This window comes from Pseudomonas wadenswilerensis, from assembly GCF_024749185.1.
GTDB classification, from domain to species: Bacteria; Pseudomonadota; Gammaproteobacteria; order Pseudomonadales; family Pseudomonadaceae; genus Aquipseudomonas; species Aquipseudomonas wadenswilerensis.
Genome location: NZ_CP087191.1, coordinates 4,189,713 through 4,244,764 on the forward strand (window position 1 = coordinate 4,189,713; position 55,052 = coordinate 4,244,764).

Annotated in this window: 56 protein-coding genes, 1 tRNA gene and 2 pseudogenes (2 of these 59 cut by a window edge); 23 read left to right on the top strand and 36 right to left on the bottom strand. The window is 60.9% G+C overall.

Annotated elements, in window-relative coordinates; translation table 11 throughout:
• Positions 1-311: the final stretch of an MFS transporter gene (locus LOY45_RS19190; protein WP_115085886.1), read on the top strand. 883 nt of this gene lie to the left of the window's left edge; 311 of the gene's 1,194 nt are visible here — the last part of the coding sequence; the start codon falls outside the window, past its left edge; its stop codon occupies positions 309-311.
• On the opposite strand, the gene LOY45_RS19195 is transcribed toward LOY45_RS19190, so the two are convergent.
• From LOY45_RS19195 to LOY45_RS19215, 5 genes are read right to left on the bottom strand one after another with little or no spacing between them, the layout of a single operon-like run.
• Positions 308-1,648 carry a TolC family outer membrane protein gene (locus LOY45_RS19195; protein ID WP_115085885.1) on the bottom strand — a complete coding sequence of 447 codons (1,341 nt, stop codon included), beginning with the start codon at positions 1,646-1,648 and terminating at the stop codon, positions 308-310. The two genes, LOY45_RS19190 and LOY45_RS19195, sit on opposite strands and share 4 nt — an antisense overlap.
• 12 nt (positions 1,649-1,660) lie before the next feature.
• Complete coding sequence (locus LOY45_RS19200) at positions 1,661-2,959, bottom strand: HlyD family type I secretion periplasmic adaptor subunit (protein ID WP_134061751.1); 1,299 nt, start codon at positions 2,957-2,959, stop codon at positions 1,661-1,663.
• Entirely contained in the window at positions 2,956-4,698 is a 1,743-nt protein-coding gene (locus LOY45_RS19205; protein WP_115085883.1) for a type I secretion system permease/ATPase, read from the bottom strand. Before LOY45_RS19205 ends, LOY45_RS19200 begins: the two co-directional genes overlap by 4 nt.
• A gap of 49 nt (positions 4,699-4,747) precedes the next feature.
• Entirely contained in the window at positions 4,748-5,122 is a 375-nt protein-coding gene (locus LOY45_RS19210; RefSeq protein WP_115085882.1) for an AprI/Inh family metalloprotease inhibitor, read from the bottom strand.
• Positions 5,123-5,173: 51 nt separating this feature from the next.
• Positions 5,174-6,637 (bottom strand): serralysin family metalloprotease, encoded by a 1,464-nt coding sequence (locus tag LOY45_RS19215; protein ID WP_258578183.1) that lies wholly within the window; start codon positions 6,635-6,637, stop codon positions 5,174-5,176.
• Positions 6,638-7,097: 460 nt separating this feature from the next.
• Here LOY45_RS19215 and LOY45_RS19220 point away from each other — a divergent pair, with 460 nt between their 5' ends.
• Positions 7,098-7,478, top strand: coding sequence for a hypothetical protein (locus LOY45_RS19220; RefSeq protein WP_115085880.1), 381 nt, complete (start codon positions 7,098-7,100; stop codon positions 7,476-7,478).
• Positions 7,479-7,702: 224 nt separating this feature from the next.
• Positions 7,703-9,832, top strand: coding sequence for a TonB-dependent siderophore receptor (locus LOY45_RS19225; RefSeq protein WP_258578185.1), 2,130 nt, complete (start codon positions 7,703-7,705; stop codon positions 9,830-9,832).
• A 247-nt stretch (positions 9,833-10,079) separates the two neighbouring features.
• Here LOY45_RS19225 and LOY45_RS19230 read toward each other — a convergent pair whose 3' ends face one another.
• Together LOY45_RS19230 and LOY45_RS19235 are read right to left on the bottom strand one after the other, a co-directional pair.
• Entirely contained in the window at positions 10,080-10,595 is a 516-nt protein-coding gene (locus LOY45_RS19230; protein WP_115085878.1) for a DUF6630 family protein, read from the bottom strand.
• Between the two features lie 71 nt (positions 10,596-10,666).
• A tRNA-Ser gene (locus LOY45_RS19235) sits at positions 10,667-10,756 on the bottom strand.
• A gap of 290 nt (positions 10,757-11,046) precedes the next feature.
• Between LOY45_RS19235 and LOY45_RS19240 the strand changes: the two genes are divergently transcribed.
• The 3 genes from LOY45_RS19240 (at position 11,047) to LOY45_RS19250 (ending at position 13,618) form a co-directional block, all read left to right on the top strand.
• Positions 11,047-11,736 carry a crotonase/enoyl-CoA hydratase family protein gene (locus LOY45_RS19240; RefSeq protein WP_115085877.1) on the top strand — a complete coding sequence of 230 codons (690 nt, stop codon included), beginning with the start codon at positions 11,047-11,049 and terminating at the stop codon, positions 11,734-11,736.
• A 122-nt stretch (positions 11,737-11,858) separates the two neighbouring features.
• On the top strand, positions 11,859-12,581 hold the full coding sequence (locus LOY45_RS19245; RefSeq protein ID WP_115085876.1) for a lysophospholipid acyltransferase family protein: 723 nt from the start codon (positions 11,859-11,861) through the stop codon (positions 12,579-12,581).
• A gap of 65 nt (positions 12,582-12,646) precedes the next feature.
• Positions 12,647-13,618, top strand: coding sequence for a magnesium and cobalt transport protein CorA (locus LOY45_RS19250; RefSeq protein WP_115085875.1), 972 nt, complete (start codon positions 12,647-12,649; stop codon positions 13,616-13,618).
• A gap of 9 nt (positions 13,619-13,627) precedes the next feature.
• Here LOY45_RS19250 and LOY45_RS19255 read toward each other — a convergent pair whose 3' ends face one another.
• Positions 13,628-14,356, bottom strand: coding sequence for an amidotransferase (locus tag LOY45_RS19255; protein WP_115085874.1), 729 nt, complete (start codon positions 14,354-14,356; stop codon positions 13,628-13,630).
• A 548-nt stretch (positions 14,357-14,904) separates the two neighbouring features.
• Between LOY45_RS19255 and LOY45_RS19260 the strand changes: the two genes are divergently transcribed.
• Positions 14,905-15,705: a cytochrome c gene (locus LOY45_RS19260; protein ID WP_115085873.1), complete on the top strand. Its 801-nt coding sequence runs from the start codon at positions 14,905-14,907 to the stop codon at positions 15,703-15,705.
• 3 nt (positions 15,706-15,708) lie between these two features.
• On the opposite strand, the gene LOY45_RS19265 is transcribed toward LOY45_RS19260, so the two are convergent.
• The 7 genes from LOY45_RS19265 to LOY45_RS19295 form a co-directional block, all read right to left on the bottom strand.
• Positions 15,709-16,506, bottom strand: coding sequence for a transglutaminase family protein (locus LOY45_RS19265; protein WP_115085872.1), 798 nt, complete (start codon positions 16,504-16,506; stop codon positions 15,709-15,711).
• Positions 16,503-17,453 (bottom strand): alpha-E domain-containing protein, encoded by a 951-nt coding sequence (locus LOY45_RS19270; RefSeq protein WP_045195278.1) that lies wholly within the window; start codon positions 17,451-17,453, stop codon positions 16,503-16,505. The genes LOY45_RS19265 and LOY45_RS19270 overlap by 4 nt, the downstream gene beginning before the upstream one ends.
• A gap of 3 nt (positions 17,454-17,456) precedes the next feature.
• Positions 17,457-18,866 (bottom strand): circularly permuted type 2 ATP-grasp protein, encoded by a 1,410-nt coding sequence (locus LOY45_RS19275; protein WP_115085871.1) that lies wholly within the window; start codon positions 18,864-18,866, stop codon positions 17,457-17,459.
• 209 nt (positions 18,867-19,075) lie between these two features.
• A complete protein-coding gene (locus tag LOY45_RS19280) occupies positions 19,076-19,408 on the bottom strand; it encodes a ribonuclease E inhibitor RraB (RefSeq protein WP_010226349.1) in 333 nt (110 codons plus the stop codon).
• Between the two features lie 186 nt (positions 19,409-19,594).
• A complete protein-coding gene (locus tag LOY45_RS19285) occupies positions 19,595-19,831 on the bottom strand; it encodes a hypothetical protein (protein WP_115085870.1) in 237 nt (78 codons plus the stop codon).
• Between the two features lie 73 nt (positions 19,832-19,904).
• The gene (locus LOY45_RS19290; protein WP_134061741.1) at positions 19,905-21,308 is read right to left on the bottom strand and encodes a hypothetical protein; all 1,404 of its coding nucleotides are present in this window, start codon (positions 21,306-21,308) and stop codon (positions 19,905-19,907) included.
• A 59-nt stretch (positions 21,309-21,367) separates the two neighbouring features.
• Positions 21,368-23,443: an LTA synthase family protein gene (locus LOY45_RS19295; RefSeq protein WP_115085868.1), complete on the bottom strand. Its 2,076-nt coding sequence runs from the start codon at positions 23,441-23,443 to the stop codon at positions 21,368-21,370.
• A gap of 185 nt (positions 23,444-23,628) precedes the next feature.
• Between LOY45_RS19295 and LOY45_RS19300 the strand changes: the two genes are divergently transcribed.
• Positions 23,629-24,102, top strand: a complete 474-nt coding sequence (locus LOY45_RS19300; protein WP_258578188.1) for a methylated-DNA--[protein]-cysteine S-methyltransferase — start codon at positions 23,629-23,631, stop codon at positions 24,100-24,102.
• Positions 24,103-24,135: 33 nt separating this feature from the next.
• Here the strand turns inward: LOY45_RS19300 and LOY45_RS19305 are convergent, their stop codons facing one another.
• Complete coding sequence (locus LOY45_RS19305) at positions 24,136-24,327, bottom strand: PLDc N-terminal domain-containing protein (protein WP_045195289.1); 192 nt, start codon at positions 24,325-24,327, stop codon at positions 24,136-24,138.
• A gap of 129 nt (positions 24,328-24,456) precedes the next feature.
• On the opposite strand from LOY45_RS19305, the gene LOY45_RS19310 reads away from it, so the two are divergent.
• The gene (locus LOY45_RS19310) at positions 24,457-25,398 is read left to right on the top strand and encodes a ZIP family metal transporter (RefSeq protein WP_115085866.1); all 942 of its coding nucleotides are present in this window, start codon (positions 24,457-24,459) and stop codon (positions 25,396-25,398) included.
• On the opposite strand, the gene LOY45_RS19315 is transcribed toward LOY45_RS19310, so the two are convergent.
• Positions 25,395-25,925 (bottom strand): hypothetical protein, encoded by a 531-nt coding sequence (locus LOY45_RS19315; RefSeq protein WP_115085865.1) that lies wholly within the window; start codon positions 25,923-25,925, stop codon positions 25,395-25,397. The genes LOY45_RS19310 and LOY45_RS19315 overlap by 4 nt on opposite strands.
• Positions 25,926-25,985: 60 nt before the next feature.
• Positions 25,986-26,510: an ankyrin repeat domain-containing protein gene (locus tag LOY45_RS19320; RefSeq protein ID WP_134061737.1), complete on the bottom strand. Its 525-nt coding sequence runs from the start codon at positions 26,508-26,510 to the stop codon at positions 25,986-25,988.
• 274 nt (positions 26,511-26,784) lie between these two features.
• Here LOY45_RS19320 and LOY45_RS19325 point away from each other — a divergent pair, with 274 nt between their 5' ends.
• Complete coding sequence (locus LOY45_RS19325) at positions 26,785-27,057, top strand: DUF3509 domain-containing protein (RefSeq protein ID WP_115085863.1); 273 nt, start codon at positions 26,785-26,787, stop codon at positions 27,055-27,057.
• Between the two features lie 59 nt (positions 27,058-27,116).
• Here the strand turns inward: LOY45_RS19325 and LOY45_RS19330 are convergent, their stop codons facing one another.
• The 3 genes from LOY45_RS19330 to aroC are packed head-to-tail and all read right to left on the bottom strand — an operon-like array spanning position 27,117 to position 29,950.
• Entirely contained in the window at positions 27,117-27,635 is a 519-nt protein-coding gene (locus LOY45_RS19330) for a 1,2-dihydroxy-3-keto-5-methylthiopentene dioxygenase (RefSeq protein WP_258578189.1), read from the bottom strand.
• A gap of 36 nt (positions 27,636-27,671) precedes the next feature.
• Positions 27,672-28,820: an MFS transporter gene (locus LOY45_RS19335; protein ID WP_115085861.1), complete on the bottom strand. Its 1,149-nt coding sequence runs from the start codon at positions 28,818-28,820 to the stop codon at positions 27,672-27,674.
• A gap of 38 nt (positions 28,821-28,858) precedes the next feature.
• Entirely contained in the window at positions 28,859-29,950 is a 1,092-nt protein-coding gene (gene aroC / locus LOY45_RS19340; protein WP_258578190.1) for a chorismate synthase, read from the bottom strand.
• Positions 29,951-30,083: 133 nt separating this feature from the next.
• Between aroC and LOY45_RS19345 the strand changes: the two genes are divergently transcribed.
• Positions 30,084-31,046 (top strand): alpha/beta hydrolase, encoded by a 963-nt coding sequence (locus LOY45_RS19345; RefSeq protein ID WP_258578191.1) that lies wholly within the window; start codon positions 30,084-30,086, stop codon positions 31,044-31,046.
• A gap of 106 nt (positions 31,047-31,152) precedes the next feature.
• Positions 31,153-31,950, top strand: a complete 798-nt coding sequence (locus LOY45_RS19350) for a hypothetical protein (RefSeq protein WP_115085859.1) — start codon at positions 31,153-31,155, stop codon at positions 31,948-31,950.
• A gap of 84 nt (positions 31,951-32,034) precedes the next feature.
• Here LOY45_RS19350 and prmB read toward each other — a convergent pair whose 3' ends face one another.
• Complete coding sequence (gene prmB, locus LOY45_RS19355) at positions 32,035-32,943, bottom strand: 50S ribosomal protein L3 N(5)-glutamine methyltransferase (RefSeq protein ID WP_115085858.1); 909 nt, start codon at positions 32,941-32,943, stop codon at positions 32,035-32,037.
• A gap of 189 nt (positions 32,944-33,132) precedes the next feature.
• Between prmB and LOY45_RS19360 the strand changes: the two genes are divergently transcribed.
• From LOY45_RS19360 to LOY45_RS19380, 5 genes are all read left to right on the top strand, one after another.
• Entirely contained in the window at positions 33,133-33,723 is a 591-nt protein-coding gene (locus LOY45_RS19360) for a cysteine hydrolase family protein (protein ID WP_010224084.1), read from the top strand.
• A gap of 76 nt (positions 33,724-33,799) precedes the next feature.
• Complete coding sequence (locus LOY45_RS19365; protein WP_115085857.1) at positions 33,800-34,120, top strand: hypothetical protein; 321 nt, start codon at positions 33,800-33,802, stop codon at positions 34,118-34,120.
• Positions 34,121-34,172: 52 nt separating this feature from the next.
• Complete coding sequence (locus LOY45_RS19370) at positions 34,173-34,730, top strand: Smr/MutS family protein (RefSeq protein WP_134061731.1); 558 nt, start codon at positions 34,173-34,175, stop codon at positions 34,728-34,730.
• Positions 34,731-34,799: 69 nt separating this feature from the next.
• The gene (gene folE, locus LOY45_RS19375; protein ID WP_038994069.1) at positions 34,800-35,345 is read left to right on the top strand and encodes a GTP cyclohydrolase I FolE; all 546 of its coding nucleotides are present in this window, start codon (positions 34,800-34,802) and stop codon (positions 35,343-35,345) included.
• Between the two features lie 59 nt (positions 35,346-35,404).
• Positions 35,405-35,773 carry a glutathione S-transferase N-terminal domain-containing protein gene (locus LOY45_RS19380; RefSeq protein ID WP_115085852.1) on the top strand — a complete coding sequence of 123 codons (369 nt, stop codon included), beginning with the start codon at positions 35,405-35,407 and terminating at the stop codon, positions 35,771-35,773.
• Positions 35,774-35,777: 4 nt separating this feature from the next.
• On the opposite strand, the gene LOY45_RS19385 is transcribed toward LOY45_RS19380, so the two are convergent.
• Positions 35,778-36,380 (bottom strand): glutathione S-transferase family protein, encoded by a 603-nt coding sequence (locus tag LOY45_RS19385; protein WP_115085851.1) that lies wholly within the window; start codon positions 36,378-36,380, stop codon positions 35,778-35,780.
• Positions 36,381-36,526: 146 nt separating this feature from the next.
• Between LOY45_RS19385 and LOY45_RS19390 the strand changes: the two genes are divergently transcribed.
• Positions 36,527-37,720 carry a benzoate/H(+) symporter BenE family transporter gene (locus LOY45_RS19390; RefSeq protein ID WP_258578192.1) on the top strand — a complete coding sequence of 398 codons (1,194 nt, stop codon included), beginning with the start codon at positions 36,527-36,529 and terminating at the stop codon, positions 37,718-37,720.
• A 39-nt stretch (positions 37,721-37,759) separates the two neighbouring features.
• On the opposite strand, the gene LOY45_RS27065 is transcribed toward LOY45_RS19390, so the two are convergent.
• The 3 genes and pseudogenes from LOY45_RS27065 to LOY45_RS19400 all read right to left on the bottom strand — a co-directional run bounded on the left by LOY45_RS27065 (position 37,760) and on the right by LOY45_RS19400 (position 41,213).
• Positions 37,760-38,641 (bottom strand): methyl-accepting chemotaxis protein, encoded by an 882-nt coding sequence (locus LOY45_RS27065; protein WP_420832726.1) that lies wholly within the window; start codon positions 38,639-38,641, stop codon positions 37,760-37,762.
• Positions 38,621-39,886, bottom strand: a pseudogene (locus LOY45_RS27070) (HAMP domain-containing protein); the annotation flags it as partial. The pseudogene LOY45_RS27070 and the gene LOY45_RS27065, both read right to left, overlap by 21 nt.
• Positions 39,816-41,213 (bottom strand): aminotransferase-like domain-containing protein, encoded by a 1,398-nt coding sequence (locus LOY45_RS19400; protein ID WP_258578194.1) that lies wholly within the window; start codon positions 41,211-41,213, stop codon positions 39,816-39,818. The gene LOY45_RS19400 and the pseudogene LOY45_RS27070, both read right to left, overlap by 71 nt.
• Positions 41,214-41,325: 112 nt before the next feature.
• Here LOY45_RS19400 and LOY45_RS19405 point away from each other — a divergent pair, with 112 nt between their 5' ends.
• Positions 41,326-42,495 carry an MFS transporter gene (locus LOY45_RS19405; RefSeq protein ID WP_258578195.1) on the top strand — a complete coding sequence of 390 codons (1,170 nt, stop codon included), beginning with the start codon at positions 41,326-41,328 and terminating at the stop codon, positions 42,493-42,495.
• On the opposite strand, the gene LOY45_RS19410 is transcribed toward LOY45_RS19405, so the two are convergent.
• Positions 42,488-43,249: an SDR family oxidoreductase gene (locus LOY45_RS19410; protein WP_115085847.1), complete on the bottom strand. Its 762-nt coding sequence runs from the start codon at positions 43,247-43,249 to the stop codon at positions 42,488-42,490. The genes LOY45_RS19405 and LOY45_RS19410 overlap by 8 nt on opposite strands.
• A 230-nt stretch (positions 43,250-43,479) precedes the next feature.
• On the opposite strand from LOY45_RS19410, the gene LOY45_RS19415 reads away from it, so the two are divergent.
• Positions 43,480-44,484 (top strand): NADP-dependent oxidoreductase, encoded by a 1,005-nt coding sequence (locus tag LOY45_RS19415; RefSeq protein ID WP_233673632.1) that lies wholly within the window; start codon positions 43,480-43,482, stop codon positions 44,482-44,484.
• On the opposite strand, the gene pyrF is transcribed toward LOY45_RS19415, so the two are convergent.
• Positions 44,474-45,175, bottom strand: a complete 702-nt coding sequence (pyrF, locus tag LOY45_RS19420; RefSeq protein WP_115085845.1) for an orotidine-5'-phosphate decarboxylase — start codon at positions 45,173-45,175, stop codon at positions 44,474-44,476. The genes LOY45_RS19415 and pyrF overlap by 11 nt on opposite strands.
• 178 nt (positions 45,176-45,353) lie before the next feature.
• On the opposite strand from pyrF, the gene LOY45_RS19425 reads away from it, so the two are divergent.
• Positions 45,354-45,521, top strand: a complete 168-nt coding sequence (locus LOY45_RS19425) for a DUF2897 family protein (RefSeq protein ID WP_010224101.1) — start codon at positions 45,354-45,356, stop codon at positions 45,519-45,521.
• Positions 45,522-45,551: 30 nt separating this feature from the next.
• Here the strand turns inward: LOY45_RS19425 and LOY45_RS19430 are convergent, their stop codons facing one another.
• Positions 45,552-46,346, bottom strand: coding sequence for an SDR family NAD(P)-dependent oxidoreductase (locus tag LOY45_RS19430; RefSeq protein WP_258578196.1), 795 nt, complete (start codon positions 46,344-46,346; stop codon positions 45,552-45,554).
• 143 nt (positions 46,347-46,489) lie between these two features.
• Positions 46,490-46,809, bottom strand: a pseudogene (locus tag LOY45_RS19435) (ComEA family DNA-binding protein).
• Positions 46,810-47,231: 422 nt separating this feature from the next.
• On the opposite strand from LOY45_RS19435, the gene LOY45_RS19440 reads away from it, so the two are divergent.
• Together LOY45_RS19440 and LOY45_RS19445 are read left to right on the top strand one after the other, a co-directional pair.
• Complete coding sequence (locus LOY45_RS19440) at positions 47,232-47,897, top strand: acetyltransferase (protein ID WP_258578197.1); 666 nt, start codon at positions 47,232-47,234, stop codon at positions 47,895-47,897.
• A gap of 2 nt (positions 47,898-47,899) precedes the next feature.
• Positions 47,900-48,337 carry a MaoC family dehydratase gene (locus LOY45_RS19445; protein ID WP_258578198.1) on the top strand — a complete coding sequence of 146 codons (438 nt, stop codon included), beginning with the start codon at positions 47,900-47,902 and terminating at the stop codon, positions 48,335-48,337.
• A 62-nt stretch (positions 48,338-48,399) separates the two neighbouring features.
• Here the strand turns inward: LOY45_RS19445 and LOY45_RS19450 are convergent, their stop codons facing one another.
• From LOY45_RS19450 to wbjC, 6 genes are all read right to left on the bottom strand, one after another.
• Entirely contained in the window at positions 48,400-50,397 is a 1,998-nt protein-coding gene (locus tag LOY45_RS19450; RefSeq protein ID WP_258578199.1) for a polysaccharide biosynthesis protein, read from the bottom strand.
• Positions 50,398-50,483: 86 nt separating this feature from the next.
• Positions 50,484-51,662 (bottom strand): DegT/DnrJ/EryC1/StrS family aminotransferase, encoded by a 1,179-nt coding sequence (locus LOY45_RS19455; protein ID WP_258578200.1) that lies wholly within the window; start codon positions 51,660-51,662, stop codon positions 50,484-50,486.
• A gap of 283 nt (positions 51,663-51,945) precedes the next feature.
• Positions 51,946-52,542 (bottom strand): sugar transferase, encoded by a 597-nt coding sequence (locus LOY45_RS19460; protein ID WP_258578201.1) that lies wholly within the window; start codon positions 52,540-52,542, stop codon positions 51,946-51,948.
• 50 nt (positions 52,543-52,592) lie between these two features.
• Positions 52,593-53,813 carry a glycosyltransferase family 4 protein gene (locus LOY45_RS19465; protein ID WP_258578202.1) on the bottom strand — a complete coding sequence of 407 codons (1,221 nt, stop codon included), beginning with the start codon at positions 53,811-53,813 and terminating at the stop codon, positions 52,593-52,595.
• 5 nt (positions 53,814-53,818) lie between these two features.
• The gene (wecB, locus tag LOY45_RS19470; RefSeq protein ID WP_134061707.1) at positions 53,819-54,949 is read right to left on the bottom strand and encodes a non-hydrolyzing UDP-N-acetylglucosamine 2-epimerase; all 1,131 of its coding nucleotides are present in this window, start codon (positions 54,947-54,949) and stop codon (positions 53,819-53,821) included.
• A 26-nt stretch (positions 54,950-54,975) separates the two neighbouring features.
• Positions 54,976-55,052: the end of a UDP-2-acetamido-2,6-beta-L-arabino-hexul-4-ose reductase gene (gene wbjC, locus LOY45_RS19475; protein ID WP_258578203.1), read on the bottom strand. Its footprint extends 1,036 nt past the window's final position; the window shows 77 of its 1,113 coding nt (coding positions 1,037-1,113); the start codon falls outside the window, past its right edge; its stop codon occupies positions 54,976-54,978.

Below are 55,052 nucleotides of genomic sequence, written 5' to 3' on the forward strand. Positions count from 1 at the left end.
CTTACGCCCAGTCTTCGCTGGCGGCATTGCTGATCGGCGTCCTGTTGCTCGACCTGGCAGTTCAACTGGTGCACGTGAGCAACCAGAACGCCGTGATTGTCCTGCGCCCGGAAGCCCGCAACCGCCTGAATGCCGGCTATATCACCTGCTATTTCATCGGCGGCGCCCTTGGCTCGCTGCTCGGTACGCAACTGTTCCAGCGTCATGGCTGGGACGGCATCGTCATCGCCGGCCTGAGCATCGGCGCCCTGGCCCTGCTGGTCTGGGGCCTGGCAGAACGCCAGCGCGTCTTGCGCCTGCGCACCGCCTAACGGCGCACGAACGCTTCATCGACCCGGGCCAGGTGCTCTTCGCGCAAGGTCCCGGCGTAGTAATGCAGTTTGATCCAGGCCAGCAGGTAGTCGTAGCGGGCCTGGGCCAGGTCGCGGCGGGTGGTCGCCAGTTGCTGCTCGGCATTGAGCACATCGAGGTTGACCCGTTCGCCACCGAGCACACTCTGGCGGGTCGATTGCACCAGCGCCTCGGCCGATGTCAGCGCCCGCTGATAGGCACGCAGGCGGCTGACGCCGGACTGACAGGCGTTGTACTGACGGCGCAGCTCGATCAAGGTTGTCCGGGTGTTGCCGTCCAGTTCGTACTCGGCCTGCTCCAGGTTGCGGCTGGCCTGACGGGTGGCCGCCGACACCCCGCCGCCGGCAAACAACGGCAGGCTGACTTCGATGCCGATGGTGTTGGTGTCGTAGCGCTGGTTGTAGGTGTTGCCACTGTCGGACTGCATTTGTCGCGACGTGGCGTAGGCCGTCACCTTGGGCAGATGCCCGGCGCGGTTGCGCTCCACTTCATACTCGGCCACTTCCAGGGCCTGACGCTGGGACGCCAGTTGCGGGTTGTTGGCCAGGGCCAGCTCATGCCAAGCCTCATAGGTCGCCGGTTGCAACGTCAACAGGGCAAAACCGTCGTTGAGCGGCGCCAGTTCGTCGATGCGCGCTGATGGCTCGCCAATCAGCGCACCCAACTCGCGCAGGGCCGCATCCTGATCGTTGCGTGCCTGGATCTCCTCGGCGTCGGCCAGCTCAAAGCGGGCCTGGGCTTCGAGAATATCGGTACGGGTGCCCTCACCCTGCTGGAACAGTTGCTGGTTCTGCTGGAACTGCTGTTGATAGGCCTGCTTGCTGGCCACGCTGATGCTGATCTGGTCTTCGGCGAACAGCGCCTGGGTATAACTGGTCATCACCCGGACCAGAAGCTCCTGGCTTTTGCCACGAAACTCCTCATCGGCAAACAGCGCCTGGGCCACCCCCTTGCGGTAACTGGCATAGGCCTCGTAGTCGAGCAACGGCTGCTGGAGGATGAAGGTGGAACCGTAGCTGTTGTAGTGGCGGTCTTCATCCTCGCGCCGCGAATCGCCCAGATAGCGAGCCTTGGAGTCGTTGCGGCCCTTGTTGTAGTTGTACGACAGGCTCGGCAGCAAGCCGGCGCGGCCGATGGCGCGGTTTTCCTGCCCGGCTTCGCGGGCCTTGAGCGCACCGAGGAACACCGGGTCCTTGCGCAGCGCTTGTTCATACACCTGAAACGGTCCCATGGCCTGCGCGCCCGCCCCTGTTGTCAGGGCGAACGCCGCCAGCAGCCCGGTCATCAAGCTTTTCATGCACGGGCTTCCTTATTGTTCGGTCAACGCGGTGCCTGCCCGGTCGAGCAGGGGTTTGAACAGGTAATTGAGCATCGAGCGCTCGCCGGTACGCACGAACAGTTCGGCGGGCATGCCCGGTTTGATTACCAAGCCGTTGAGGCGCGCCAGTGCCTGTTCGCTGACCGTGCTGCGCAGGACGTAGTACGGCTGGCCGGTCTTGTCGTCGAGCAGCTGGTCGGCGGAAATCAGCGCCACCTCGCCCGCTACCCGCGGCGTGCTGCTCTGGTTGAAGGCGGTGAAGAGGATATCCACAGGCAGCTGCACCGCGACTTTATCCACAAGGTTGACCGGCAGGCGCCCTTCGACTTCCAGAGCAGTGCCCTGGGGGACCACCTCAAGCAAGGTTTCACCGGCGCGCACCACCGCGCCCTCGGTATGCACGCCGAGGTTGACCGCGATGCCGTCGGCCGGGGCAAGAATCTCGCTGTGCTGCAGGTCGAAACCAGCCGAGGTCAGTTGCTGCTCCAAGGTCACGCTTTTCAGTTGCGCCTCGGCCAGCTGGCTGCGCACCTCTTTCTGGTATTCCTCGCGGCGTTGCTGCAGGTTGAGCCGCGACTCGACGATGCCCTGCTCAAGCCGTGCGCTATCGCCGCTGTTCTGCGCCAGGTCACGCTGGACCTGGGACAACTGCCGCTGATACTCCAGCAAGCGGTTGCGCGGAATGTAACCCTGGCTGGCCAGCGGCTTGAGGTTCTCCAGTTGCTCACGCAATGAATCGGCCTGGGCCTGCAGGTCGCCACGGGCGCGGCGCATGCCGGCCAACTGGGCGACTGCACCGTCGATACTCGCGGTCAGCCCCGCCTGTTCGCGGGCCTGGGCATCACGGCGGCTGCTGAATAGCTGACGCTGGCTCTCCAACACCAGGCTCAACTGCGGGTCGGGATTGTTGCTGAGCTCGGCCGGGAAGACGATTTCGCCGAGGTTATCGCGCTCGCTCTGCCAGCGCGCCAGGCTGGCCCAGGCCAGCCGGTACTGGGCCTGCAGCGATTGCACATCGGCCTGGACCTGAGTCTGGTCGAGGCGAAACAGCGGCTGCCCCTGCTTAACAATTTGGCCTTCACTGACCAGGATGCGGCTGACCACGCCACCGGCCAGGGACTGCACCGCCTTGCGCTTGCCGGATACCACCACCGTGCCCTGCACGGCGATGCCTTGATCGAGCGGTGCCAGGGTTGCCCAGGCAATGAAGCCGCCAAAGCCGACCAGGGTCAGCAGCCAGCCCAGTCGCACGTAAAAACGCGCGCCGCGGCCTTTATCTACCTGACTCATACGCCACCTCCGGTTGCCAGCGCGGCATTGGCGGGTTGACGTTGGGCCTGTTCCTGGGCGCGGCTCAGGGCCTGCATCACGTCATGCGCCGGCCCAAAGGCCTGCATCCGGCCCTCGCTGAGCACCAGCAGCTTGTCGGCCTGGGCAAGGGCTGCCGAGCGGTGGGTGACCAGTACCACGGTGCGGCCCTGGGCTTTCATCTGCGCAATGGCGGTGGCCAGCGCCGCCTCGCCACTGGTGTCGAGGTTGGAATTGGGTTCGTCGAGCACGATCAGGCTCGGCCCGCCGTAGAGGGCTCGGGCCAGGGCGATGCGCTGTTTCTGCCCGCCGGACAGGTCGCCGCCGTCTTCGCCCAGACGCGTGTCATAGCCTTGCGGCAGGCGCAGGATCAGCTCATGCACGCCGGCCTGGCGCGCGGCCTCGACCACCTTGTGGCCATCCAGATCGGCAAACCGGGCAATGTTCTCGGCAATGCTGCCGCGCAGCAGTTCGATGTTCTGTGGCAGGTAACCGATATGCGGGCCCAGGGCCTCGCGATCCCAGCGGTGCAGGTCGGCGCCGTCCAGGCGCACGGTACCGCCCAGGGTCGGCCAGACGCCAACCAGCACCTTGGCCAGGGTCGACTTGCCCGAGCCGGAGGTTCCCAAAACGCCGAGCACTTCCCCGGCGCCAAGGTTGAAACTGATCTGCTGCAAGGTGGCCACACGCTTGCCGGGCGGCCCGGCGCTGACCTGCTCGAAACCCAGGCGCCCGCTTGGCGCCGGCAAGGCCATCGGTGCTGGCGGTTCAGGAAACTCGCGCAACAGACCATCGAGACGCTGATAGGCCATGTGCGCCCCGCTCCACTGCTTCCACACCGCAATCAGCTGATCGATCGGGCTAAGTACCCGCCCCATGAGGATAGAGCCGGCGATCATCATGCCCGGGGTCATCTGCCCCTCGATCACCAGCAAGGCGCCCAGCCCCAGCACCAGCGATTGCAGGCACAGGCGCAGCGACTTGCTGACCGCGGTGATCACTGCCGACGTATCGCTGGCCTGGTTCTGCAAGGTCAGAAAGCGCGAATGCAAGGCGAACCAGCGCTGGCGCAAGGCACCGAGCATGCCCATGGCCTGGATGCTCTCGGCGTTGTGCAACTGGCTGCTGGCCAGGTGCGTGGACTGCTGCTGGAAACCGCTGGCTTCGACCAGCGGCTTGTGGGTCAGGCGTTCGTTGAGCACCGCCAGGGCAATCAACAGCAACGCCCCGGCACAGGCCATGACGCCCAGCCAGACGTTGAACAGAAAAATCACCGCCAGATAAATCGGAAACCAGGGCGCGTCAAAGAAGGCGAACAACGCCGGGCCGGTGACAAATTGCCTCACCTGGGTCAGGTCGTTAAGTGCTTGCCCTGCCTGGCCATCGCCCTGACGCAAGTTGCGCTCGAAGGCGGCCCGGTACACGTTCAGGTTGAAGCCCTGTTCCAGCTGGTTGCCGACACGGATAACAATGAAACTGCGGATTGCTTCCAGCGCACCAATAAACACAAAGAAACCGACCACCATCAAGGTCAGCATCCACAGGGTTGTTTCGTTTTGCGAAGAAAGTACCCGATCATACACTTGCAGCATATAAATCGAGGGCACCAGCATGAGGAGATTAATCAACGCGGTAAAACAACCCACACTCAGAAGCGTGGACTTGTGATCTGCCAGTGCTGCCCACAAGGGCGCACCGGCCTTATTAGTCGGCCTGTTCATTGTCCGCCTTTCTATCCCTGAAAAATCGGCAATTGCCTACAAGGTTTTATTATTTATTCTTACGTTCCAATAACAGTGTCTTTCCGCTCGCTGAAGTCCATTTGAAGATACCGGGCTTATAACGGTTGAAGTGCACCAATGCAGTGCCGCTGCCGCCCATCAAGGCCAGGGTATCGGGAGTCGGCAGCCAGCCGCCGGGACGCGCGCCGATCAGCCCTTCCACGCAATCCAGATCGCCGTGCAAGGTTTGCGTTTCTTCCAGGTGCAGCTCGCAACCCGCTGCCGGATCTGCTTCGGGGTAAAGCGTCCATTCACCGGCCAGTTGCGCAGGAGTGGGGAGTATCAGGCTGCTTGCCATACCGACCTCGGTCATCAACATCAGGGGAATCGCGCCGAGCGCGATCATTCGCTTGAAAGCCATCATCTGCCCGCCTCAGAAAAAGCGGCGCATGAGCGCCGCCCTTTCAGGTTGCTATCAGACCACGATATCCGTGGCGACTGCCTGACCTACAGTAGTCACCAGGAAATCAGACAGGCTGTTGCCGGTGAAGTCGATCGACAGGCTACCGAGGTTGCTTGCCTGATCGAAGCTCAGTACCGCCTCGCCGGCATGCCCGGTAAAGGCATCAACGAACTGCAGCGGCAGCTTGTTGACAGCAAAGGCCGAGATGGCCGACAGATCGATCTTGTCCTGACCGCTGACAAAATCCATGATCCGGTCGGGATTGCTCGGGGTCGAATCGCTGCTGGCAGCGAAGACGAAGGTGTCGGAACCGGCACCACCCCAGAGTTTGTCGCCACCACCGGCGCCGTAGATGATGTCGTTGCCGGCACCACCCTTGAGCTCGTTGGCCACGGCGTTGCCGATCAGCAGGTCATTGCCCGAACCGCCGATGGCGTTCTCGACAATCGAGCCCTTGGCAATGGAAATGTTGCCAATCATGCCGCCAACGTCGGAGAACGACGCGTCATTTAGGTTGATCTTCTGGTTTTGGGTAAAACCGGAGAAGTCCAGGGTATCGTTGCCGCCACCGTCCCACACCGAGAAGACGATTTTCGACGAGGCCGAGGTGGCCGAGTAGAAATCGCGGTCGGCGGTGGAGTTGAAGCCGTATACGGTATCGCCGGAGCGGGTCGCGTAGTTGGCACCGTAGAGTTTCTGGATCGCCGCGATGTCATCCATCAGTGGCGCCGAGGAGTACACCTGCACGCCGCCCTTGGTGAAGTTCTGGCTGGTGTTGCTCTCGCCCCAGTAGCTCATGACGCTGTAGCCACGGGTATCCTGGCCGTAGGTTGCATCGGCGTAGGTTGGGTAGCCTTCCCCGGCGTTGTAGTCGCCCGGGTGGGACAGACCGAGCACGTGGCCGATCTCGTGGGTCAGGGTCTGGCGGCCGTAGTTGCCGTTCTCCGGGTTGACGTTGGCCTGGTACTGGTTGTTGATCAGGTACCAGGATTCACCCTTGTGCGAACCCGGGCGGTCGAACGGCAGATAGGCAAATGCCGCGCCACCGGTGCTGCCGTCGCTGTAGTTGCCGAAGGTCATGTGACCGTCGCCGCCTGACGCACCTTCCTTGAAGGTCACCTTGGCCACGTCTGCCCAGGACTGCATGGACAGTTTGGCCTGAGCCTTCTGCTGGCCGGAAAAGGCGCTGAACGAGCCCAGTTCCTGACTGTCGAAGCCAACAGGTGCCTTGGTCAGGAAGGTATAGGTCAGGTTGATGGTGCCGTCCTTGTTCAGGTCCTTCCAGGCGGCGCCATCGCGCAGCAACTGGGTAGCGGCCTGGTCGACCGAGAACGAAGGTTTGCCATTGACTGTCGCACTGCCGCCGCGATCATATTGATGGCCGAAACTATTGATCAGGCTGTAAGCGGAACTTGCACCGTGCGGTTGCAATACAGAGCCAGCTGAAACAATAGCGCTTTCTTTGACTTTCGACATACAGACACTTCCTTGTTTACAAAAAAGCAGTTGTTGTCCGACAGGACGCTCCCGCGGCGAGATCGTCCCATCACTCGCCTGAATGAGGCGGGGAAAAACTGACACACCAGGAATTGAACTGTCCAGCTTTTTTTGACGCCAATTTTCAATAACACTACTTGTTTATTGTCCTACAATTCAGAAGCCTTGATTTAGCGCCCTCCGCAACAATTTGCGCAAACGGTGATATATCGAGCCCAACTAAAATCGCGCCCATAGACGAAAGTCGACCGAGCAGCTTTAGTTGAGAAACCGAACTTTAATTATAAGAATGCGACATGCCGTTATCCTTCAGCGGATCTACGTCTTTACTTTTTTGCGACAACTCGGCGGTGACCCTCCGTCGCCTAGCCATTGACTTGTGCCGAACCCTGGCGCTGAGTAGGGATTGGTCAATAGCCCTTTCAACCTGGACGCCACTATGACAAGACTCACGGTTCAATCCGGCGATTTCTTGCAAGGTGAAGGCGAGTACCGCAACGGATCGCTCACACTCAAGACCGCCCGCAGCCCTTCACCCGGCGAGAAGATCGCCCTTACCCGCATTTCCGATCTGATCGTTGCCAATCAGGAATCCAGTCGCAGCCTCAGCAGTGCGCTTGGCTGGGGCATGGCCGGCGCCCTGGTGGCGGGTCCGGTCGGCCTGATCGCCGGCCTCTGGCTAGGTGGCAAGGAAGAAGAGGTGACCTTCCTGGCCACGTTCAAAGATGGTCGCAAGCTGATGGCCATCACCGACAAGAAGACCTGGTCGAAAATCGACGGCAACTGGCGGCGACACGCCCAGACGGCGGCGAACGGGTGAATCCGCGCCGCCCTCGCTCGTACAGAGCAGTAGAAGCCGATTGAAAACAGGGGCACCGCCAGCCGGTCGCCCCTGCTAAGATTGCGCCCCCGCCTGCCCGGCGCAATACCGGGCGGGTTACCAGTGCCCGGGCTAGTCCCCCTCTACCCATCGGGCAAAAAGCCCTATCGGACAGCAGCCGATCAATAACGGCGCGTCCGCGTTCGCCTTCAAGGAGCTCCTGCATGACCTTGCCCCGCCCTCGCCTGTCCCTGCACCTGCTCGGCCTGAGCCTGGCAATGCCGGCCTCGCACAGCCTGGCCCAGGACAGCATCACCCTGGCGCCGGTGCAGGTATCGGAGGCCTACAGCGAGGGCTATCAGGCCCGGGAAGCCGCGGTCGGCGGCTGGCAGCCAGCGCCGCTCCTGGATACTCCGGCATCGATTGCAGTGTTCAGCGAGCAATTGCTGGCTGATCGTCAGGTGCGCAAGCTCAGCGAAGTGCTGCAAAGCGATGCCTCGGTGGGCGAAAGCTACGCACCGATCGGCTACTACGAGAACTTCAATGTACGCGGCTTTGAACTCAATGCCGCCAGCAGCTACAAGATCAACGGCCAGACCATCGCCGGTGAGCAGAACGTGGCACTGGAGAACAAGCAGCAGGTCGAGTTGCTCAAGGGCCTCTCGGGCTTGCAGAGCGGCGTGTCGGAACCGGGCGGGCTGATCAACTACGTGACCAAGCGCCCGGAGGATGTGCGCACGGTCACGGTGTCGAGCAACGAGCAGGGTGAACGCTACATTGCGACCGACCTGGGCGGCTGGTTCGGCAGCGAACGCCAGTTCGGCCTGCGCGCCAACCTGGCCCACGAAGACATCCGCTCCTACGTCGATCACGCTGACGGCAAGCGCGACTTCGCGTCCCTGGCCTTCGACTGGCAAATCAACCCCGATGCGGTGCTGCAACTGGATGCCGAGTACCAGCAGCGTGAACAGCGTTCGGTGCCGGGCTATCAGTTGCTGGGCGGCAACAGCCTGCCCCACGGCATCGACCCGCATGACCGCCTGGCCTACCAGCACTGGGCCAACCCGGTAACGATCGACTCGCTGAACCTTGGCGGGCGCTTCGAGTATCGCTTCAGCGACAACTGGACGGGCAGCGTCAGTGCTTCGCGCAGCAAGGTGGTGATCGATGACTACAGTTCGTTTGCCTGGGGCTCCAGCGAAGGCGCCTACTTCAGCGAGGCAGGCGACTATGACATCTACGACTACCGCAGCCCTGACGATACCCGCCGCACAGATGAGGCACAGGGGGCGCTCAATGGCCGCTTCGATACCCTGGGCATGGGGCATGAGCTGACCATCGGCGCCAGCGCCCAGCGCCGTACGCTCGACCAGCGCCCTTACTTCAACGAGTGGATCGGCAGCGGCAACATCTATCAACAAACGCCGGCGCTGGAGCCGTCCGAGAAGACCCCGGGCCACAGCACCCGCAGGCTCGACAGCCGCCAGTACGGGATATTCGCCAGCGACCGGATCAGCTTCAACGAACAATGGCAGACCGTGCTGGGCGCGCGCCTGGTGCGTCTGGATGAGAAGACCTTTGCCGAAGATGGCAGCCCAGGCCGCCATTCCCGCGACTATCAACTGCTGCCCAATGCCGCGCTGATCTACAAGCCGCGCCCGGATATCTCCCTGTACACCAGCTATAGCAAGGGCCTGTCATCCGGTGGCACGGCGCCGTGGTTCGCCACAAACACTGCCGAGATTCTTGCGCCGACCCTGTCCCACCAACTGGAAGTCGGCATCAAGCGCGACTGGCAACGCCTGAGCCTGAGCGCAGCCTTGTTCCAGCTGCGTCAGGCCTACCAGTATTCGCAACCTGACGGCGCAGGCAATTTCACTTATGTACAGCAAGGCCAGCAAAAGAACATAGGCCTGGAACTGGGCGCCAGCGGTTGGCTCACCTCCAACCTGCAGATCAATGCCAGCGCTGCGGCAATCCGTGCACGGGTCAAGAACAGCGGCACGGCTGACTACGAAGACCATCAGGCGCTGAACGTGCCGAATTTTCGCGCCGCCATTCAGGCCGACTACAGCCTGCCGATCCCGGGCCTGGCCCTGCTCGGAGGCGCCCGCTACAGCGCCAGCAAATACGCCAACCAGGCCGGTACGGTGGAGGTCGGCAGCTATGCGGTTGTCGATCTGGGGAGCCGCTACAGCACCAAGGTTGGCGGCTATGACACAGTGCTGCGGCTGATGGTGGATAACGTCTTCGACAAGCGCTACTGGCGCGATGCCGGCGAGTATCTGGGGGATGGTTATCTGTTTCAGGGGGCGCCACGGACAGCGCGGGTTTCGGCTTCTGTGAGTTTCTGAGGCCCTCATCGCGGGTCTGTGGGAGCTGGACTTGCCAGCGATCGAGCGCGAAGCGGTCGTAATCCAGGCAGCGCATGATGTGCTGGCTGCACTGGCCCCATCGCTGGCAAGCCAGCTCCCACAATGAATCTGCGTACGCCGCCGGACCTGTGGGAGCTGCGCGAAGCGGTCGTAGTCCAGGCAGCACCTGATGTGCTGACTGCACTGACCTCATCGCTGGCAAGCCAGCTCCCACCAAGCACCGCCGTCAGAATGGTTCGCTACCCTCGCGAATTTCCACTTCCAGCACCTCACCCAACGCAACCAGCTGCGCCGCCACGTCCCTGGTGGTGATGAAGCCACTGTAGCAGTCACTGTCGGTGGACCAGTTCCACAGCACCAGGCCCTGCTTGTGCAGTTCGTCGTGGGCCGTGACCATCAGCTCGGGCACCGTGGTGTCGTCGAGGAAGTCTTCATCCTCCGCATCTTCAACACCGAAGGTAACCTCGGCATCACGCGCCTCGGCCAACTGCCGCACGCTCTGCACAAACGACTCGGTGTCCTTCCAGTCGACGAAATACACCGATTCCCAGTCAGCCACATCCTTGACGATCCACATCAACTGCTGCGGGTCGTCCTCGAACTCTTCGACCTCATCTTCATCCAGCTCGATTTCGCGCAGCGCCTGAATGTGCTGGCGGGTCATCTCGGCCGATGGGCTGATCAGGGCCAACAACTGCTCGGCGGCGAGAATCTGCTGCTTGCTGAATACTTCTTTGAGCATCTGAAACATCCTTTTTCATGGGCAAAACAAAAAGCCCCCGGCCTTGTTCAGGTCGGGGGCTTTTCTAGATGTGGCGGTGAAGAAGGGATTCGAACCCTTGATACAGTTTCCTGTATACACACTTTCCAGGCGTGCTCCTTCAGCCACTCGGACACTTCACCGGTTCTCGCCAAGCAGTTCAGCCTGTCGAGGCGCGCTAATGTAGTCGAAAGAGGTTCTGATGGCAAAGGTTTTTTTCAGAATATTCATGCGCTTAAGCCATTTAATCAAAAAACCCCGGCACAGAGGGCAAAGCCGCCATTCTCTGGCGTGCTTTGGCAGCCCGGATTAACGCACTCCCGTCAGGACGAGCAAGCGGACCTGCAAGCTGACCGGTCAGTCAGTCACAGCGCTTTACCTCGGGCACTTGCCTGAGTAACGTCTGCCCCACTCCCCCTTAAGGAACCCTGTCATGAGTGAGCTGATTACCTACCACCTCGAAGACGGCATTGCGACCCTGACCCTGAACAACGGCAAGGTCAACGCTATCTCGCCCGACGTCATCAAGGCCTTCAATGCCGCCCTCGACCAGGCCGCGCAGGACCGCGCGGTGGTAATCATCACCGGCCAGCCGGGCATTCTCTCCGGCGGCTACGACCTGAAGGTCATGACCGCAGGCCCGAAAGAAGCCGTCAGCCTGGTCACCGCAGGCTCCACCCTGGCCCGACGCATGCTCTCGCACCCGTTCCCGGTCATCGTTGCCTGCCCGGGCCACGCGGTGGCCAAAGGCGCATTCCTGCTGCTCTCGGCCGACTACCGCATCGGCGTCGAAGGCCCGTTCAGCATTGGCCTCAATGAAGTGCAGATCGGCATGACCATGCACCACGCCGGCATCGAACTGGCCCGCGATCGCCTGCGCCGCTCGGCGTTCCACCGGTCGGTGATCAATGCCGAGATGTTCGACCCGGCCAGCGCCGTCGACGCCGGTTTCCTCGACAAGGTAGTGCCGGTCGAACAGCTGCAGGAAGCTGCGCTGACAGCGGCCCGCCAGTTGAAGAAGATCAACATGAACGCCCACAAGCACACCAAGCTCAAAGTGCGCAAAGCGCTGCTCGACATCCTCGACGACGCCATCATCCGCGACCAGGAACACCTGGGCTGACCCCCTACCAAGGCCTGATTGCAACTATTTGTGTAATCAGGCCTACCCCACCCCAATGAGCGTTTGCCGATAGAAGTGCACACCCGTACACTGCGCCGCGTTTGCCTGGTGTGAGTCGTACGATGCTTTTTATTATCCGCATGTTCCTGTTGGGGCTGCATTTTCTCCTGGCCGGTGTTCTCGGTGTGCTGGTTGGCCTGTGCCGACCGTTCAACCCGGACAACAGCCGAATCTGTGCACGCCTTTATGGGCTGCCCGCCACCTGGCTGATGCGCCTCGAGATCAAGGCCGAGGTCGGCCCGCTGTTCGATCAGCCGCCGGGCTGCGTGATCATCGCCAACCACCAGTCCAACTACGACCTGTTCGTGCTGGGTCATGTGGTGCCGCGGCGCACCGTGTGCATCGGCAAAAAGAGCCTGAAATGGGTCCCCCTGTTCGGCCAGTTGTTCTGGCTGGGCGGCAACGTGCTGGTCGACCGCGGCAACGCCTACCAGGCGCGCCGGGCAATGCAGACCACCACCCGCACCCTGAGCGAAGACGACACCTCGATCTGGGTGTTCCCCGAAGGCACGCGCAATGCCGGCGAGCACCTGATCACCTTCAAGAAGGGGGCCTTCCACATGGCCGTCGAGGCGGGTGTGCCGATCGTGCCGGTGTGCGTCAGCCGCTATGCCAGCCGCCTGAAGCTCAACGGCTGGCGTCGCAGCAAGGTGATCATCCGTTCGCTGGCGCCGATCGCCACCAGCGGCCTGACCCAGCAGGATGTGCCGGCCCTGGCCGAGCAGTGCCGCCTGCAGATGCAACACTGCATCGATCGCATGGAAGGTGAACTGGCCCAGGCGTGAACGGTTGCCGAATCGTGCCGGTCAGACCAAGCTACTGGCACGGTTAACAGAAGAAGTGGACAACCATGGGTCGAGTCGTTGCGGCGGCGGTGTACAGCGCCGGCAGAAAAGTCACCAATATCAGCCTCGATGAAGGCAGCCAATGGGCAAGCAAACCCGGTCATTTCGTCTGGATCGGCCTGGAAGAGCCCAACGCCCAGGAGCTGGCCAACCTGCAGCGCCAGTTCAACCTGCATGAACTGGCCATCGAGGACGCGCTGGAAAAGCACAGCCGGCCCAAGCTCGAGACCTTTGGCGACGCCCTGTTCATCGTCACCTACTCGCCGGTGCGCCACGAAGGCAAACTGGAGTTCATCGAAACCCATATCTTCGCCGGCAATGGCTACATCATCACCGCGCGTAACGGTCACTCGAAATCCTATGCCCTGGTGCGCCAGCGCTGCGAAGCGCGGCCGCTGCTGCTCGAACACGGTGAGGACTTCGTGCTCTACGCCCTGCTCGACTTCGTCACCGAGAACTACCAACCGGTCAGCGAAGCCATTCATGGCGAGATCGAGGAGCTGGAGCAAAGCGTGCTCAGCGGTTCGCTCAAGGAAGAGGACATCCAGCGCATCCACAGCCTGCGCCGCGACATCCTGCGCCTGCGCCGCTACGTGGCACCGATGGTCGAGGTCAGCGAAGAGCTGCAGCGCCTGACCTTCCCTTTCATCGACAAGAACATGCGCCCGTATTTTCGCGATGTGCAGATCCACGTCACCCGACAGATGGAAGACCTGGCCGGGATTCGCGATATCGCCAGCCAGACCATCGAGATCGGCATGTTGCTGGAGTCGTCACGCCAGAGCATCGTGCAGCGCAAGTTCGCCGCCTGGGCGGCGATCCTGGCATTTCCCACGGCGGTGGCGGGGATCTACGGGATGAACTTCCAGAACATGCCGGAACTGACCTGGCATTACGGCTACTTTGCCGTGCTGGGCGGGATCGCCGTGGGCTGCACGGCGCTGTATGCCAGCTTCAAGCGCTCCGGCTGGCTGTAACGGCAGGCCTCAGGCCGAGCTGCCCTGAGGTTTGTGCGCCACAAAGCGCATCATCCATTCGGCCACCGTGCTGCCCTGGTGCTCGTGCGCCAGGCTGTCGATGCCCTTGCGGTACACCTCCTGGCCAAGGTTGTGCTGGCGCAGCTCGAGCAGCGCCCGCGAATAGTCGTGAATGAATTCCGGGTGGCCCTGGAAGCACAGCACCTGGTCACCGATGTGATAGGCCGCGTTGGGACAGAAATCGCTGGAGGCAATCACCGTGGCGTTTTCCGGCAAGCGGGTGACCTGGTCCTGATGGCTGATCAGCAGGGTCAGTTCTTCAACCTGTGGGCTCATCCACGGCGCCTTGGCGTTCATCACATAACGGTGGGTACCCACCCCCCAGCCCTGATGCGCGCGCTCGCTCTTGCCGCCCAGCAGCAGCGCCAGCAACTGATGACCAAAACAAACGCCGAGTAGTTTGTCGCCACGCTGGTAGCGCTCCAACAGGAACGTCTTGAGCTTCTGAATCCACGGATCATCACCGAACGAGTCGGCCTTGCTGCCAGTGACCAGGTAGGCATCGAACACCTGGTCATCATCGGGGTACTCGTCGTTCAACACGTTGTAGACGCGAAACTCGGCGGCGATTGGCTGGCGGCTGAACAGCTGCTCGAACATCCGTCCGTAGCCCTGATACTGCTCGACCAGCTCCGGTCGCAGGACGTCGGTTTCCAGGATGCAGATGCGTAGCGACATATAAATAGTCCTGAACGACAAAGGCGGGATTGCCCCGTAAAGCCTGCCCCGAATAAGGCGCGCAGGCAAGTATGATGCTCGGACGAACGGTCATCAGTTGTGGATCCACTTGCTGATGTGCTGCAAGCGTCTAGCAAGGGGAATGCTGCAGGATGGCCAAAGGCCTCATAGCCAAAACAACTTGTAACTGAATAAGTACAGATTAAAGCGTTCTAAAACACGGGTGACGTTGACCCTAAGGTTAGCTGTATACCCATTAGCAACGGTTCGCGTCTTAATGCTTCGCTGCGTCAAATCATGTTCGCCAGATCAATGACAAGGAAGCCTCTGGGCACTCAGGAATAACAACAAAAAGGCGGTCAGCCATGTTCAAACAACACAAAGTACGTCAAGCCGGGCTCATTCTTTTCGCCACCACGCTGCTGTTGATCCTGCCGAACCTTTCACGCCTGTTCGGCTGAGCGACATGCCCTCCTCCCATGGTTTGTGCCTGGCACAAGCCGGTTGTGTGCAGGTAATCTGCCGACCTTGATGGTTGGAGACTGCCCATGCGCCATTGCCTTACCTTGCTGCTTGCCCTGCTCTGCCTGCCCCTGCAGGCGGCGCAACTGACCCTGGACCTGGGCACTGGCAGCCGTCAATGGCAGAGCGCCGAGTTACTCAGACATCCGCTGGCGCAGGACATTCAGATCGACAACGATGTTTCCTACAAAAGGACCATGCATTACCGCGCAGTGCCGCTGGCTGCCTTGCTGCAGGGTGTCCAGGCTGAGGATCACCTGCAAGCGGTAGCGCTGGATGGCTTCGCCGCCGAGATGCCGGCCGCGCCTTTGCTCCAGGACGGTCCCGCCCGGGCCTGGCTGGCCATTGAAGACCCCGCACAGCCCTGGCCACCACTGGCCAAGGGCAAACCCGGCGCCGGGCCCTTCTATCTGGTCTGGAGTAACCCGCAAGCCGGGCGCATCAGCCCCGAGCAGTGGCCTTTCCAGGTTGCCAGCATTCGCCGCCTGGCCGCAGTAGCCGAGCGCTTCCCGGCCATGCGCCCGGCGCCCGGCCTGGCGGCCAATGACCCGATCAGTCAAGGCTTTGCCGTGTTCCAGAAGAACTGCCTGGCCTGCCATCGCCTCAACGGCGCCGGTGACGCCCAGTTCGGACCGGACCTGAACCTGCCGCACAACCCGACCGAGTACTTCCAGGCCGATTTTCTCCAGCGCTATATCCGTGACCCGCAAAGCCTGCGCCAGTGGCCCCAGGCGAAGATGCCCGGGTTTACCGAAGCGGTCATCAGCGACGGCGAGCTGGACGCGCTGCTTGCGTACCTGAGCCACATGGCCACGCGCAAACCCTGAGGCTCACTGCTGCTGGGCGTTGAGGGTCGGGGTCACCAGCACCTTGGCGTGCATTTGCTCGAAACCGCCGCCCCGGCGCATGCCGCGCACCGGACAGGCATCCAGGTAGTCCAGGCCCACCGCCAGCTTCAGGTGCCGTTCGGGCCGGGCCAGTTGGTTGGTGACATCAAAGCTGTACCAGGCATCCTCCAGCCAGGCTTCGGCCCAGGCGTGGCTGGCCATTTGCTGGCTGTTGCTGTCGAACAGGTAGCCGGACACGTAACGCGCCGGTACACCCAGGCTGCGCACGCACGCCAGAAAGGCATGGGTGTGATCCTGGCAGACCCCTGCCCCGCCGGCGAAAGCCTGTGCTGCACTGGTGTCTACAGCGGTACTGCCGGGCCGGTAGGCCATGCGCTGATTCAAGGCATTCATCAATTCGATCAACGCCGAGCGGTCACGCCGCTTGCGGCATTGCTGGCTGGCGAAGGCGCGCAGCGCTTCGTCGGCCTCGGTCAGACGGGTGAAGCGCAGGAACGGCAGCGGCGATTGCAGTTCGTGTTCAGCCTCACGGCGTTCATCGATGTCCACCAGCCCGCGAGCGCCGATGACCAGGTCCGAATGCGGCTCCTCCAGGCTCAGCACATGCAGGATGTTGCCGAACGGGTCCAGTTGCGCCCGCACCGGCCGCGGCAGGTCCAGCTGCCAACTGAGCACCTGCTGGCGCTCGCTGTCGTGGGGAGTCAGGCGCAGGTACTGGATGCTGGCGCGAACCTGGTCTTCGTAGTGGTAGGCGGTTTCGTGGCTAATGGTCAGTCTCATACGGCCTCCAGGTAGGCACTGTGAATGGCATTACCCAACTCACGCACCAGCGGAATGTAATGGGTCAACCAGGGGTGCAGGCCCTCGGCGAGGATTTCATCAATCGAGGTGTAGCGCAGGCGTGCGTCCACCTCGGCGGCCAGGCGCTGGGCCGGGCGGCCGTTGCCACCGGGCAGGCTGGCGAGGATCAGGTCGATTTCCTCGGTGCAGGCACGCAGCGAGCGCGGCACGTCGGCGCGCAACAGCAGCAGCTCGGCAACATGGCGGGCGGCCGGTGCATCACGGTAGATCTCGGTGTAGGCCTCGAACGACGACAGCGCACGCAGCAAGGCGCTCCATTGGTAGTAACCCCGCGCCGAACTGTCGCTGACCGCCTCGGCCTCGTCGCCGAGCATTTCGTAGCGGGCATCGAGCAGGCGCAGGGTGTTGTCGGCACGCTCGATGAAGGTGCCCAGGCGAATGAAGCGAAAGGCGTCGTTGCGCATGATGGTGCCGTAGGTGGCCCCCCGGAACAGGTGCGAGCGTTCCTTGATCCACTCGCAGAAACGGCTCATGCCATAGCGGCCCAGGCCCTGCTCGGCAATACCGCGAATCTCGAGCCAGGTGGCGTTGATGTTTTCCCACATGTCGGCGGTAATCCGCCCACGTACTGCATGGGCACTGGCCCGCGCGGCGCCGAGGCAACTGTAGATGCTCGCCGGGTTTTCCGGGTCCAGGGCAAAGAAGTGCAGCAGGCGCTCGGCATGCAACTGGCCGTGGCGCTCCAGGTAATCGTCGAGGGTGCCGGTGATCAGCAGCGGCATGGCCATTTCATCCAGGCCGTCGCCGCGGCCGTCCTGCGGCATCAGCGACAGCGAATAGCTGACATCGAGCATCCGTGCGAGGTTTTCCGCCCGCTCCAGGTAACGCGACATCCAGTACAAATCGGAGGCAGTTCTACTCAACATGACTTAATCCTCAACCACCCAGGTGTCCTTGGTACCGCCGCCCTGGGACGAGTTGACCACCAGCGAACCTTCACGCAGGGCGACCCGGGTCAGGCCGCCAGGCACCACCCGGGTCTCGCGCCCGGACAGCACGAAAGGCCGCAGGTCGATATGCCGCGGGGCAATGCCGTTCTCGACAAAGGTCGGGCAGGTCGACAGCGACAGCGTTGGCTGGGCGATGTAGGCCGCCGGCCGGGCCTTGATCCGTGCGGCAAACGCCTCGATCTCGGCACGGGTGGCCGCCGGACCGACCAGCATGCCGTAGCCGCCGGAACCCTGGGTTTCCTTGACCACCAGTTCCGGCAGGTGCGCCAGCACGTGGGAAAGTTCTTCAGGCTTGCGGCACTGCCAGGTCGGCACGTTCTTCAGGATCGGCTCCTCGTCGAGATAAAAGCGGATCATGTCGGTGACATAGGGGTAGATCGACTTGTCGTCGGCCACGCCAGTGCCAATGGCATTGGCCAGCACCACGTTGCCACAGCGATAGGCCGCCAGCAGCCCGGGCACACCAAGCATCGAATCGGGGTTGAACGCCAGCGGGTCGAGGAAGGCATCGTCCAGGCGCCGGTAGATCACATCCACCGCCTTGGGACCATCGGTGGTGCGCATGAACACCCGCTCATCCCGCACGAACAGGTCGGCGCCCTCGACCAGCTCGACGCCCATCTCGCGGGCGAGGAAGGCGTGCTCGAAGAACGCGCTGTTGAAACGCCCGGGCGTCAGCACCACCACGCTGGGGTTATCCAGCGGGCTGGAACTCTTGAGGGTATCGAGCAACAGGTTGGGGTAATGATCGATGGGGGCGATGCGCTGGGCGGCAAACAGCTCGGGGAACAAGCGCATCATCATCTTGCGGTCTTCGAGCATGTAGCTGACGCCGCTGGGGGTACGCAGGTTGTCTTCGAGCACGTAATAGCTGCCATCGCTGTCACGCACCAGGTCGACCCCGGAAATATGCGAATAGATGTTGCGGTGCAGGTCCAGGCCCTGCATCGCCAGCTGGTACTGGTCGTTGGCCAGGACCTGCTCGGCCGGGATGATCCCGGCGCGGATGATGCGCTGGTCGTGGTACAGGTCGGCGAGAAACAGGTTCAGCGCCTTCACCCGCTGAATGCAGCCACGCTCCACCACCCGCCATTCACTGGCCGGGATGCTGCGTGGGATGGTATCGAAAGGAATCAGGCGCTCGGTGCCCTGCTCGTCGCCATAGAGGGTGAAGGTAATGCCGGCGCGGTGGAACAGCAGGTCGGCTTCACGTCGACGCTGGGCCAGCAGTTCCGGCGGGGTTTCGGCCAGCCAGCGGGCGAACTCCCGGTAGTGCGGACGGACCTGGCCGTCAGCGGCGTACATTTCGTCATAAAAGGTGCGGATCATGCCGAACTCCTTGTCACCCGTGCACCCGAGCCATCGCAAGCCCCGTGCCAGCGGCATAATTCCTTGTTATTCAATAAGTTGCGTTTTAAGCGAAGAACGGCCGCACCAGATCTGTGCAACCGCCCCGGTTGCTTTGACGGCAGCGCTTCATTGCGAAGCGCCGAGCGGCCCACGGCAGACGGCCAGAGCCGCCCTGTGGGACCGTTTGATCAGGCCAGCTGACGCTCCTGCTTGACGCCCCAGCCTTCTATTTCTCCACCCAGCGGGGCAATCACCGCCTCGAAATCCTGTTCGAATTCGCCGATACCGCCATAGGTTGCAAACATCACCTTGCTCAGTTCCAGATGCCAGGCGCCATCATCGCGCTCATGCACTTGGGCACTGAGTGATTCGCCGCGAAACTTTCCTGCCGCTCGCCGCGCCCGTGCCTCGTCCGGAAATACCGCATAAAACTCGATGGGATGAATCTGCGCGAAGTTGAACCCCCCTTCTTTCATCCGACGCAAGACCGTGCTGCTGATGTCCTCGTATTGGCTGCTCATGAATCGTCCTCCTCATTACCGATGGATAGACTTTCAGTGCAAAACGCACCTGCCCGCCACACAAGACGTGCGGGGGCAATTCGAGCTGTTGCGTGACGTGGATCGGCAAGCCCGGACAATCAGAAGAAACTGCCCGACCTTGTCTGCAGCGTAGCGCCTGATTGCCCGGCGTGCCAGCCAGCGGGTTCAGGGGGCTTCAGTGATGGCGGTGATCTCTACCCCGTTCTGCTCTTTCAGCCATTTGGCCGTCGGCGAGGGTGTGCGGCCCTCGAAATCAGTGAGGTCCAGTTCGTCCATGACCGGAAACAGATGGGTACGAATCAGCCGCGCAGCCTCTTCGATGCTCGGCTCAAGCTCTGCGGTGAGAGGCAGCGAGGTACGCTCGCCCTTCTGATCAACAAAAGTAATGACCCAGTCTTTCATTGGACTCTCCTCTGTACCGATGTTCAGGGTGAATCTGGCCTACCTTCCGTTGACCTCGCCGCGGGGTGGTTGTTCAGTCGACTTGCGGCTCAAAGCGATGGCCGCCCGGCAGCGCACGTATGCTTTGCAGCGTGCGCAGGAATTGGTCCCTGGAGGGCTCGAACTGCAGCGGCGGCTCGGAGTGTTCATCGGTCACTCCCAGTACCACGGTGGGCTGGTAGCCGGAGCTCACGGCGCCAGCGACCATCCTGAACGTTTCAGTGGCCGCCGGCTTGAGACTGTCAGGCTCATAGACGCGAAAGCGTGCGCCGCCGAACCTGCCCTTGGCGGCACCGATCCGCACGCTTGAGGGCCCGAACTTATCGACACTGATATGCATCGGAAACGGGTTGACAATCAGTCGATCCAGCAGCATCGGCACCATCTCGACGGCCTTGTCGCTGTCACTGCTCATGCTCAGGCGGTGCAGCAGTTTCGGGTTGTCTGCAGGGTTGAGGCCCAGGGTGATGGCGTGGCGCGGTGTGCCATCGTCGGCAATGAAGCCGAAGGGCACACAGAAGCCGTTGTCCTGGGGAATTTCGTATTGCTTGCGGGTGCGGAACGCGGCCAGCACAGCGCGCGCCCTGGGCTCCAGCCGGGCCAGCGCAGCGGTGTCTGTAGCCGTATTGGCGCCACTGTAGAATTTGAATCGGTAGATGCGTTGATCGCGCCACAGGTAGGCAGTCAGATTACCTTCATACCAGTTTGCAGAGGCGTCCGGCACACCCAGCTCGATAAAGCGCTCATGCTCGTACTCTACATCGGTCGGCCATTGTGCCTGCTCCGCGAAGAAGGCATCGCGCTCGACCTGCAGCTTCGCCACCGGCCGCCCCTCGGCAGTAAATTGCTTGATCATGTCGTCAAGCACCACCAGCTGCGAAGTCACATAGCCTATGCGCTGGAGCTTTTCACGCAAGTCGTAGTACTGATCACTCAGGGCCCTGTAGCGCGCTTCATCGTCACGGCTCGCAGAGATGGCAGCATCCAGCGCCTCCATCTGCGCCTTCACCACCCGCTCCTGCGCCGGGCCACGGGTGAGGCTCTGCACATAGCGGATCTGTTCGTAGAGTGCACGGGTGGTCAACGGGCTGACCTCGATGTCGACCAGAAAGGGCAGCTCGCCGGTCAACCCTTCGCCGTAGGCAATCTGCTTGTCCCCAGGGGTGATCGTGGGGTCGGGGAGATCGAAATTGTAGTATTGCCAGTAACCACTGGAAACGTGCCAGGCAATGTCCTGGGGTACATCGAACTGCACCCGGCCCAAGCATTCGGTGCGCCAGCCGGGGGGCGTCTGGTAATCCGCTGAGGCAACATCGGCCACCGCCAACAGTGAATGGCACAGGCAGGCAAACAACACGAACACTCGCACGCAAAAATCCTTTTTTGATGGGCGCCATTCCAGCCCCCGCTTCCCGAGGCGCGCAATTTGAGCATCCATGGCACAAAAAGCCAAGACCCCGGCAAGCCGGGGTCCTGTTTACAGCGCTAGCAACGACGTTATTCCGGGGTGCCGTGCACTACACCCGCGGTGTTGTCCAGCAAGCTCTTGGTCGCCGTCTGGATGAACGACTCGAGCTTGTGAGTCAGGTCCTTCTGGTCCGGGGCTTCGATCAGCTCGGCCTTGAAGTTGGCGCCCAGCTCGTAGCGGTACATGCGTGGCGACATGTCCTTGGCCTCGATCAGGATGCGATCGCCCTTGACCAGGCCGACGATCTGCTCGCTGCCCGACGGTTTGATCATGCCGAAGCCCGGATCACCGGCCGGCAGGTTGAGCAGGTCACGGCCCCAGCACTGGTGACGGGTTTCGCCGCCCAGGCGGCCCATGATGGTCGGCACGATGTCGATCTGGGTACCCACGGTGTGGTTGACCGCACCGAACTTGTCCTGGATGCCCGGGGCAATCAGCAGCAGCGGCACGTTGAAGCGCCCGAGGTCGAGCTCGGTGACCTGCTGGTGGTTGCCGAAGCCATGGTCGCCAACGATGACGAACAGGGTTTCCTTGAAGTAAGGCTCCTTGCGCGCCTTCTCGAAGAACTGGCCCAGGGCCCAGTCGGAGTAGCGCATGGCGGTCAGGTGCTCGTCCAGGCGGCCCTGGCCTGTGACCTTCTCGACCGGCAGATCCTTCGGCAGCGCATACGGCGTATGGTTGGACAGGGTCTGCAGCAGCGCGTAGATCGGCTTCTTGCCATCGTGCCGGGCCAGCTCTTCGTTACCGCGGTCGAACATGTCCTGGTCGGACACGCCCCAGGTCGGGTCGGAGAACACCGGATCGACGAAGTCGTTACGGCCGATGAAGGTGGTCATGCCCTGGTTGCCGAAGAAACCGGACTGGTTGTCCCAGGCAAAGTCACCGTTGTAGACGTAGACGTCGTCGTAGTCACGGGCGCTGAGCAGCGCCGGCAGGCCTGAAAGCTTGTGGCCGCCTTCCGGGGTCTGCATCAGGTACTCGAAGCCCGGCAGGTTCGGGTAGCAGGCCATGGTGGCGAACATGCCCTGGTGGGTGTGGGTGCCGTTGGAGAAGAAGCGGTCGAACAGCAAGCCCTCTTTCGCCAGTTTGTCGAAGTACGGGGTGATGTTGTTCGGGCTGCCCAGGGCGCCTACCGAATGACCGGCGAAGCTCTCCATGAGGATCACCACGACGTTCTTGATCGGCAGGGTGTTGTCCGCTGGCGGGATGAAATCACGGCGCACCGCAGCGCTGTCGGCATCGACCAGCTTGTCGTTGCCAGTCAGCAGCATGTCGCGCACGGTCTGGGTAGCCAGGCCCTGCTCGATGGTCGACTTCCAGATGTTGGCGCGGTCCTCGCCGAAACGGCTCTTGGCGGCGTCGATCAGGGTCAGGGTACCGTTCAGGCCCAGCTGGTTGACGAAGTTCGAGTCGGTGGTGAAGGCATCGCCCCAACGCATGGGCGGGCCCTGGCGCAGGGTGCCGCGGGCAGCGATGACCGCCACCAGCAGGATCATGAAGAACACCACGCCACGCACATACCAGGGCGCTGCGCTGGCCATCTGGCTTTCATACACGTCATTAGGCCGGGTCAGGCGGTCGATGCCCTTGAACAGCAGGCTCAGCAGCCAGGTGCCAAAGGCCCAGGCCAGCAGGTAGCGCACCACCGGGAAGCCGTACCAGAGCATGCTCAGGACGGTTTTCGGGTCTTCCTTGACGTACTGGAACACCAGGCCGTTGAGGCGCTGGTGGAACTCGCGATAGAAGTCCATCTCCATCAGGCCGAGGAACATGACGATGCTCGAGGCGATGGTCAGCCAGGCCCGGAACAAGCCGCGCGCGGCCATCGCCCGGGTGCTGAGGATTGCCAGCAGCAGCGGAATGCTAAGGTACACCACAACCCGCAGGTCGAAGCGCAGGCCATTGAGGAAACCCTCGGCCACGGTCGACATCGGCGTGTCGCCGATCATGTCGTTGTTGTAGACCAGCAGGGCCAGGCGAACCAGGCTGAGCATCAGCATGATCACCAGACCGCACAGCAGGGTGTAGGCCAGATGCGATTTCAGCGTCGTTTGCAACGGGCGCGATGCAGCCCGCTGTTGACTCAAGGCGTCCGTGGTAGCCATGAATTGGAAGATCCCTAGGGTTCAGGTTCGAGGAAGGCGGTAAAACGAATCGGCAAATGTGCCCTAAACGCGAGCGCGTTGCACGGCCATTCGGCGAACGGATAATTGCGCGCGCAAATTGTCGGCAATCGATTGTGAAAATTTCGTAATAGAATCAGGGTTATCAGCAAAGAGATCATTACGCCATGTTTTATCGCTACCTCCCAAGCCCGCTTGGCCCGCTGCTATTGGCAGGTGACGATCAGGGCCTGCGCATGCTGCACATGGACGCCACTCAACCCTGGGAACTGGCCGAGGACTGGCAGCCGGCCAGCAACCAGCTGGACGATGTGGCGCGCCAGCTGGACCAGTACTTTGCCCGTCAGCGCGAACAATTCGAAGTGCGCCTGGCCCCCCAGGGTACGCCGTTCCAGCGCGAGGTGTGGCAGGCCCTGCAGCGCATTCCCTATGGCACCACCTGCAGCTACGGCGAGCTTGCCCAGGCTATTGGCAACCCCAGATCGGTGCGGGCAGTGGGCACTGCCAATGGTGCCAACCCGATTGCAATCATCATCCCCTGCCATCGAGTGATTGGCAGCAATGGCACCCTCACCGGGTTTGCCGGGGGCATCGAGCGCAAGCAAATCCTGTTGGAACTGGAGGGGACCTGGTTGATCTGAAGATTATCGCGGGGCAAGCCCGCTCCCACAGAGCTACAGCCGCACATTGCCCCGCGGCCCGGCGATCGCCCAGATGATCAGGCCCAGTACCGGCAGCAGCAGAATCAGCAGGATCCAGAGAATCTTGGCGCCACCACTGGCACCGCTCTTGATCACATTGATGATCGCCCAGATGTCCAGGGCGAGGATGATCAGCCCAACCAGGCTATTGAAAGTAGAACCCATGGTGTTGCTCCCTTGATCGAGCCTGCCCCTCAGGATAGCTGGCTATCAGCCCCATAGAGGCGAATCGTTCGCCGCGGCCCTGTAGCGCTGGTTACACTCGTTTCATCGAATTGCGCCAGAGAGGTCCCTATGCCACCCGCCCACAGCCACAGCAGCCCCGCCCCCGTCCCACTGTGGAACGCCTGGCTGCAACAGGCACAAAGTACTCCGTGGCTTAGCGCAGGCCTGGGCCTGAGTTTGCTGGTGGTGCTCGGTCTGCTGATCGCCAGTGCCTGGAATGCCGTGCATGGCGACCACCAGCAAAACCTGCACATGGCCATGCTCGGCGGCCTCGCCGGGTTTGCCGCCACCGCACTGGGCGCGGTCATGGCCGTGGTGCTGCGTGAAATCAGCGCGCGCACCCAGGATGTGATGCTCGGGTTTGCCGCAGGCATGATGCTCGCCGCCAGTTCGTTCTCGCTGATCCTGCCGGGCCTCGACGCAGCCCGGGAGATCACCGGCAACGGCCCTTACGCGGCACTGACGGTGGTGATCGGCATGGGCCTGGGCGTGCTGCTGATGCTCGGCCTCGACCGCTTCACCCCGCACGAACACGAAAGCACCGGCCCGTGCGGCCCGCAGGCGGACCGGATCAACCGGGTGTGGCTGTTCGTGCTGGCGATCACCCTGCACAACCTGCCCGAGGGCATGGCCATTGGCGTCAGCTTTGCCAGCGGCGACCTCAATGTCGGCCTGCCGCTGACCAGCGCCATCGCTATCCAGGATATTCCCGAAGGCCTCGCTGTGGCTCTGGCGCTGCGCGCAACCGGTCTTTCGACCTTCAAGGCGGCGCTGGTGGCGATCGGTTCGGGCCTGATGGAGCCCATTGGCGCCGTGATCGGCCTGGGCATTTCCACCGGCTTTGCCATTGCCTACCCGGTGAGCATGGGCCTGGCTGCCGGGGCGATGATCTTCGTGGTATCCCACGAAGTGATCCCGGAAACCCACCGCAATGGCCACCAGACTTCGGCAACCCTGGGCCTGATGGGCGGCTTTGCAGTGATGATGTTCCTCGATACCGCTCTCGGTTAAACGTGCACGGCAACCCGCAGCGCTTCCAGGGCCGGCGCTGCGGCGATGCCGACTTCAGCGCACAGCTCCAGCACTCGCGGCAGGTCGTCGTTGCCAACCAGTACCATCTGCAGCTCATCGTCGAGCAACTGGCTGAAGTTCATCAGCACATAGCCGCCGGCTTCCTTGTTCATCGCCCCCATTTGCACCTGGATGCGGTTGAGTGCGGTCAGCGGCTCGACCTTGGCCAACTGCTTGGGCTTGAGGTTGAACGGCACGGTCTTGTCAAAGGAGTCGACGATCTGGGCGAACAGGTCCTGGTAGGTATCGGCCTGGAACAACACGGTATCGGGCAGGCTGCCGACGACAATCCATTCACCCAGCGGGATCGGGAAGCTGTCGTCGTAGTTGATGTCCGGGTTGGCGGCGAGGAACGCCTGCGGGTCGGCATAGGCCTGGGCGGCTTCGTCGGCGATGCGCGCAATGTCTTCTTCGCGCATGCAGCCAGCGCTGATTTTGCCGATGAGTTCGACCAGTTGGGATTTCATGAAGGGGCCCTGCGACGGTGAAAAAAGTCGCCAAGGATAGCCGTAAAAGGCCCCGGAGGGTTAGCCGAGCAGCTTGAGCAACTGCTCGGTAGTCTCGGGAGCCCCCATGGTTTGCGCAGCGCCCAGGGCATCGGCGCCACGGGCGTCACGATGGCGTGGGTTGGCGCCCTTGGCCAGCAGGTAATCGACGATCACGGTGCGGTTGAACATCGCCGCCATCATCAGCGCGGTGCGCCCATCAGCGGAAGTGCCATCGACCTCGGCGCCTTTATCCACCAGCAGCTGGACCATCTCCAGGTTGCCCTTGAACGCGGCGCCGGCAATGGGCAGCTGTCCCTTGTCATTGGCAATCTGCGGATCGGCACCGTACTCGAGCAACACCGCGACGGCATCCAGATGCCCGTGGTAACTGGCAAGCATCAGCAAGGTGTCGCCATTGCCATTGCGCAGGTTCACCGGCAGGCCGTTTTCCAGCAAGCGCCCGAGCATTACCGCGTCGCCCTTGCGCGCCCGGTCGAACACCTCTTCGGCGAACGCCGCAGCCTCGTCGTCGTTCATGGGCGTGGGGCTACGTTGGTCAGACATGGGGAAACTCCTGGCTATCGGAAAGGCCCAAGTCTTTGTCAGGGAGCGCGCGGGGTCAACTGGGGATAAGTCATGGCCATGACAGAAGAAATCTATTGGCCGAGGCAGCACTGCAAAATGCACTGTGCAAAATGCACGACCATGCAGAATGCACGGCGGAGCGCTTCAATGAAATTTATAAACCATTGATTAATAAGCGATTTATTTAAAACAAAAGCTGGCACAGACGCTGCACCTGTCACTCCATGTCTGCCACTAACAGTCAGGAGCTGATATGGACCTTATCCAGGAAAAATTCGCCTCGGTATTCTCCGCCTACGACGTCACCACCCAGGCGCGCCCCGACGGTGGAATTCTGCTGACCCTGCGGGCAACGGACGGTACCCAGACCAAGCGCTCGATTTCTTATGCACAACTGCACAGTGCCGAACAGCTGTCGTGGGCGATCAGTGCGATTCGCCGCGACCTGGCTGAACAGGCCAGCGAGTTGCCGGTGATTTCGCTGTTGCAGAGCCAGCAGCGGTTTGCCTTGCCGACTTATCGGTAACTTCGCGGGGCAAGCCCGCTCCTACCTGTAGGAGCGGGCTTGCCCCGCGATGGCGTTTGTCAGTCGTCAAGCCGCGGGAAATTCTTGGCAATCGAATCGCCAGTAAACCGTGCAAGCCCACCTTCCGGCCGGTTGAACACCCGGATCGCCACGAACCGCGGCTCCTCGCCCATGTCGAACCAGTGCCGAACCCCTGCCGGCACGCCGATCAAATCGCCCTTCTCGCACAACACCGCATAGATGTAGTCCTCGATCCGCAGGCTGACCAGCCCGCGCCCGGCGGCGAAAAAGTGCAGTCGATCTTCGTCACAGGTATGTTCGGCGAGCAAGCTGGCGTCCGCTTCGCGGGTCACCTCGACACTGGCGTAACCGGTCTCGGCCTTCAGCGCATCGATACCAGGCTGATAAGCGCCGATCAGTTGCTGATCGCTGGCGCCCGCCTGGATGGGCGCGGCTGCCTGCCAACGCTCGAAACGCACGCCCTGCTCGGCCAGGGTCACGGCGATATCCTCCAGGTGAGTCAGTACCTTGTTGGGAATGTCCGGGGTGGACTGGTGATACACGCTAAGGCTGCTCATCGGGGCAACTCCTTACTACCGGTTTACGGCCAAGGCTCATGCCCTGTCCTCTTTCATTCGAAGTGCAATGATAACGGCTGCAGCCAGGGCTGCGACGCTGGCAATACTAAAGGTGGTAGCCGGCCCCAGCAGGTTCCAGCTGTACCCCGAGTACAAGGCGCCCAAGGCGCCGCCGGTGCCGGCGAGCGCTGCATACAGCGCTTGCCCCTGGCCTTGCTGGCGGGCGCCGAAGCTGCGTTGCACGAAGGCGATGGCGGCAGCGTGAAAGCTGCCGAAGGTGGCCGCATGCAAGACCTGGGCGAGCAACAGCACGCCCAGGTGCTCGGCAAAGTTGCCCAGCAACGCCCAGCGCACTGCCGCCAGGGCAAAACTGGCGAGCAGCACCCGGCGCAGCGACACCCGCGCCAGGATCCAGCTCATGGCCAGGAACATCAGCACCTCGGCCACCACCCCCAGCGCCCAGAGCATGCCGATGGTGCCGCGGCTGTAACCCAGGTGCTCAAGGTGCAGAGTCAGAAAGGTGTAGTACGGGCCGTGGCTCAGTTGCATCAATGCCACGCACAGGTAAAACGCGGCAACACCGGGGCTGGCCAGTTGCTTGAGAAAACCGCCGCTGGCGGTACGATCATTCTGCCCCGGTGGCTGGGCATTGGGCACCCAGACGCTGGCCAGGACGATACCGGCCATGATGATCACCAGCGTGACCGGGTAGATATCCAGGCTCAAGCCGTCGAACAGCCGGCCAAGGCCGACCACGGTGAGGATGAAGCCGATCGAGCCCCACAGACGGATCTGGCTGTAGCGTGCGGTCTGCCCTTGCAGGTGGGCCAGGGTGATGACCTCGAACTGCGGTAATACCGCATGCCAGAAGAACGCATGCAGGGCCATCACCAGCGCCAGCCAGGCATAGCTTTTGCCGAAAAAGATCAACGAAAAGGTCGCCAGGGTCGACACGGCGCCCACGCGCACGATCAGCAAGCGCTGGCCACTGCGGTCACCCAGCCAGCCCCACAGGTTGGGGGCCACGCAACGCATCAGCATGGGAATGGCGACCAGCTCGCCGATGCGCGCACTGGAAAAACCCAGGTGATCGAAATACAACGCCAGAAACGGCGCTGTCGAGCCGAGCAAGGCGAAGTAAAAGAGGTAGAAACTGGACAGCCGCCAGTAGGGAATCGGCGCCACGGCTCAGCGAGCCGCAGCGCGAATGGCAGGTGCCAGCATTACAGCTGGCCCAGCACCGGCGTCTTCACTCGCACGTCGGCGTTCTGCCCGCGGTGACGCAGCAGGTGATCCATCAGCACGATAGCCATCATTGCTTCGGCGATTGGCGTGGCACGGATACCCACGCACGGGTCGTGACGGCCTTTGGTGATCACTTCAACCGGGTTGCCATCGACGTCGATGGAACGGCCCGGGGTGGTGATGCTAGAGGTCGGCTTGAGGGCCAGGTGGGCAACGATTGGCTGACCGGAGGAAATACCGCCGAGAATGCCGCCGGCGTTGTTGCTGAGGAAACCTTCCGGGGTCAGCTCGTCACGGTGCTCGGTACCGCGCTGGGCGACGCTGGCAAAGCCTGCACCGATTTCCACGCCCTTGACCGCGTTGATGCTCATCAGCGCGTGGGCCAGCTCGGCATCCAGGCGATCAAAGATCGGCTCGCCCAGGCCAGGCATGACGCCTTCGGCCACCACGGTGATCTTCGCCCCGACCGAATCCTGGTCGCGGCGCAGCTGGTCCATGTACGCCTCAAGCTCCGGGACCTTGTCCGGGTCAGGGCTGAAGAAGGCGTTCTGCTCCACCGAGTCCCAGGTCTTGAAAGGGATTTCGATCGGGCCGAGCTGGCTCATGTAGCCACGGATGCGGATGCCCTGGCTGGCCAGGTACTTCTTGGCGATGGCGCCGGCGGCCACGCGCATGGCGGTTTCCCGCGCCGAGCTGCGGCCACCGCCGCGGTAGTCACGCTCACCATACTTGTGGTGATAGGTGAAGTCGGCGTGGGCCGGTCGGAACAGGTCCTTGATCGCCGAGTAGTCCTTGGACTTCTGGTCGGTGTTGCGAATCAGCAGGCCGATGGAGCAGCCAGTGGTGCGGCCTTCGAACACTCCCGAGAGGATTTCGACTTCGTCGGCTTCCTGGCGCTGGGTGGTGTGGCGGCTGGTGCCGGGCTTGCGCCGATCCAGGTCGTGCTGCAGGTCGGCCAGGGAAATTTCCAGGCCCGGCGGGCAGCCATCGACAATGGCGACCAACGCCGGACCATGGCTTTCGCCAGCGGTGGTGACAGTGAACAGCTTGCCGTAGGTATTGCCGGACATGCAGGACGCTCCGCGAATCAGCCAGATTTGAACAAGGCCGCCAGTATACGCAGGCTAACCATTCAGTTCATCCCTGACGGCGAACCTTCTGCGCCCGGCCCGGTCCAAACCGCACTCTCTCGATAGTGGCCTGATGATGTTGCGTATTGTTGCAGTAATCGCCCTGCTGTTCAGCGGCCTGGTCCAGGCTGCTGCCCCCACCGTATTCCAGCGCCCGGTCAGCCTCGACACCGGCAGCGGCGTGTTACATGGCAGCCTGCTGTTGCCGCGCACCGAGCAGCCGCCACCGGTGGTGCTGATCATTGCCGGCTCGGGGCCCACCGACCGCGACGGCAACAATCCTTACGGCGGCAACACCGACAACCTCAAGCAACTGGCCCTGACCCTGGCGAAAAACAATATCGCCAGCGTGCGCTACGACAAGCGCGGCGTCGCTGCGAGCCTGGCGGCCACCCCGGATGAACGCGACCTGACGGTGGAGCGCTACGTCGCCGACGCGGTGGCCTGGAGCCAGAAGATCAAGGCCGACCCGCGCTTCGGCCGCCTGATCCTGCTTGGCCACAGCGAAGGTGCGCTGATCGCCAGCCTGGCCGCCGAGCAAAGCGGCACCAGTGCCGTAATCAGCATCGCCGGCAGCGGCTGGCCGATCGACAAGGCGTTGCGTGCACAGATCTTTGAGCGGGTACCCGGGCGCTACATGGCCAGTGCCGGGGACATCCTCGATCGCCTTAAAAACGGCAAGACCTCCTCCCGGGTGCCCCTGCCCCTGCAGGACGTACTGCGCCCGAGCGTGCAGCCCTACCTGATTTCGCTGTTCCGCCAGGACCCGGCGGATGCCTTTGCCAAGGTCAAGGTACCGGCACTGATCATCCAGGGCACCCATGACTTCCAGGTCAATGTCGACAACGCCGAAATCCTCAAGGCCGCCAAGCCGGATGCCGAGCTTGCAGTGATCAAGGGCATGAACCACATGCTGCGCATTGCCCCCGAGGAAATCAGCCAGCAACGTGACAGCTATCTTGATCCGCAACTGCCGCAAGCGGCCGAACTGGGCCAGCGCGTTATCGACTTCATTCAGCGGTTGCCTGCCAGCTGAGGCCAAATCGCAGAAATTACGCCTCCAGCCCAGGACAATCCTGCCGATATAGCGGTGCTGGCATCGTCAATGCGACCAGCCCGCTGCGCACATGAGGATTGCCGTGATGACCGAAGCCGCCCCCCAGGACACCGCCGAGACGACTGCCGAGCAGGCAGCACCGGAGGCCGCCCCACTGCCCTGGGCCGATGTTGCCCCCGAACATTTCCAGATGCTGCGCCTGGCGCCGTTGCCGACCGACCGCAACAGCGGTGCGCGGCCGCTGCGCTTTGTCCAGTACGGCTATGCCGAACGCCACAACAAGCAGACCAGCCTGCTGCGCATGGCTATCCAGCTGCCGGCGCAAAAGGTGCGCAAGGAACAGAACCACCTGGATGTGTGGGTCGACCATGAAGAAAAACGCGTAACTTTCACCCCCGATTCAGGCCTGCAGATCGAGCCGCTGAACCGTGGCCTGGGGCGCTTCCTGCTGAACCAGGCAGTGCAATGGGCGCAGCGCAAGTGGCCGCATTACCGAGTCGAAGGTGCTGCCCTGCCAAGCAAGGACGCCCTCAACGAAGACACCCGCCTGCGCCGTGACCATGTGCTGCGCAGCCATGGCCTGGAGGTCGAGTACGCCGATGCCCAGCACCTGAAGGGGCGCTTTGTCGATGTGCAGGTCGGTGAACTCAAGGGCGGCTGGAACAGTGACAAGCTGCAGCGGGTCGAGATTCTCGATGCCGCGCAGATGCTGCAACAGGCCGAGCAGAGCTTGCAGGAAAAAGAGGCGCAACTGCGCGAGCGTGATGAGCGGGTCAGCAAGTACCGCCGTGAAGACAGTGGGCTGCGTTTTACCATCACCTGCCTGGTGGCCTTTGCGGTGTTTCAGGCGGGGTTGTTGATCTGGATTGCGACTCACCGCTAAAAAGCATCGCTGGCAAGCCAGCTCCCACAAGGGCAATTGTGGGAGCTGGCTTGCCAGCGATAGATTCACTGCAAACCTGAAGCCTTACACCTTCGAGGCAAACAACCCCTGGTGCTGACGGCACTGCTCAGCCGTGAGCATGAACACCCCGTGCCCGCCCCGCTCGAACTCCAGCCAGGCGAAATCCACTTGCGGATAAAGCGCCTCGACATGCACCTGGCTGTTGCCCACCTCGACAATCAACAAGCCCTTCTCGGTCAGGTGATCCGCTGCTTCGGCCAGCATCCGCCGCACCAGGTCCAGGCCGTCATTGCCGCACGCCAGGCCCAGCTCCGGCTCGTGGTGGTATTCCTCGGGCATGTCGGCAAAGTCTTCGGCATCGACATACGGCGGGTTGGACAGGATCAGGTCGAAACGCTGACCCGGCAGACCGGCGAAACCATCGCCCTGCACGGTATAGACGCGTTCTTCCAGGCCGTGACGTTCGATGTTCTGGTTGGCGACTTCCAGCGCCTCGAAGGACAGGTCGGCGAGCACCACCTCAGCCTCGGGGAATACTTCGGCACTGACGATACCGATGCAACCGGAGCCGGTGCACAGGTCGAGGATGCGTGCCGGCTCACCGGCCAGCCATGGCTCGAAGCGCTTTTCGATCAGCTCGCCAATCGGCGAGCGCGGGATCAGCACGCGCTCATCGACAATGAACGACAAGCCGCAGAACCAGGCTTCACCCAGCAAGTAAGCCGTGGGCACGCGGTCTTCGATACGGCGCTTGAGCATACGCTGCAGGTTGACCAGCTCATCGTCTTCCAGCTGGCAGTCGAGGTAGGCGTCGGCGACTTCCCAGGGCAGGTGCACCGAGCCCAGCACCAGCAGCCGCGCTTCATCCCAGGCGTTGTCGGCGCCATGACCGAAAAACAGGCCATGCTCGTGGAAACGGCTGACGGCCCAACGGATATGATCGCGCAGGGTGCGCAAGCGAGAAGTGATCACAACAGACTCCTTGAAAGACGACCTGCGATTCTAACAGCCCGGCCAAAGAAATGATCGGCAAAAACACCTTGTAAGGATATCGCCAAGGTGGCTGCAGGCCACTAACGACGCTGGTTGTACGCGAAGCGATTCACATAAGTGCTCAGGCAGGGGACAATAGGGTAAAAGCCCTATCCAAAGGAGCCCTTGATGTCTGTTCCAACGACGATGTTCCACCTCAGCGGTCGCGGTTATCCGCCGGCCAAGCTGAACAACGCCAGCCTGGTGATTATCGATGCGCAAAAGGAGTACCTCAGCGGTCCTCTGGCGCTCTCGGGCATGGACGCGGCCGTGGCCAACATCGCTAAAATGCTCGAGGCGGCCCGCAAGGCCGGGCGCCCGATCATCCACGTGCGTCACCTGGGTACCGTCGGCGGCATGTTCGACCCGCAGGGCCCACGCGGTGAATTCATCCCGGGCCTGGAGCCACAGGGTGACGAAGTGATCATCGAAAAGCGCATGCCCAACGCCTTCAAGAACACCACCCTGCATGAGACCCTGCAGAAATACGGCCACCTGGACCTGATCGTCTGCGGCTTCATGAGTCACTCCAGCGTCAGCACCACCGTGCGCCGGGCCAAGGATTACGGCTACCGTTGCACCCTGATCGAAGATGCCTGCGCCACCCGCGACCTTCCGTTCAAGGATGGCGTCATCCCTGCGGCGCAGATCCAGCAGAGCGAAATGGCGATCATGGCCGACAACTTTGCCTGTGTGGCGCCGACTACCAGCCTGATCTGAGCGACCGCCCGGCAGCCGGGCGGAACCACCTCACGGCTTTTCGGTCCAACGCCGGATATCCATAGAGGAAATCGGAATGAAAATATCCGATGGTTTTGATGCCAAGCGCTTGCGCCCCCGCACGCCCCGTAACTGGGGCATGCGCCTGGCTGCGGCGTTTTCGGCGTTACTGGCAACTGCCGGCGTGCTGCTGGCCATGGCCGGCGCCGCCAGCCTGCTGGGCCGCCCCGCGGCCCTGGGCGAGCTCAATGCCAACCCGGCTGGCGCCAGCATCTTGCTCGGCCTTGGCCTGTTACTGCTGTACCTGGGCATCTGGTTCTGGCGCCGCAGCCGCTTGCGTCTGCGCCGCAGCCGCGAGCTCAACCTGTCACCGCACCTGATGAAAAAACACGATTGACTGCACGCCTTAGGGGAGTCGCGTAAACTACGCCGCCCAGGCGGAGGCTTACATGCAAGACGACGAATTTTCCCTGTTCAAAAGCGAGATGCGCGGCGTCAAGCCGATCACGCATGATCGCGCCGAGGTCGGCAAACCCAAGGCCGACCGCAAAAAGCTGGCGAGCCTGCGCCAGGCCGCGACAGTGCGCAGCGACCAGACCGTGGTCGACGGCCTGTCGGACCAGTTTGTCATTGATGTCGGCCCCGAAGACGACCTGCACTGGAGCCGTGACGGCGTCCAGGAAAGCCAGATGCGCAAGCTCAAGCTCGGCCAGATCGGCTTTGAAGGCAGCCTCGACCTGCATGGCATGACCGTCGAAAAAGCCCGGGAAACCCTCTGGGCCTTCCTCGCCGAGGCCACCCGCTTCGAAGTGCGCTGCGTGCGCGTCACCCACGGCAAGGCGGTACGCCTGGATGGCAAGCGGCCGATGATCAAGAGCCACGTCAACACCTGGCTACGCCAGCACCCGCAAGTACTCGGCTTTACTTCGTGCCAGGCCCGCCATGGCGGTACGGGCGCGGTGTATGTCATGCTCAAGCGAACCATGCTCGAAGGCCGTGACGAGTAACGCCGTACTTGCAGCGCCGCCGTCGCCGCCGTACCCTTCGCGTTTGCGATAAATCCCACAGGTAGATCCATGTCCCTGGAACAGAACTACACCGCGATCCTTGGCCAGCTTGGCGAGGATGTCTCCCGCGAGGGCCTGCTCGACACGCCCAAGCGGGCTGCGAAGGCCATGCAGTACCTTTGCCGCGGTTATGAGCAAACCCTGGAAGAAGTGACCAACGGCGCCCTGTTCAGCTCCGATAACAGCGAAATGGTCCTGGTCAAGGACATCGAGCTGTACTCGCTGTGCGAGCACCACATGCTGCCGTTCATCGGCAAGGCCCATGTTGCCTACATCCCTGACGGCAAGGTCCTGGGATTGTCCAAGGTGGCGCGGATCGTCGACATGTACGCCCGTCGCCTGCAGATCCAGGAAAACCTCAGCCGCCAGATCGCCGAAGCGATCCAGCAGGTCACCGGCGCCCTGGGCGTGGCGGTGGTCATCGAGGCCAAGCACATGTGCATGATGATGCGCGGTGTGGAAAAACAGAACTCGACCATGATCACTTCGGTGATGCTCGGCGAATTCCGCGAAAACGCCGCGACCCGCAGCGAGTTTCTCAGCCTGATCAAGTAATCGGGCCAGACTGCAAGCCGACCTGTCGTGGTCGGCTTTTTTTATTCTGAGGAGTTGCCATGATCGTCAAAGCACTGCGTGTGGGCCTTGGCCAGTTGATTGTGTTCGGTGACTGGATCAGCCGCCCAGCCAAGCTCAAGCGCGACCCGGCCGCCCAGGCCCAGGTCGAACAGCAAGCCAGCGGCCTGAGCCTGTATCAGTTTCACGCCTGCCCGTTCTGCGTGAAAACCCGCCGCACCCTGCACCGCCTGAACGTGCCGGTGGCGCTGCGTGATGCCAAGAACAACGAACAGGATCGCCAGACCCTGCTCGCCGAAGGTGGCAAGATCAAGGTGCCATGCCTGCGCATCGAGGAAGACGGCAAGACCACCTGGATGTATGAATCCAAGGTGATCATCGACTACCTCAACAAGCGTTTTGCCGCCTGATCGCTCAACCGAGCATGGTCACGTGACGGGGATGGCTGGCCACACGCTCCAGCCATGCCTGAACGCCCGGGTATTCATTGAGGTCGAACCCACCCTGATGGGCGACATGGGTGTAGGCGTACAGCGCCACATCGGCGATCGAGTAGGTATCGCCCACCAGGTACGGCGTTAGCTGCAGCTGTTTCTCCATCACCCGCAGGGCCTTGTAGCCGCCCTTGTGCAACGTCTTGTACTCCTCCAGCCGGTCTTGCGGCAGCCCCAGGTAGAACTGGATGAAGCGTGCTACGGCAATGTACGGCTCATGACTGTACTGCTCGAAGAACTGCCATTGCAGCACCTGGGTGCGCAAGCGCGGTTCGGTAGGCAGGAATTCGCTGCCATCGGCGAGGAAGTTGAGAATCGCATTGGATTCCCACAGATAGGTGCCATCCTCGAGCTCCAGTACCGGCACCTTGCCGTTGGGGTTCATGGCCAGGAACGCCGGGGTTTCCGTCTCGCCCTTGAGGATATCCACCGAGTGCCATTCGTAAGGCAGGTCAAGCAGGTGCAGCATGAGTTTGATCTTGTAGCAGTTGCCCGACTGGTAGTCGCCGTAAACCTTGTACATCGCTCCCCCTCTTCGTAATGCTGAATCGAACCCGCGCCCATAGTTGGCGACTGTACGGCTAATTGCAATGCCTGCTGTATGGCAAAGATCAACAGTCTGCGCGTTAGTCTGAAAAAACTGCTTACACCCAGAACAAGGAAAGCCCCATGTCCGACGCCACGTCTGCGCAATTGCGCCCTTTGGCCGACTCATCCCCTTCCGCGGTCGTGGCCGGCTTCATCGCCATGCTCACCGGCTACACCAGCTCGCTGGTGCTGATGTTTCAGGCCGGCCAGGCAGCCGGCTTGACCACCGCGCAAATCTCCTCCTGGATCTGGGCGCTGTCGATCGGTATGGCGATATGCAGCATCGGCCTGTCGCTGCGCTATCGCACGCCGATCACCGTTGCCTGGTCGACCCCCGGGGCGGCGTTGCTGATCACCAGCCTGGGCGGGGTCAGCTACGGCGAAGCCATCGGCGCTTACATCACCTGTGCGGTGCTGGTGGTGATCTGCGGAATGACCGGCAGTTTCGAGCGCCTGGTCAAACGCATTCCGGCATCATTGGCCTCGGCGCTGCTGGCCGGGATCCTGTTCAAGATCGGCAGCGAAATCTTCATTGCCGCCCAGCATCGGACCGCGTTGGTGCTGGGGATGTTCTTCAGCTACCTGCTGATCAAGCGCGTGTCGCCGCGGTACTCGGTGCTGGCCGCTTTGGTCGTGGGTACCGGCCTTTCCGGCGCCATGGGCCTGCTTGATTTCAGCGGTTTCAGCCTGGAAGTGGCCACCCCGGTGTGGACCACGCCAAGCTTCTCCCTGGCCGCCACTATCAGCATCGGCATTCCGCTGTTCGTGGTTGCCATGACTTCGCAGAACATGCCCGGTGTCGCCGTACTGCGTGCGGATGGCTACCAGGTACCCGCCTCGCCACTGATCTCGGTAACCGGCCTGGCTTCGCTGGTGCTGGCGCCGTTCGGCTCCCACGGCATCAACCTGGCGGCCATCAGCGCGGCGATCTGCACCGGGCCGCACGCCCATGAAGACCCGAACAAGCGTTACACCGCGGCGGTCTGGTGCGGGATCTTCTACGGTATCGCTGGCGTTTTCGGCGCCACCCTCGCGGCGCTGTTCGCAGCCCTGCCCAAGGAGCTGGTGCTGTCGATCGCTGCCCTGGCGCTGTTCGGCTCGATCATGAACGGCCTGACCGTGGCGATGAACGAAGCCAAAGAGCGGGAAGCAGCGCTGATTACCTTCATGGTCACAGCGTCTGGCTTTACCCTGTTCTCGATCGGTTCGGCGTTCTGGGGGATTGTCGCCGGGGTGCTGACCTTGATGATCCTCAACTGGCGTAAATCGGCGTAGGCAAATCGCGGGGCAAGTCGGGGCACCCCAGCGCCGCTCCTACAGGCGAAAATGCCCGACCATGCCCTTCAAGTCGTTGCCCAGCTGCGCCAGCTCGATACTTGAGCTGGCGTTGCCTTGCATGGCCAATGCCGACTGATCGGCGCTGCTGCGGATCTGGGTGACGCTGCGGTTGATTTCCTCGGCCACCGAGCTCTGCTGCTGCGCTGCCGCAGCAATCTGCTGGTTCATCTGCTGGATCAACGACACCGCTGCGGCAATGCTGCCCAGTGCGCTTTCAGTGTGCAGGGCATCGCTGACGGCCAACTTGACCAGCTCGGCACTGCCCTGGATCTGCGCTACCGAAGCCTGGGCACCGCTGCGCAAGCTGCTGACCAGGCGCTCGATCTCCTCGGTCGATTGCTGGGTGCGCCGCGCCAGTGCCCGCACCTCGTCGGCAACCACGGCAAAGCCCCGGCCCTGCTCGCCGGCCCGTGCAGCTTCGATGGCGGCGTTGAGCGCCAGCAGGTTGGTCTGCTCGGCGACGCTCTTGATCACCTCCAGCACCTGACCGATGTTCTGCACTTCGCTGCTGAGGTTGTCGATGCTCTGGCTGGCCGACTCGGCGGAACTGGCCAACTGCTCGATTCGCTGCATGCTCTGGCGCACCACCTGCTGGCCGCTCTCGACCTTGTCATCCGCCGTTTGCGCCGCCAGGGCGGCTTCTTCGGCGTTGCGTGCAACATCATGCACGGTGGCGGTCATCTGCTGCATGGCGGTGGCCACCTGCTCGGTCTCGTCCTTCTGACTGTTGACCTCGCGATTGGTCTGCTCGGTGACCGCCGACAGCGACTGGGCGTTGCTGGCCAGTTGTTCGATGCCGTTTTGCAGGCCACTGACGATCGCGCTCAAGCCTGTGCCCATCTGCTGCATGGCCAGCATCAGCTGGCCGACCTCGTCACGCCGATCGATACTGATTTCGCCGCGCAGGTCGCCGGCGGCAATCTGCTGGGCCCGGCCCATTACCTGCCGCAACGGCCCGACCACCGCGCGGGTGATCAACCAGGCCGCCAGCACGCCCGCCAGCAATGCCAGCAGCGAGGCAGCGAGGATCAGCACGGCGTTGCGCTGCAACTCGCCTTGCATGGCCTGGTCTTCAGCGAGATAGGCTTGATCGACCTGACGGGTGACCTGCTCGGCCCGCGCCTGCAATTGCTGCTTGAGCTGCTGCTCACGGCCAAGCAGATCGGTGTACTCGGCAAGCTTCTCGCTGAAACTGGCGATATGCGTGCTGACTTCGCCAAGCACGGTTTGATAGCCGGCGTCGGTTACCGCAGCCTTCAACTGCTCGACCAGGGCAGCGGCTTGTTCAGTCTGTTCGATGCGCCCCTGGCGCGCATCTTCGGCGCCCTTGCGGTTCTGCTCCAGGCGCACCCGCGCCTCATCCATGGCCTGCAACATCAAGCGGGCAACCTGAGCGACTTGCCCGGCCTGCTCTACGAACTCGGCGCCCTGCTGGCCCTGGGTGTCCTTGAGGGTATAGGTGCCGTCATCGGCCAGCCCCGACTGCAGCACATCGAGGTTGTTGGCAACACTGGAGACTGACCAACTGGCCATGTCCAGCGCCAGCTCCTTGGCCTGGGTCAGCTCGACGAACTGGTCGAAGGCCTGGCGGTAATCGTTCAGCGCCTGCTCGACGCCGCTCAGTTGCGGCAGCGCCCGTGCTTGCTCTTGCAGGGCTTCGAGGCGCTGGTGCACTGCTTCTACCGCCTTGGGATCGGAGCGCAGGGCGAATGCCTGTTCCTGCAAGCGAGTGTCGAGCAGCGCGGTATTGAGCGCCGCCATCTGCTTCAAACCGTCGAAGCGTTGCCCGACGCTATGCAGGGCGGCAACTCCCGCTGCCGCCACCACGGCAGTCAGCAGCAAGACCAGGGCAAACCCCAGCCCGAGCTTGCGGGCCATGCCCAGGTTGGCGAAAAAACCACGCTTGGCCGAACTCATCGCACTTCCCCCTGCTGCCCGCAAATGCATCAAGCGTGAAGAGTGGCAATGGCGTGGCTGGTGGCACAAGATCCCGGCGTCGGAATAATGGCAAAAAGCTACAGTTGCGTCGTTTTCAGGACAGCCGAGGTCGCCCGGCGCGCTGGAAGAACGTCTGTGCCCGTTGGTACTGGGCATAGGCGACATTGATCCGCAACCAGTCGCAGGCAGCGCCCAGGGGATCGAAGGCACTGCCCGGCGCCAACAGCACCGAACAGGCCTGCGCCTCGTGGTTGAGCTCGGCAAAACTGCGCCCCGGGCAACGGGCCCAGACGAACATGCCGCCATAGGGCTCGGTGAACACTTCCCAGCCGTTGGCCTCCAGTTGCCCCAGGGCCTTGGCCATGTGCTGGGCCAGGCGCAGGCGCAGGCGTGCCGTGCTTTTTCGGTAGCTGCCGTTGCCAAGCATCTGCGCCACCACCTGCTCGGTAAAGCGCGAAGTCCCCAGCCCGCTGACCATTTTCAGTTCTGCCAGGCGGGCGACCAGCTCAGGCCCGGCCACCAGGTAGCCGACCCGTAGCGAACTGCTCAGGGTCTTGGAGAAACTGGCCAGGTAGATCACCCGCTGCTCGGCATCCAGGGTTGCCAGACGCGTGACTGTACCGTCCTGAAAGTCCGCGTAGATGTCGTCCTCGATGATCAGCAGGTCATGTTCACGGGCCAGTTCCAGCAAGCGATAGGCGACCTTGGGCGACAGGCTGCTGCCGGTGGGGTTCTGGTACAGGCTGTTGATGTACAGGCAGCGCGGGCGGTGCTGCTTGAGCAGGTCCTCCAGCACCTGCAGATCGGGACCGTGCGGGGTACGCGGCACTTCGAGCATGTCGACTTGATGCAGGCGCAACAGGCTGTACAGGTTGTAGTAACCCGGGCTTTCCACCAGCACCTTGTCACCTGGCTTGAGCAGGGTGCGCACCAGCAGGTCGAGGGCGTGGCTGGCGCCCTGGGTGGTGAGGATCTGCTCGGGCGCGGCGTGGATGCCGATCTGCCCCAGGCCCTTGTGCAATTGGGTACGCAGGCTGGCCAGGCCCAGTGGCGGGCAATAGTCGATCAGGTCATCGACCGCGCCACGGCTGACCTGACGCACTGCCTGGGCAATCGCCTCGGTGGCGCGCCAGCTGGAGGGCACCCAGCCACAGCACAGCTTGAGCAGCTCGCCCGGATCGTCCGTGAATTGCTGCCAGCGGCTGTCGAACGCTTCGTCGCGGATCGGCTGATCGACCAGAGGTGTCTTGAGGCGCTGTTCAGCGACAAAAAATCCGGCGCCATGGCGCGCCTCCAGCCAGCCTGCTGCCACCAGCCGGTCGTAGGCTTCGATCACGCAGGACTGGCTGACGCCCTGCTCCCGGGCCAACTGACGTATCGACGGCAAGCGGCTACCGGGACGCAAGCGCTGGCCTTCGATCCAGGCCTGCAGTTGCCCAGTCAATTGCTGTGCCAGCGGGATGGCGGAGTGACGATCAAGGCTGAGGTGCATGGCAAAGTGTTCGCAGATTTTGTCCGAACAGTTAATCACAAAACCCTTGCCAGTGTGCCTTGTGAGGCCCTGCTGATCACCGGATAGTCGGCCCATCGACAAGGAGCCGACCATGCCCACCCAGCGCCACCCTGCCCTACTGGCTTTTGCCCTGTGCCTGATCACCTTTGCGGTCAACCTGCAGGCACCGCTGTACACCGCTTACGCCGAGCTTTCCGGTTATGGCGCCGGGGCCACGGCAATGGCGTTCTCCGGGTATGTACTGGGGGTGATTCCAGTGTTGCTGTTGCTTGGCGGCCTGGCCGATCGGGTCGGGCGTCGCCCGCTGATCCTCGTCGCCCTGGCCTTGTCGATGTTCGCCACCCTGCTGATGCTGTTGGCCCCTGGCCTTGAAACCCTGGGCCTGGCGCGCCTGCTGCTCGGCATCGGCACCGCACTGGCGTCGGCCACCGGCACCGCCTACATGAGCGAACTGATGCACAGCGGCGACAACCGTCACGCCGCCACCTGGGTCACCGCCAGCACCTCGCTGGGTTTCGGCCTGGGTGCGGCGCTGACCAGCCTGTTCCTGCTCAGTGGTCCAAGCCTGACACCGGGCAGTTTTTACCTGCATTTGGCGCTGGCCTGCCTGGCGATGCTGGCGGTATGGCAGCTGCCCGACCGGCGCCTGGACAATCCCGCCGCCCTGTTGCGCCTGCCCTACTACCCAACCGGCAGCCTGCCCTATGGCCTGGCGATCCTGCTGGCCTGGGCCTGTGTCGGCCTGGTGATCGCCTTGCTGCCGTCGATCCTCAAACAGCATGGCCTGGCCAGTTGGTCGGGGTTTTCGACTTTTTGCGTGATCAGCTGCGGATTACTGTTCCAGCCACTGGCCAAGCGCCTGGCACCGGTGCGCGCCACGGCCATTGGCCTGGTGATATTGCCCTGCAGCTATGCGCTGCTGGCCTGGGGCGCGGACAGCGGCGCGCTGGCTGCCGTGCTGCTGGGCACCATCGCCGCCAGCAGCGCCTGCTATGGCTTTGTTTACCTGGGTGGACTGTCAGCGGTGAACACCTTGGCCGGTGAGGAAAAAACCCGCGCCAGCGCCGGCTTCTTCCTCTTGGCCTACATGGGCTTCAGCCTGCCGGTGATCCTCACCGGGCTGTTGGTCGACCGCCTCGGCCCGGGCACCGCCCTGCTGCTATTCGGCCTGGTGCTGCTGGCCGGTTGCCTGCTGGTTGGCCTGGCCCTGGTACGCAGCCACAAGGCGCTTGCCGTGCCGACGCTAGAAACCGTCAAATAGCCGTGGCGCCGCCATCGACTGCCAGGGCCTGGCCGGTGGTGAACGCAGCGCCATCGCTGCACAGGTAAAGCACGGCACTGGCAATTTCCTCGACCTTGCCAATACGCCCGACCGGGTGCATGGCTGCGGCGAATTCAGCCTTGCGCGGGTCAGCCTCATAGGCGCGGCGGAACATGTCGGTGTCGATCACCGCCGGGCACACGGCGTTAACACGGATCTTCTTCTTGGCGTACTCGATGGCCGCCGATTTGCTCAGGCCGATCACCGCATGCTTGGAAGCGCTGTAGATACTCATCTTCGGCGCGGCCCCAAGACCAGCCACCGATGCCGTATTGACGATGGCGCCGCCACCCTGGGCCAGCATCAATGGCAACTGGTACTTCATGCACAACCACACACCCTTGACGTTGACGCCCATGATCGCGTCGAACTCAGCCTCGCTGCCTTCGGCCAGGCGGCCCTGCTCGATCTCGATACCGGCGTTGTTGAAGGCGTAATCCAGACGCCCGTAGGCCTCGACCGTGCGCCCCATCAGCTGCCGCACATCCGCCTCGCGGGTGACGTTGCAGCTGACGAACAAGGCCTCGCCGCCGTTATTGCGGATCAGCTCGACCGTGCCTTCGCCACCGGCGGCATCAAGGTCGGCCACCACCACTTTCAAACCCTCGGCGGCAAATGCCAGTGCCGTCGCCCGGCCAATCCCCGCAGCACCACCGGTGACCAGGGCAACCTGGCCGGAAAAACTCATGCTCATCGCTAGCTCCTGCAACAAAGTGAGGTCAGTGATCAGGAGTCTAGGCAGCGATCCGCGGCGTTGGGCAGCATCATCAGGGCGCCGGTTGAAGCACTATCGGCGTGGGTGATTGTGTTGGCCAGGATCAATCAGCGCAGTGGATTACCGTGCATTCGCCAAGCGGGTAAACCTTGCCGACTGGCCAATCAGGGTCTATCAACAAGCATTGCCCTTCAAACGAGAGCCTTGCCATGACTGCCCAGACCAACCGCCGCTTCCTCCTCGCCAAACGCCCGACCGGCGCCGTCACCCGCGACGACTTCAGCTATGAACAGGTGCCGGTGGCCGAACCGGTTGAAGGTCAGATTCTGGTGAAGAACCTCTATCTGTCACTGGACCCGGCCATGCGCGGCTGGATGAACGAAGGCAAGTCGTACATCCCGCCGGTGGGCCTCGGCCAGGTGATGCGCGCCCTGGGCGTCGGCGAGGTGGTTGCCTCGAAACACCCGGGCTATGCCGTCGGCGATCACGTCAACGGCGCACTGGGCATCCAGGACTATTTCGTCGGCGAGCCCCAGGGCTTCTACAAGATCGATCCGAAACTGGCGCCGCTGCCGCGTTACCTGTCCGCCCTCGGCATGACCGGCATGACCGCCTACTTCGCCCTGCTCGAGGTTGGTGCACCCAAAGAAGGAGAAACCGTGGTGATCTCCGGTGCCGCGGGCGCCGTCGGCAGCATTGCCGGGCAGATCGCCAAGCTCAAGGGTTGTCGCGTGGTGGGTATCGCCGGCGGCGCCGAGAAGTGCCAGTACCTCAAGGATGACCTGGGCTTTGACGGGGTCATCGACTACAAGGCCGAAGATGTCCTGCAAGGCCTCAAGCGCGAGTGCCCGAAAGGGGTCGATGTCTACTTCGACAACGTCGGCGGCGACATTCTCGACGCCGTGCTCAGTCGCCTTAACTTCAAGGCGCGGGTAGTCATTTGCGGCGCCATCAGCCAGTACAACAACAAGCAGGCGGTCAAAGGCCCGGCCAACTACCTGTCACTGCTGGTCAACCGTGCGCGCATGGAAGGCTTTGTAGTGATGGACCATGCCGCCAACTATGGCAAGGCGGCGCAAGAGATCGCCGGCTGGCTGGCAACCGGCAAGGTGAAGAGCAAGGAAGACGTGGTCGAAGGGCTGGAAACTTTCCCCGAGACACTGTTGAAGCTGTTCAGCGGGGAAAATTTCGGCAAGCTGGTGCTTAAGCCCTGATCTCGGCGACCACCGCCGCCAGCGCCTGGGCGGGATCGGCAGCCTGGCTGATCGGACGACCGATCACCAGGTAGTCGGAGCCGGCATCCAGGGCCTGGCGCGGGGTCAGGATGCGACGCTGGTCGTCCTGGGCGCTGCCGGCCGGGCGGATCCCAGGAGTGACCAGTTGCAGCGACGGGTGCGCAGCCTTCAGTGCCGGCGCTTCCAGCGCCGAGCACACCAGCCCGTCCATGCCGGCCTTCTCGGCCAGTGCCGCCAGGCGCAGCACCTGCTCTTGCGGCTCGATATCCAGGCCGATGCCGGCCAGGTCTTCACGCTCCATGCTGGTCAGCACGGTCACGCCGATCAGCAACGGCTGCGGGCCGCTGCGCTGGGCCAGCACCTCACGGCAGGCCGCCATCATGCGCAGGCCACCGGAGCAATGCACGTTGACCATCCACACGCCCATCTCCGCGGCGGCCTTGACGGCCATGGCGGTGGTGTTGGGGATATCGTGGAATTTCAGGTCGAGGAACACTTCGAAGCCCTTCTCGACCAGGGTTTCGACAATGCCCGATGCGCTGCTGGTGAACAGCTCCTTGCCGACCTTGACCCGGCACAGTGCAGGATCGAGCTGATCGGCCAGCTTCAGGGCGGCGTCACGGGTAGGGAAATCCAGGGCGACGATGATGGGCGTCTGGCAGGCGGACATGGGCGGGTCTCTTGGCAAGTCTTGAACGGCGCGCATTGTAAACGAAGCGGCGGCCCGTGGGGGGCCGATGATCGCGAAATGGCCGCCAAACGGGCCGCCCCCTATAATTGAACCAATGAATGATGCTTTGGCTCCAACGAACAGGAGCGGCGTCATTCCCCGCCCGAAGGAGAACTACATGCCCTGGTACGCCTGGTTGATTCTGGTGCTCGCAATCGGCTCCATCGTCGGTGGCCTGATGCTATTGCGTGATACCGCGAAAAAGCTGCCCCTGACCGAGGAGCAGCTTAAACGTGTGCATGAGCGCAATGCCGAGATGGATGCCAAGGATGCGCAGGACCGCTGAGCCTTCTGCACGGCCCGGCAACGCACGGCGTTACTTATAGCGCGCCGCCGCCGAACTGCGCGACAGATTTGGCCCCAGAGCATCCCGGGCCTTGATATAAGCCTGCCAATCCATCGCCTGCGGCAGTGAAGGAATAGTCACCAGCTCCTTCTGGTCCAGACCGCTGAGCGCGGCGTCAACCATCTCCCCTACTTCCATCACCATCTGCGGGTCGATTTGGGTTACATCAAGGCCGGAGCGCTCGAAGATTTCCGTACGGGTGACCCCGGGCAACACGACCTGGACCTGCACCCCTTTATCTTTCAGCTCACCATGCAGCGTCTGGCTGAGGCTCAGGACATACGCCTTGCTCGCGCTGTAGACCGCGTTGAACATCTCTGGCGCCAAGGCCACGACCGAGGCGATGTTGATGATTGTGCCGCGCCCGGTGTTGGAGAATCGCATTGCGGCGGCGGATGCAAGGCGAGTGACGGCGACGATGTTGAGTGCGACCAGTGCATCGATATGTTCTGGCTTGGTGTCTGCCAGGGTGCCATGCAGGGCGATTCCGGCGTTGTTTACCAGCACGCCGATAGCCTCATCGCTACGCAAGCGTTGCTCCACTTGTGCCAGGTCAGCGGGCTCGCCCAGATCGGCAGAAAGCACTTCCACATTAACCCCATACTTTGTCATCAGGCCGGCAGCCAGCGCTTCAAGCCGCTGACGATTGCGGGCGACCAGTAACAGATCGTGTCCTCGAGCAGCTAGACGCTCGGCATAAACCGCACCGATTCCGGAAGAAGCACCCGTGATAAGTGCGGTAGCTGTGGCCGAAAGATTTGGCATTGCGGTGGTCTCCTAGGGTGTTCAGAAGAGAGATGTGCAGTGCCAAAACAAAATATTACCATTGTAATATTTAAGCAACTGGAACCGACCGAAGGCATGCACAAATAAAAAAGCCGGTCAATGACCGGCCCCTTCCCTGAAAGTCAGTTGACCACAAGCTTGTCGCGATTGCGGTCCAGCAATGCTTTTCCGATGCCTTTGATTTCCAGCAGTTCATCCACGGAATTGAATGCTCCGTGCTCTTCGCGGTAGGCGACGATGGCTTCGGCCTTGGCTTTGCCAATGCCGGTCAGAGTGGATTGCAGAGTGATAGCGTCGACCTGGTTCAGGTCCAGTTTTGCGACCGGTTGTGTAGTGACCATGACGGTCGAGGGGGGGAATCGGTCGTCGGGGCGGCACTCAAGGAAAAGGAAACACAGGCGAACAGCGGCAGTAAGAGATAGGACAGGACAGTATTGCGCATGAGATAAGACTCCTTGGTGAAAGGTTGCGAAGGCAGCTTTTCCTTGGCTGCCTTGTGAAACCTAGCCCCTGCTAGCGAGGAGTCAAAGAGTAGTAAGGGTTGATTCATTTCAAAATCAATCTGATATCAAGCATCCGCCCTTCCGGAGCGCTACTTAGCCAATGGCAGACACTACCAGTGCACACCTACCGCTCAAAGGGCCGGGCGCCAGAACTCGATGCCTAAAACGTGACACTGAAAGTCCAATCAAGTTGCTTACGTACCAAGTATCTTGCGGCCGGACAGGCTCAAACAGCGTTCAGCAGCGCCGCAAGAAACGCTGCTAACACGTGCAACGCTTAACAAATACCCCAAGACTGGCTCAGCGTAATTATGCTACATTCCAACCAATTTTCTCAGGGACATGCATAGAGGAGCAAGGCGTGATCATATATGCAATCGTCGGCGCAGGCGGATTCGGCCGAGAAGTAATCCCCATCGCTAAAGAGCGGCTGATGCTTTCCGAGCAATCAGATTTTCGCTTGATCTTTGTTGATGACGGCGAACTACCGACCACCATCAACGGTTACGATGTTCTAACCTCCGAAAAGTTTGCAAACCTAGCGGCGGACAAAAAATTCTTTAACGTCACCATTGGCGATAGCAAAATCAGAGAAAAAGTCACAAATGATATGCTTGCCATCGGCGCAGAAGCTTTCTCAATTTACGCATTAAACAGCACAGTTCTTGATAATAATCAGCTGGCTGAAGGTATGATTTTGTGCCCTTTCACCACTATCACATCGAATGCAAAAATAGGTAAATATTTCCACGCAAACATCTACTCCTACGTCGCTCACGATTGTGAAATTGGTGACTTTGTAACATTTGCCCCATCTGTAAAATGTAATGGCAATGTAGTTATTGAAGATCACGTCTATATAGGCACAGGCGCAATTATAAAACAGGGTCGCAGCGGAAAACCATTAACGATTGGAACCGGAGCAATTGTAGGCATGGGCGCTGTTGTTACGAAGAATGTTCCAGCAGGTGCAATCGTTGTCGGCAACCCAGCTAAACCATTACCACGCAAAGGCTTGGGGGGATAACAATGAACGATTTGGCACTGGGTTCGATCCCGATCGAGAAAATTGAGCCCGGTATGACCGTGCGTTATTCCCAGACAATCTCTGACGCAGACATTAAAGCATTTGCAGGCATTAGCGGCGACCACAACCCGGTCCACGTCGATAGCGAATACGCGGAACGCTCCAGATTTGGAAAGCGAATTGCCCATGGGCTGATGTCGGCTGGATTTTTTTCGGCCCTGTTTGGCACAAAGCTGCCTGGCCCTGGCTGTGTCTATGTATCGCAAACACTGGTATTCAAGCGACCGGTGTATATCGACGATACCGTGACTGCAGCGGTAACCGTTACAAAGGTCGACAAAGAGAAAGGTCGCGTATTTTTTGACACTACCTGCACGGTCAGAGGCAAAGCGGTCATAACTGGAAATGCCGAGATATTTATTCCGAAGAGCAAATCCTGATACGCCCCCATCATTAGGGGCGCTCCGAAGAGCGGGCAGCCGTTTCAGACTGCCCGACTTCATCAAGGATCAAGTCGTCGCTGTTGATAGATCCAGTCAACAATTTCACCTTCCGGCGTGTAACCGCTGACCGTCTCTCTTAACAGTTGGCGTACGCGACTGTAGTCATCTCCAGTCACGGCAGCAAGCAACTGAGCGAGCCTGTCTTTCAACACATCCCAAGATAAGTAGTCTTCTTGTGCACTCATTATCATTGGGTGGCGAGTGGCAACGACATTGTCACCAATTAGTAACTCTTCATACAGCTTTTCACCGGGTCGCAAGCCGGTGAATTCGATGGCGACATCACCATGGGGGTTGCGTTCGGAGCGAATGCTTAATCCTGAAAGGTGAATCATTTTTTCCGCCAGCTCGACGATTTTTACCGGCTCACCCATGTCCAGTACGAAAACATCCCCCCCCTGCCCCATGGAGCCGGCTTGGATAACGAGCTGCGCCGCTTCGGGAATGGTCATAAAGTAACGGGTAATCTTGGGGTGAGTAACCGTTAACGGACCACCGGCCTTAATCTGTTTGTGGAACAGTGGAATAACCGACCCAGATGAGCCCAACACATTTCCAAATCGAACCATCGTAAACCGTGTTTTGTTCACCTGGGAAACATTCCCAACATCGCCAAATAACACAGGAGCAACTTCGTTACTCAAGGCTTGCAAGGTCATTTCTGCCAGACGCTTGGTACTTCCCATTACATTAGTTGGACGCACTGCTTTATCTGTTGATATCAGTACAAAGTTCGCAATCCCTGCCTGCAATGCCGCCTGCGCGGTGTTCAATGTGCCAATGACATTGTTCAATACACCTTCGGCAATGTTGTGCTCAACCATCGGCACGTGCTTGTAGGCAGCGGCGTGATATACAGTATCAACCCGCCACGTCTTCATAATATCAAGTAATTGTGTTTGATTACGAACTGAGCCAAGAATCGGTAACAGGCGCACGGCCAACGACTCTCGGGTAACTCGTTGTTCGAGTTCTGTCAGAATACTGTAAAGGTTGAATTCACTGTGTTCGAACAGAATCAGTGTTTTCGGCCCCAGCCCTATAATCTGACGGCACAACTCCGAACCAATCGAGCCGCCCGCACCAGTCACCAATACCGACTGCCCTACGATGCAGCGCTCAAGTAGATCATCCTGCGCCGGGACCGCGTCACGCCCCAACAGGTCAGCAATATCAACTTCCTGAATATCATCGACTTTAACCCGACCACTGGCCAGGTCCATGAAACCGGGCACACTTCGGACATGCAATGGAAAGCCTTCCAAGTACCCCAGAATTTCCCGGCGACGTCCACGAGGAGCAGAAGGAATTGCCAACAGCACTTCCTGAGCGCCGGTGACATCAATCATGCGCTGAATATTGCGCGGCTTGTAAACCTGCAGACCTGAAATAACCCGGTCAGCAATACTGCTGTCATCATCAATAAACGCAACCGGACGCATGACCTTACCCATGCGCAATGCGGCGACAAGCTGATTTCCTGCAGCGCCTGCACCATAGATAGCGACCTTTGGCAATCCATCATCCCGACTGGTGAACGGCACATGCTGAGCCGCAGTGAACCAGTCGCCCAGAAAGTACTGACGCATTGCCAGACGCAACCCGCCAACCATGATCAGACTCAACCACCAATAGTTAAATATAATTGAGCGCGGCACCACATTCTGGTGATTGCTATACCAGTAAACAACGACACCCAGAATCAACGCAGACAGGCTGACCGCCTTGATAATTGCTATCAACGCGTCATTGCCAAAATAACGCATTACCGCACGGTACATACCGAAGCGAATAAACAGGGGAATCGCGACAATCGGCGCAGTGACAAATAGCCATAAGTGCTCGATAACGGGGTTGATCATTTCGTCGATGCCAAGGCGTACAACGAATGCCAGCCACAGTGCCACCCAGACCAACAGGATGTCCGTAGTGACCTGAATCAACCGCTTTTGACGGCGTGGCAGGCTCAAGAGCCAATTACGAAACGTATCAATCATCCTTACTGAACCCCACCACAAATCCCCTGAATATTTCCGTTACTTCGCATAGCCTTCCACTGGTCACGCCATGATGAATGAACAGCTTACTTCTGCGTTGCGAGGGCCATGACAACCTGCAAAACATCGCAGGTTTGCTGCATCTCCGCTTCCGTCAAAGTCGGATGCACCAGAAACATTAAACTGGTTTCACCGAGCTCCTGCGCTACGGCTAAGCGCGTTGTGGGGCGCCAGCCTGTGTTGTCGAAGGCCTTTTCCAAATAGACTTCAGAGCACGACCCGGCGAAGCACGGCACACCTCGTGCGACAACCTCAGAAATAATACGGTCGCGCGACCAACCTTCGGCAAGCTGCTGGGGTTCAACAAATACGTAACATTTGTAGGCAGCGTGGGTAATGTCCGAACTTATGGAAGGTACGCGCAGCCCCGGCAACACGTCTGCACAACGCCAGATTGATTGTGCATTATTCAGTCGCGCAGCATGCCATGCTGGCATCCGCTCCAACTGAATGCGTCCAATCGCTCCCTGAACCTCAAGCATCCGCCAATTGGTGCCAAAACTCTCGTGCAGCCAACGGAAGCCTGGAGCATGTTCACGCTCGTAAACAGCTTCCCAGCTCTTGCCATGATCCTTGAATGCCCACATGGTCGACCAAAGCTGCCGATCGTTGGTAGTGACCATACCGCCTTCGCCACCCGTGGTCATGATCTTGTCCTGACAGAACGACCAAGCACCGACATGGCCGATCGAACCGACAGGACGTCCCTTGTAGAGAGCCCCATGCGCCTGGGCACAGTCTTCGATAACCTTCAGATCGTGCTTGGCAGCCAACGCCATGATCGGGTCCATATCGCACGGCCATCCGGCCAGGTGAACACAGATGATGCCTCGAGTCCGCGGAGTCAGCACCGCTTCGATAGTCTGTGCCGTGATGTTCTGGGTATCTCGATCGACTTCAGCGAAGACTGGAACGGCCCCGGCGTTGACTATGCTCGATACCGATGCAAGAAAAGTACGAGGCGTGACGATGACTTCGTCGCCCGCGCCGATGCCTAATGCATGCAACGCCAGATCCAGGGCAACAGTTCCGTTGGCTAACGCAATTGCATACTCAGTTCCCGCCCAGGTGGCGAAGGACTTCTCAAACTCGCGGCATTCCTGGCCGGTCCAGTAGTTGACCCTGTTGGAAAGCACAACATTACGAACGGCGTCGGCCTCTGCGTCAGTAAAGGAAGGCCAAGGAGAAAAAGGGGTATTCAACACAACGGTTACCTGCTATCCAGAATTGAAAAGGAGCAATCGGCAATTCAACTGGCCACACGGCATGATCAGCCAGACCGTCCATGACCTTGAAGCATCTCAGCAGCGACTCAAAGAAACTCATGCAATTATGCCGCTTGCATCATGGTATCAGGAATATCCCGCACGACGTGGCAACGCTGCTCACTGCCACAAGAGAAAAGTTACAAGGCCCATGGCGCCGACTCGTCGAGGTCTGTTACCGGCTGGCCCGTCACTCCCGGAGGCGCTGACGGGCCTGTCTCAATCACTTTTTGGAGCCAGTGAACCTGGACATTGTGACTTCGCCATCAGCGCTGATACCGTCCCGGATGAGGACTTTTTTGATAGTCAGAAAGATGATTTTTATGTCCAACCAGAAAGACTGGTTGTCGACATACCAGACATCCAGCTTGAATTTGTCTTCCCATGATAATGCATTGCGCCCGTTGATCTGAGCCCAGCCAGTCACCCCAGGACGGGCGTCATGTCGACGCAGTTGCTCTGCATCATACAACGGCATGTACTCCATCAGCAGTGGCCGCGGACCGACAAGACTCATGTCGCCCTTGATGACATTCCACAGCTCTGGCAATTCGTCCAGACTACTGGCGCGAAGAAAACTACCAAAGGCCGTCATCCGCTGTGCATCCGGTAAAGTATTACCTTGAGCATCAACGGCATCAAGCATGGTACGAAACTTAACCATCTCGAACGGTTTTCCATCTCGCCCCGGGCGCACTTGCCTAAACAACACCGGGGACCCGAGCCGCCTGCGAATTAAGTACGCAACGACGACAACGACGGGTGACAGGAGCAACAATCCTAGGCTCGCCGCCAGTACATCAAAAGTACGTTTCAACATCAAAAGCCCCTATCTACAACGCCCCTGCAACAACTGAGTGGCTGTGCACTTTAATTGGACAATTTCCTGAAATGTGCTCCGAACCGCTCAGCCCCCACGCGCAGAGACAATCGTTGCTGATAATACTCCTGCCCTTTCCTGCCCATTTCAATCCTCTCCGGGAGAGATAACTGGAACAAAGCCATAGCGGCATCAGCCAATGATTGCGGGTTCTCAGACTCGCTGACTACTCCGCAATCCGCATCGCGCACCAGATCCGCGGCATCACCATCGACCGCCATGAGGATCGGCTTCCCTGCTGCCATGTAGGCTTGGGTTTTCGAGGGAATGGTGATGGTAAACAAGGGATCCTTTTTCAAGTGCACCAGCAATGCATCAGCGTTGGCAAGGTAGTTCCCCACTTCCGACATGGGTACGCCAGGCAAAAACGTGACATTGCTCAATTTTTTGGAGGCGACCTGCTTTTTCAGATTTTCGACCTCGACCCCTCCCCCGAGGAGCACAAACATCACGTCCGGCGCTCGCTCGTTCAACAATTCAGCAGCGGATACGACCGTTTCTAGCGCCTGTGCTTTACCCATGTTGCCAGCGAACAGGATTCTGAAACGAGATGCCTCGGGAAAGTTGCTTGGTGGCTCGGTTGCGGTGGCGCACACCATGTCTTCGGCACACCAGTTGTAAATGACGTCGACCTTTGGCCCAGGCACCTGACGCTCTACCAGTAGTCGCTTGAATCCCGGTGACAATACGACGATTTGATCGACACGCCGATAAACCCAATCGCATACACGACTGATGACGTTGAGCGCTTTCTCGTTAGAGAACATCCCCGTCGCCCTGAGCGTATCCGGCCACATATCCTGAATGTCATAGACCACCGGCACACGCCGCAGCAGGCGAATGAAGGCCGCGGCGATACCAACGGTCAGTGGCGGATGGTAGGCGTATATGACATCGGGTTTCTTTGCCCCAAACAGCCCGTAGAGCAGGCTGCTGGCAGCGAAACTGATGTAATTGAGCACGCGACCAATGCCACTTTGCCCATGACTCGGGTATAGCGGTACGCGCGTTACCGTGACGCCATCAATGACTTCACGCTGAATGAGCTTTATCCGGTATCCCGGATAAAGCTTGCCGCCGGGGTAGTTGGGAAACCCGGTGACGACTTCAACTTCAAATCCCTGCGCGACCAACTCCCGAGCAAAAACCAGTCCCTTGAATGTCGGTTCAGGATCAAACCACTGAGTCAACAATAGAACACGAGTGGTCATCCCGATTAGTACCTTCTCCAGACGGTGCGCATGACGTAATCACGGTAACTGTGAATGATCCGCACGACCTTCTCGGAGACATTCGGCATGCTGTAGTCTTCAACCAGACGGAAGTTGCGCGCCGCGCCACGAGCCTGGCTTTCGATCAACCGCAAGCCTTGCAACACACGCTCTACTTCCAGGCCGGTCATCATCACTGCAGCCTCTTCCATCCCTTCCGGCCGCTCATGGGCTTCACGCAGGTTCAGCGCCGGGAAGTTGAGGATCGACGACTCTTCGTTGATCGTGCCGCTGTCCGACAATGCCGCCTTGGACGACAACTGCAATTTGTTGTAGTCGGTAAAGCCCAAGGGCTTGAGCAGACGGACGTTGGCATGGAAGGTGACACCCAGGGCATCGACACGCTTTTGCGTGCGCGGATGGGTGGACACGATTACCGGCAAATCGAACTGCTCGGCAACCGTGTTGAGAACGTCAACCAGTTTGAGGAAGTTTTTGTCGGCTTCGATGTTTTCCTCACGGTGAGCGCTCACCACGAAGAACTGACCTTCCTGCAGGCCAAGGCGCTCAAGGACATCCGAGGCATCGATGCGCGGCCGATAGTGCGAAAGCACTTCGAACATCGGGCTACCGGTCTTGATCACCATGTCAGGAGAAAGCCCCTCGCGAAGCAGGTAATCCCGGGCGATGGTGCTATAGGTCAGGTTGATGTCGGCAGTATGGTCGACAATTCGCCGGTTGATCTCTTCAGGCACACGCATGTCAAAGCAGCGATTGCCCGCTTCCATGTGGAAAGTCGGAATCTTGCGGCGCTTGGCCGGAATGACGGCCATGCAGCTGTTAGTGTCCCCCAGCACCAGCAGTGCCTCGGGCTCGACCTCAGCCAGCACGCGATCGACGGCAATGATCACATTACCAATGGTTTCCGCGCCGGAGGCACCAGCTGCGTTGAGGAAGTGGTCGGGTTTGCGAATACCCAGATCCTGGAAGAAGATCTCATTGAGCTCATAATCGTAGTTCTGGCCGGTGTGCACCAGCACATGCTCACAATGCTCGTCCAGTGCAGCCATGACGCGCGACAGACGAATGATTTCCGGACGGGTACCGACGACGGTCACGACTTTCATTTTTTTCATCAAGTTCTCTCCCTGAATCATCTCGCTCACGGGCACAACGGCAGCGCGTAAGTATCCGGATGTTCACGGTCAAAAATTTCATTTGCCCAAAGCATCACGATCA

Coding starts and splice junctions, on each gene's coding strand:
- LOY45_RS19195 (WP_115085885.1), bottom strand. CDS start 1,648: ATGAAAAGCTTGATGACCGGGCTGCTGGCGGCGTTCGCCCTGACAACA.
- LOY45_RS19200 (WP_134061751.1), bottom strand. CDS start 2,959: ATGAGTCAGGTAGATAAAGGCCGCGGCGCGCGTTTTTACGTGCGACTG.
- LOY45_RS19205 (WP_115085883.1), bottom strand. CDS start 4,698: ATGAACAGGCCGACTAATAAGGCCGGTGCGCCCTTGTGGGCAGCACTG.
- LOY45_RS19210 (WP_115085882.1), bottom strand. CDS start 5,122: ATGATGGCTTTCAAGCGAATGATCGCGCTCGGCGCGATTCCCCTGATG.
- LOY45_RS19215 (WP_258578183.1), bottom strand. CDS start 6,637: ATGTCGAAAGTCAAAGAAAGCGCTATTGTTTCAGCTGGCTCTGTATTG.
- LOY45_RS19220 (WP_115085880.1), top strand. CDS start 7,098: ATGACAAGACTCACGGTTCAATCCGGCGATTTCTTGCAAGGTGAAGGC.
- LOY45_RS19225 (WP_258578185.1), top strand. CDS start 7,703: ATGACCTTGCCCCGCCCTCGCCTGTCCCTGCACCTGCTCGGCCTGAGC.
- LOY45_RS19230 (WP_115085878.1), bottom strand. CDS start 10,595: ATGCTCAAAGAAGTATTCAGCAAGCAGCAGATTCTCGCCGCCGAGCAG.
- LOY45_RS19240 (WP_115085877.1), top strand. CDS start 11,047: ATGAGTGAGCTGATTACCTACCACCTCGAAGACGGCATTGCGACCCTG.
- LOY45_RS19245 (WP_115085876.1), top strand. CDS start 11,859: ATGCTTTTTATTATCCGCATGTTCCTGTTGGGGCTGCATTTTCTCCTG.
- LOY45_RS19250 (WP_115085875.1), top strand. CDS start 12,647: ATGGGTCGAGTCGTTGCGGCGGCGGTGTACAGCGCCGGCAGAAAAGTC.
- LOY45_RS19255 (WP_115085874.1), bottom strand. CDS start 14,356: ATGTCGCTACGCATCTGCATCCTGGAAACCGACGTCCTGCGACCGGAG.
- LOY45_RS19260 (WP_115085873.1), top strand. CDS start 14,905: ATGCGCCATTGCCTTACCTTGCTGCTTGCCCTGCTCTGCCTGCCCCTG.
- LOY45_RS19265 (WP_115085872.1), bottom strand. CDS start 16,506: ATGAGACTGACCATTAGCCACGAAACCGCCTACCACTACGAAGACCAG.
- LOY45_RS19270 (WP_045195278.1), bottom strand. CDS start 17,453: ATGTTGAGTAGAACTGCCTCCGATTTGTACTGGATGTCGCGTTACCTG.
- LOY45_RS19275 (WP_115085871.1), bottom strand. CDS start 18,866: ATGATCCGCACCTTTTATGACGAAATGTACGCCGCTGACGGCCAGGTC.
- LOY45_RS19280 (WP_010226349.1), bottom strand. CDS start 19,408: ATGAGCAGCCAATACGAGGACATCAGCAGCACGGTCTTGCGTCGGATG.
- LOY45_RS19285 (WP_115085870.1), bottom strand. CDS start 19,831: ATGAAAGACTGGGTCATTACTTTTGTTGATCAGAAGGGCGAGCGTACC.
- LOY45_RS19290 (WP_134061741.1), bottom strand. CDS start 21,308: ATGGATGCTCAAATTGCGCGCCTCGGGAAGCGGGGGCTGGAATGGCGC.
- LOY45_RS19295 (WP_115085868.1), bottom strand. CDS start 23,443: ATGGCTACCACGGACGCCTTGAGTCAACAGCGGGCTGCATCGCGCCCG.
- LOY45_RS19300 (WP_258578188.1), top strand. CDS start 23,629: ATGTTTTATCGCTACCTCCCAAGCCCGCTTGGCCCGCTGCTATTGGCA.
- LOY45_RS19305 (WP_045195289.1), bottom strand. CDS start 24,327: ATGGGTTCTACTTTCAATAGCCTGGTTGGGCTGATCATCCTCGCCCTG.
- LOY45_RS19310 (WP_115085866.1), top strand. CDS start 24,457: ATGCCACCCGCCCACAGCCACAGCAGCCCCGCCCCCGTCCCACTGTGG.
- LOY45_RS19315 (WP_115085865.1), bottom strand. CDS start 25,925: ATGAAATCCCAACTGGTCGAACTCATCGGCAAAATCAGCGCTGGCTGC.
- LOY45_RS19320 (WP_134061737.1), bottom strand. CDS start 26,510: ATGTCTGACCAACGTAGCCCCACGCCCATGAACGACGACGAGGCTGCG.
- LOY45_RS19325 (WP_115085863.1), top strand. CDS start 26,785: ATGGACCTTATCCAGGAAAAATTCGCCTCGGTATTCTCCGCCTACGAC.
- LOY45_RS19330 (WP_258578189.1), bottom strand. CDS start 27,635: ATGAGCAGCCTTAGCGTGTATCACCAGTCCACCCCGGACATTCCCAAC.
- aroC (WP_258578190.1), bottom strand. CDS start 29,950: ATGTCCGGCAATACCTACGGCAAGCTGTTCACTGTCACCACCGCTGGC.
- LOY45_RS19345 (WP_258578191.1), top strand. CDS start 30,084: ATGATGTTGCGTATTGTTGCAGTAATCGCCCTGCTGTTCAGCGGCCTG.
- LOY45_RS19350 (WP_115085859.1), top strand. CDS start 31,153: ATGACCGAAGCCGCCCCCCAGGACACCGCCGAGACGACTGCCGAGCAG.
- LOY45_RS19360 (WP_010224084.1), top strand. CDS start 33,133: ATGTCTGTTCCAACGACGATGTTCCACCTCAGCGGTCGCGGTTATCCG.
- LOY45_RS19365 (WP_115085857.1), top strand. CDS start 33,800: ATGAAAATATCCGATGGTTTTGATGCCAAGCGCTTGCGCCCCCGCACG.
- LOY45_RS19370 (WP_134061731.1), top strand. CDS start 34,173: ATGCAAGACGACGAATTTTCCCTGTTCAAAAGCGAGATGCGCGGCGTC.
- folE (WP_038994069.1), top strand. CDS start 34,800: ATGTCCCTGGAACAGAACTACACCGCGATCCTTGGCCAGCTTGGCGAG.
- LOY45_RS19380 (WP_115085852.1), top strand. CDS start 35,405: ATGATCGTCAAAGCACTGCGTGTGGGCCTTGGCCAGTTGATTGTGTTC.
- LOY45_RS19385 (WP_115085851.1), bottom strand. CDS start 36,380: ATGTACAAGGTTTACGGCGACTACCAGTCGGGCAACTGCTACAAGATC.
- LOY45_RS19390 (WP_258578192.1), top strand. CDS start 36,527: ATGTCCGACGCCACGTCTGCGCAATTGCGCCCTTTGGCCGACTCATCC.
- LOY45_RS27065 (WP_420832726.1), bottom strand. CDS start 38,641: ATGCTGGCCATGCAGCAGATGGGCACAGGCTTGAGCGCGATCGTCAGT.
- LOY45_RS19400 (WP_258578194.1), bottom strand. CDS start 41,213: ATGCACCTCAGCCTTGATCGTCACTCCGCCATCCCGCTGGCACAGCAA.
- LOY45_RS19405 (WP_258578195.1), top strand. CDS start 41,326: ATGCCCACCCAGCGCCACCCTGCCCTACTGGCTTTTGCCCTGTGCCTG.
- LOY45_RS19410 (WP_115085847.1), bottom strand. CDS start 43,249: ATGAGCATGAGTTTTTCCGGCCAGGTTGCCCTGGTCACCGGTGGTGCT.
- LOY45_RS19415 (WP_233673632.1), top strand. CDS start 43,480: ATGACTGCCCAGACCAACCGCCGCTTCCTCCTCGCCAAACGCCCGACC.
- pyrF (WP_115085845.1), bottom strand. CDS start 45,175: ATGTCCGCCTGCCAGACGCCCATCATCGTCGCCCTGGATTTCCCTACC.
- LOY45_RS19425 (WP_010224101.1), top strand. CDS start 45,354: ATGCCCTGGTACGCCTGGTTGATTCTGGTGCTCGCAATCGGCTCCATC.
- LOY45_RS19430 (WP_258578196.1), bottom strand. CDS start 46,346: ATGCCAAATCTTTCGGCCACAGCTACCGCACTTATCACGGGTGCTTCT.
- LOY45_RS19445 (WP_258578198.1), top strand. CDS start 47,900: ATGAACGATTTGGCACTGGGTTCGATCCCGATCGAGAAAATTGAGCCC.
- LOY45_RS19450 (WP_258578199.1), bottom strand. CDS start 50,397: ATGATTGATACGTTTCGTAATTGGCTCTTGAGCCTGCCACGCCGTCAA.
- LOY45_RS19460 (WP_258578201.1), bottom strand. CDS start 52,542: ATGTTGAAACGTACTTTTGATGTACTGGCGGCGAGCCTAGGATTGTTG.
- LOY45_RS19465 (WP_258578202.1), bottom strand. CDS start 53,813: ATGACCACTCGTGTTCTATTGTTGACTCAGTGGTTTGATCCTGAACCG.
- wecB (WP_134061707.1), bottom strand. CDS start 54,949: ATGAAAAAAATGAAAGTCGTGACCGTCGTCGGTACCCGTCCGGAAATC.